Source organism: Streptomyces sp. DSM 120436, assembly GCF_055778765.1.
Genome location: NZ_JBSKBS010000001.1, coordinates 1,919,847 through 1,976,670 on the forward strand (window position 1 = coordinate 1,919,847; position 56,824 = coordinate 1,976,670).

General features: G+C 69.7%; 52 protein-coding genes, 4 tRNA genes and 1 pseudogene (1 of these 57 running past the window's edge). 40 read left to right on the forward strand and 17 right to left on the reverse strand.

Going from position 1 to position 56,824, the window contains the following annotated elements; translation table 11 throughout:
* The first annotated feature begins 675 nt into the window (after positions 1-675).
* The 6 genes from ACWH4W_RS08820 to ACWH4W_RS08845 all read left to right on the forward strand — a co-directional run bounded on the left by ACWH4W_RS08820 (position 676) and on the right by ACWH4W_RS08845 (position 4,729).
* Entirely contained in the window at positions 676-1,002 is a 327-nt protein-coding gene (locus ACWH4W_RS08820) for a hypothetical protein (protein WP_473075246.1), read from the forward strand.
* 165 nt (positions 1,003-1,167) lie between these two features.
* Positions 1,168-1,557, forward strand: coding sequence for a hypothetical protein (locus ACWH4W_RS08825; protein WP_473075247.1), 390 nt, complete (start codon positions 1,168-1,170; stop codon positions 1,555-1,557).
* A gap of 789 nt (positions 1,558-2,346) precedes the next feature.
* Positions 2,347-2,589 (forward strand): hypothetical protein, encoded by a 243-nt coding sequence (locus tag ACWH4W_RS08830; RefSeq protein WP_473075248.1) that lies wholly within the window; start codon positions 2,347-2,349, stop codon positions 2,587-2,589.
* Between the two features lie 2 nt (positions 2,590-2,591).
* The gene (locus ACWH4W_RS08835) at positions 2,592-3,464 is read left to right on the forward strand and encodes a major capsid protein (protein ID WP_473075249.1); all 873 of its coding nucleotides are present in this window, start codon (positions 2,592-2,594) and stop codon (positions 3,462-3,464) included.
* Between the two features lie 12 nt (positions 3,465-3,476).
* Positions 3,477-3,938: a hypothetical protein gene (locus tag ACWH4W_RS08840; RefSeq protein WP_473075250.1), complete on the forward strand. Its 462-nt coding sequence runs from the start codon at positions 3,477-3,479 to the stop codon at positions 3,936-3,938.
* Complete coding sequence (locus ACWH4W_RS08845) at positions 3,938-4,729, forward strand: VG15 protein (RefSeq protein WP_473075251.1); 792 nt, start codon at positions 3,938-3,940, stop codon at positions 4,727-4,729. The genes ACWH4W_RS08840 and ACWH4W_RS08845 overlap by 1 nt, the downstream gene beginning before the upstream one ends.
* A 425-nt stretch (positions 4,730-5,154) precedes the next feature.
* Here the strand turns inward: ACWH4W_RS08845 and ACWH4W_RS08850 are convergent, their stop codons facing one another.
* The 4 genes from ACWH4W_RS08850 to ACWH4W_RS08865 form a co-directional block, all read right to left on the reverse strand.
* On the reverse strand, positions 5,155-5,418 hold the full coding sequence (locus ACWH4W_RS08850; RefSeq protein ID WP_473075252.1) for a winged helix-turn-helix domain-containing protein: 264 nt from the start codon (positions 5,416-5,418) through the stop codon (positions 5,155-5,157).
* Positions 5,419-6,399: 981 nt separating this feature from the next.
* Positions 6,400-6,861, reverse strand: a complete 462-nt coding sequence (locus ACWH4W_RS08855) for a VOC family protein (protein ID WP_473075253.1) — start codon at positions 6,859-6,861, stop codon at positions 6,400-6,402.
* A 46-nt stretch (positions 6,862-6,907) separates the two neighbouring features.
* The gene (gene rarD / locus ACWH4W_RS08860) at positions 6,908-7,924 is read right to left on the reverse strand and encodes an EamA family transporter RarD (protein ID WP_473075254.1); all 1,017 of its coding nucleotides are present in this window, start codon (positions 7,922-7,924) and stop codon (positions 6,908-6,910) included.
* 178 nt (positions 7,925-8,102) lie between these two features.
* Positions 8,103-8,957, reverse strand: a complete 855-nt coding sequence (locus tag ACWH4W_RS08865) for an SDR family oxidoreductase (RefSeq protein ID WP_473075255.1) — start codon at positions 8,955-8,957, stop codon at positions 8,103-8,105.
* A 99-nt stretch (positions 8,958-9,056) separates the two neighbouring features.
* On the opposite strand from ACWH4W_RS08865, the gene ACWH4W_RS08870 reads away from it, so the two are divergent.
* The gene (locus ACWH4W_RS08870) at positions 9,057-9,392 is read left to right on the forward strand and encodes a hypothetical protein (RefSeq protein WP_473075256.1); all 336 of its coding nucleotides are present in this window, start codon (positions 9,057-9,059) and stop codon (positions 9,390-9,392) included.
* Between the two features lie 82 nt (positions 9,393-9,474).
* Here ACWH4W_RS08870 and ACWH4W_RS08875 read toward each other — a convergent pair whose 3' ends face one another.
* From ACWH4W_RS08875 to ACWH4W_RS08895, 5 genes are all read right to left on the reverse strand, one after another.
* Complete coding sequence (locus ACWH4W_RS08875) at positions 9,475-10,533, reverse strand: 2-oxoacid:ferredoxin oxidoreductase subunit beta (RefSeq protein WP_473075257.1); 1,059 nt, start codon at positions 10,531-10,533, stop codon at positions 9,475-9,477.
* A complete protein-coding gene (locus ACWH4W_RS08880; protein WP_473075258.1) occupies positions 10,526-12,457 on the reverse strand; it encodes a 2-oxoacid:acceptor oxidoreductase subunit alpha in 1,932 nt (643 codons plus the stop codon). Before ACWH4W_RS08880 ends, ACWH4W_RS08875 begins: the two co-directional genes overlap by 8 nt.
* A 150-nt stretch (positions 12,458-12,607) precedes the next feature.
* On the reverse strand, positions 12,608-13,267 hold the full coding sequence (locus ACWH4W_RS08885) for a response regulator transcription factor (RefSeq protein WP_473077451.1): 660 nt from the start codon (positions 13,265-13,267) through the stop codon (positions 12,608-12,610).
* Between the two features lie 378 nt (positions 13,268-13,645).
* A complete protein-coding gene (locus ACWH4W_RS08890; protein ID WP_473075259.1) occupies positions 13,646-15,010 on the reverse strand; it encodes a sensor histidine kinase in 1,365 nt (454 codons plus the stop codon).
* 110 nt (positions 15,011-15,120) lie between these two features.
* A complete protein-coding gene (locus ACWH4W_RS08895; RefSeq protein WP_473075260.1) occupies positions 15,121-16,341 on the reverse strand; it encodes a sensor histidine kinase in 1,221 nt (406 codons plus the stop codon).
* A gap of 241 nt (positions 16,342-16,582) precedes the next feature.
* Here ACWH4W_RS08895 and ACWH4W_RS08900 point away from each other — a divergent pair, with 241 nt between their 5' ends.
* From ACWH4W_RS08900 to ACWH4W_RS08955, 12 genes are all read left to right on the forward strand, one after another.
* On the forward strand, positions 16,583-16,975 hold the full coding sequence (locus ACWH4W_RS08900) for an NADH-quinone oxidoreductase subunit A (RefSeq protein WP_030823404.1): 393 nt from the start codon (positions 16,583-16,585) through the stop codon (positions 16,973-16,975).
* Positions 16,966-17,664 carry an NADH-quinone oxidoreductase subunit B gene (locus ACWH4W_RS08905; protein ID WP_473075261.1) on the forward strand — a complete coding sequence of 233 codons (699 nt, stop codon included), beginning with the start codon at positions 16,966-16,968 and terminating at the stop codon, positions 17,662-17,664. The genes ACWH4W_RS08900 and ACWH4W_RS08905 overlap by 10 nt, the downstream gene beginning before the upstream one ends.
* Entirely contained in the window at positions 17,661-19,109 is a 1,449-nt protein-coding gene (locus ACWH4W_RS08910) for an NADH-quinone oxidoreductase subunit C (RefSeq protein ID WP_473075262.1), read from the forward strand. Before ACWH4W_RS08905 ends, ACWH4W_RS08910 begins: the two co-directional genes overlap by 4 nt.
* Complete coding sequence (locus tag ACWH4W_RS08915) at positions 19,106-20,074, forward strand: complex I subunit 1/NuoH family protein (RefSeq protein WP_473075263.1); 969 nt, start codon at positions 19,106-19,108, stop codon at positions 20,072-20,074. The genes ACWH4W_RS08910 and ACWH4W_RS08915 overlap by 4 nt, the downstream gene beginning before the upstream one ends.
* Entirely contained in the window at positions 20,074-20,631 is a 558-nt protein-coding gene (locus ACWH4W_RS08920; RefSeq protein ID WP_106412942.1) for a NuoI/complex I 23 kDa subunit family protein, read from the forward strand. The genes ACWH4W_RS08915 and ACWH4W_RS08920 overlap by 1 nt, the downstream gene beginning before the upstream one ends.
* Entirely contained in the window at positions 20,628-21,293 is a 666-nt protein-coding gene (locus ACWH4W_RS08925) for an NADH-quinone oxidoreductase subunit J family protein (RefSeq protein WP_473075264.1), read from the forward strand. The genes ACWH4W_RS08920 and ACWH4W_RS08925 overlap by 4 nt, the downstream gene beginning before the upstream one ends.
* Entirely contained in the window at positions 21,293-21,697 is a 405-nt protein-coding gene (gene nuoK / locus ACWH4W_RS08930) for an NADH-quinone oxidoreductase subunit NuoK (protein ID WP_473075265.1), read from the forward strand. Before ACWH4W_RS08925 ends, nuoK begins: the two co-directional genes overlap by 1 nt.
* Entirely contained in the window at positions 21,694-23,688 is a 1,995-nt protein-coding gene (locus tag ACWH4W_RS08935; protein WP_473075266.1) for an NADH-quinone oxidoreductase subunit 5 family protein, read from the forward strand. The genes nuoK and ACWH4W_RS08935 overlap by 4 nt, the downstream gene beginning before the upstream one ends.
* Positions 23,689-23,694: 6 nt before the next feature.
* Complete coding sequence (locus ACWH4W_RS08940) at positions 23,695-25,269, forward strand: complex I subunit 4 family protein (protein WP_473075267.1); 1,575 nt, start codon at positions 23,695-23,697, stop codon at positions 25,267-25,269.
* Positions 25,266-26,786 carry an NADH-quinone oxidoreductase subunit N gene (locus ACWH4W_RS08945; protein WP_473075268.1) on the forward strand — a complete coding sequence of 507 codons (1,521 nt, stop codon included), beginning with the start codon at positions 25,266-25,268 and terminating at the stop codon, positions 26,784-26,786. The genes ACWH4W_RS08940 and ACWH4W_RS08945 overlap by 4 nt, the downstream gene beginning before the upstream one ends.
* 228 nt (positions 26,787-27,014) lie before the next feature.
* The gene (gene htpX / locus ACWH4W_RS08950; protein WP_473075269.1) at positions 27,015-27,875 is read left to right on the forward strand and encodes a zinc metalloprotease HtpX; all 861 of its coding nucleotides are present in this window, start codon (positions 27,015-27,017) and stop codon (positions 27,873-27,875) included.
* Positions 27,872-28,267: a YccF domain-containing protein gene (locus tag ACWH4W_RS08955; RefSeq protein WP_473075270.1), complete on the forward strand. Its 396-nt coding sequence runs from the start codon at positions 27,872-27,874 to the stop codon at positions 28,265-28,267. Before htpX ends, ACWH4W_RS08955 begins: the two co-directional genes overlap by 4 nt.
* Positions 28,268-28,501: 234 nt before the next feature.
* Here ACWH4W_RS08955 and ACWH4W_RS08960 read toward each other — a convergent pair.
* A pseudogene (locus ACWH4W_RS08960) lies at positions 28,502-29,741 on the reverse strand (APC family permease).
* 129 nt (positions 29,742-29,870) lie between these two features.
* Between ACWH4W_RS08960 and ACWH4W_RS08965 the strand changes: the two are divergent.
* Positions 29,871-30,137 carry a GlsB/YeaQ/YmgE family stress response membrane protein gene (locus ACWH4W_RS08965; RefSeq protein ID WP_290005813.1) on the forward strand — a complete coding sequence of 89 codons (267 nt, stop codon included), beginning with the start codon at positions 29,871-29,873 and terminating at the stop codon, positions 30,135-30,137.
* A gap of 92 nt (positions 30,138-30,229) precedes the next feature.
* Here ACWH4W_RS08965 and ACWH4W_RS08970 read toward each other — a convergent pair whose 3' ends face one another.
* Positions 30,230-30,718: a YajQ family cyclic di-GMP-binding protein gene (locus ACWH4W_RS08970; protein ID WP_106412932.1), complete on the reverse strand. Its 489-nt coding sequence runs from the start codon at positions 30,716-30,718 to the stop codon at positions 30,230-30,232.
* Positions 30,719-30,954: 236 nt separating this feature from the next.
* Between ACWH4W_RS08970 and ACWH4W_RS08975 the strand changes: the two genes are divergently transcribed.
* Positions 30,955-31,036: transfer RNA gene (locus tag ACWH4W_RS08975), tRNA-Tyr, on the forward strand.
* Between the two features lie 706 nt (positions 31,037-31,742).
* Here ACWH4W_RS08975 and ACWH4W_RS08980 read toward each other — a convergent pair.
* On the reverse strand, positions 31,743-32,315 hold the full coding sequence (locus tag ACWH4W_RS08980; RefSeq protein ID WP_473075271.1) for a hypothetical protein: 573 nt from the start codon (positions 32,313-32,315) through the stop codon (positions 31,743-31,745).
* A gap of 812 nt (positions 32,316-33,127) precedes the next feature.
* On the opposite strand from ACWH4W_RS08980, the gene ACWH4W_RS08985 reads away from it, so the two are divergent.
* On the forward strand, positions 33,128-33,340 hold the full coding sequence (locus tag ACWH4W_RS08985) for a hypothetical protein (protein ID WP_106416290.1): 213 nt from the start codon (positions 33,128-33,130) through the stop codon (positions 33,338-33,340).
* A gap of 18 nt (positions 33,341-33,358) precedes the next feature.
* Here ACWH4W_RS08985 and ACWH4W_RS08990 read toward each other — a convergent pair whose 3' ends face one another.
* Together ACWH4W_RS08990 and ACWH4W_RS08995 are read right to left on the reverse strand one after the other, a co-directional pair.
* The gene (locus ACWH4W_RS08990) at positions 33,359-34,015 is read right to left on the reverse strand and encodes an NAD(P)H-binding protein (RefSeq protein WP_473075272.1); all 657 of its coding nucleotides are present in this window, start codon (positions 34,013-34,015) and stop codon (positions 33,359-33,361) included.
* Positions 34,016-34,136: 121 nt separating this feature from the next.
* Positions 34,137-35,405, reverse strand: coding sequence for an amidohydrolase family protein (locus tag ACWH4W_RS08995; protein WP_473075273.1), 1,269 nt, complete (start codon positions 35,403-35,405; stop codon positions 34,137-34,139).
* Positions 35,406-35,613: 208 nt separating this feature from the next.
* On the opposite strand from ACWH4W_RS08995, the gene ACWH4W_RS09000 reads away from it, so the two are divergent.
* The 7 genes from ACWH4W_RS09000 (at position 35,614) to ACWH4W_RS09030 (ending at position 38,946) form a co-directional block, all read left to right on the forward strand.
* Positions 35,614-35,686, forward strand: a tRNA-Thr gene (locus ACWH4W_RS09000).
* Between the two features lie 46 nt (positions 35,687-35,732).
* Positions 35,733-35,805: transfer RNA gene (locus ACWH4W_RS09005), tRNA-Met, on the forward strand.
* An 88-nt stretch (positions 35,806-35,893) separates the two neighbouring features.
* On the forward strand, positions 35,894-36,058 hold the full coding sequence (gene rpmG / locus ACWH4W_RS09010) for a 50S ribosomal protein L33 (RefSeq protein ID WP_003948671.1): 165 nt from the start codon (positions 35,894-35,896) through the stop codon (positions 36,056-36,058).
* Positions 36,059-36,177: 119 nt separating this feature from the next.
* The gene (locus ACWH4W_RS09015; protein ID WP_473075274.1) at positions 36,178-36,630 is read left to right on the forward strand and encodes an FAS1-like dehydratase domain-containing protein; all 453 of its coding nucleotides are present in this window, start codon (positions 36,178-36,180) and stop codon (positions 36,628-36,630) included.
* Between the two features lie 8 nt (positions 36,631-36,638).
* The gene (locus ACWH4W_RS09020; RefSeq protein WP_028960065.1) at positions 36,639-37,067 is read left to right on the forward strand and encodes a MaoC family dehydratase; all 429 of its coding nucleotides are present in this window, start codon (positions 36,639-36,641) and stop codon (positions 37,065-37,067) included.
* Complete coding sequence (locus ACWH4W_RS09025) at positions 37,064-38,176, forward strand: UDP-N-acetylmuramate dehydrogenase (RefSeq protein WP_473077452.1); 1,113 nt, start codon at positions 37,064-37,066, stop codon at positions 38,174-38,176. The genes ACWH4W_RS09020 and ACWH4W_RS09025 overlap by 4 nt, the downstream gene beginning before the upstream one ends.
* A gap of 62 nt (positions 38,177-38,238) precedes the next feature.
* Positions 38,239-38,946, forward strand: coding sequence for a hypothetical protein (locus ACWH4W_RS09030; protein WP_473075275.1), 708 nt, complete (start codon positions 38,239-38,241; stop codon positions 38,944-38,946).
* Here the strand turns inward: ACWH4W_RS09030 and ACWH4W_RS09035 are convergent.
* Positions 38,891-39,865: an adenosine deaminase gene (locus ACWH4W_RS09035; protein ID WP_473075276.1), complete on the reverse strand. Its 975-nt coding sequence runs from the start codon at positions 39,863-39,865 to the stop codon at positions 38,891-38,893. The genes ACWH4W_RS09030 and ACWH4W_RS09035 overlap by 56 nt on opposite strands.
* Before the next feature lie 224 nt (positions 39,866-40,089).
* Positions 40,090-41,316: a pyridoxal phosphate-dependent aminotransferase gene (locus tag ACWH4W_RS09040; protein ID WP_473075277.1), complete on the reverse strand. Its 1,227-nt coding sequence runs from the start codon at positions 41,314-41,316 to the stop codon at positions 40,090-40,092.
* Between the two features lie 283 nt (positions 41,317-41,599).
* On the opposite strand from ACWH4W_RS09040, the gene ACWH4W_RS09045 reads away from it, so the two are divergent.
* The 6 genes from ACWH4W_RS09045 (at position 41,600) to ACWH4W_RS09070 (ending at position 45,461) form a co-directional block, all read left to right on the forward strand.
* Positions 41,600-41,672 (forward strand) — tRNA-Trp (locus tag ACWH4W_RS09045).
* Between the two features lie 108 nt (positions 41,673-41,780).
* Positions 41,781-42,050 carry a preprotein translocase subunit SecE gene (gene secE / locus ACWH4W_RS09050; RefSeq protein ID WP_473075278.1) on the forward strand — a complete coding sequence of 90 codons (270 nt, stop codon included), beginning with the start codon at positions 41,781-41,783 and terminating at the stop codon, positions 42,048-42,050.
* Positions 42,051-42,130: 80 nt separating this feature from the next.
* Positions 42,131-42,952, forward strand: a complete 822-nt coding sequence (nusG, locus tag ACWH4W_RS09055) for a transcription termination/antitermination protein NusG (protein ID WP_473075279.1) — start codon at positions 42,131-42,133, stop codon at positions 42,950-42,952.
* 177 nt (positions 42,953-43,129) lie between these two features.
* Positions 43,130-43,564 carry a 50S ribosomal protein L11 gene (rplK, locus tag ACWH4W_RS09060; protein WP_006130605.1) on the forward strand — a complete coding sequence of 145 codons (435 nt, stop codon included), beginning with the start codon at positions 43,130-43,132 and terminating at the stop codon, positions 43,562-43,564.
* Between the two features lie 83 nt (positions 43,565-43,647).
* Positions 43,648-44,373 (forward strand): 50S ribosomal protein L1, encoded by a 726-nt coding sequence (gene rplA, locus ACWH4W_RS09065; protein WP_473075280.1) that lies wholly within the window; start codon positions 43,648-43,650, stop codon positions 44,371-44,373.
* 164 nt (positions 44,374-44,537) lie between these two features.
* The gene (locus ACWH4W_RS09070) at positions 44,538-45,461 is read left to right on the forward strand and encodes an SCO4651 family lipoprotein (protein WP_473075281.1); all 924 of its coding nucleotides are present in this window, start codon (positions 44,538-44,540) and stop codon (positions 45,459-45,461) included.
* A 206-nt stretch (positions 45,462-45,667) separates the two neighbouring features.
* On the opposite strand, the gene ACWH4W_RS09075 is transcribed toward ACWH4W_RS09070, so the two are convergent.
* A complete protein-coding gene (locus ACWH4W_RS09075) occupies positions 45,668-46,891 on the reverse strand; it encodes an IS701 family transposase (protein ID WP_387760327.1) in 1,224 nt (407 codons plus the stop codon).
* A 308-nt stretch (positions 46,892-47,199) separates the two neighbouring features.
* Between ACWH4W_RS09075 and ACWH4W_RS09080 the strand changes: the two genes are divergently transcribed.
* The 5 genes from ACWH4W_RS09080 to ACWH4W_RS09100 all read left to right on the forward strand — a co-directional run.
* Positions 47,200-48,435, forward strand: coding sequence for an IS701 family transposase (locus tag ACWH4W_RS09080; RefSeq protein WP_473075282.1), 1,236 nt, complete (start codon positions 47,200-47,202; stop codon positions 48,433-48,435).
* A gap of 512 nt (positions 48,436-48,947) precedes the next feature.
* Positions 48,948-49,478 carry a 50S ribosomal protein L10 gene (rplJ, locus tag ACWH4W_RS09085; protein WP_006130602.1) on the forward strand — a complete coding sequence of 177 codons (531 nt, stop codon included), beginning with the start codon at positions 48,948-48,950 and terminating at the stop codon, positions 49,476-49,478.
* Positions 49,479-49,592: 114 nt separating this feature from the next.
* A complete protein-coding gene (rplL, locus tag ACWH4W_RS09090) occupies positions 49,593-49,982 on the forward strand; it encodes a 50S ribosomal protein L7/L12 (protein ID WP_473075283.1) in 390 nt (129 codons plus the stop codon).
* A 581-nt stretch (positions 49,983-50,563) separates the two neighbouring features.
* Positions 50,564-54,049, forward strand: a complete 3,486-nt coding sequence (gene rpoB, locus ACWH4W_RS09095) for a DNA-directed RNA polymerase subunit beta (protein WP_473075284.1) — start codon at positions 50,564-50,566, stop codon at positions 54,047-54,049.
* A 95-nt stretch (positions 54,050-54,144) separates the two neighbouring features.
* Positions 54,145-56,824: the 5' portion of a DNA-directed RNA polymerase subunit beta' gene (locus tag ACWH4W_RS09100; protein ID WP_473075285.1), read on the forward strand. The gene runs 1,232 nt beyond the window's last position; only the first 2,680 of its 3,912 coding nucleotides appear in the window; it begins with the start codon at positions 54,145-54,147; its stop codon lies beyond the right edge, outside the window.

Here is a 56,824-nt window from a genome sequence, read left to right on the forward strand (position 1 = left end):
GGGACGCCACAGACGGCCGTCTGCCCGCTGTTCGCCGGACGGTTGGGCAATCCCTCGGCCGGACCCCGGATCGGCCGTCAGAGAGGCACTGAGGGAGCCTGTAACCAAAGCGCTACGTAGAGTCACAATAGGTGACAGCCGGCCCAAATCTGACGGTTTTTCAGGAACGACATAACGGCCCAGCAACAACCCATGCCCGGACGGCCGTTCCTCCGGCATTCCTGCCGACAGCGCGCAAGCCACACGCTCTCTGATCCGTGGAACCGCCCGCTAGGAGAGAAACGGGAGGGATACGCGGTGCCGATCACGAACACTATCGACCTTGAAACGCTGAGCGCTCGCATGAACGCATGGGCCAAGGAACCGCGAACTAAGCGGGGCCGACTGGTCCGAGTATTCCGCGCGAACCTCGGCAACTCCCCCGACCTACAGGCGGCCCGCCTGGCGCTGCTCATCGGGTACGCCGAAAAGACAGCCTAAACGTTCTGTCGTCTCCTCCGGAGAAACCCCCGTCAGTCGATGGCGGGGGTTTTCTCTGGCCTACTTACGCGGACTTTCGCGGAATGGGGTTCCCCTTACGCGGACTTACGCGGGACTCACCCCGCGACAGCTACCCCTTACGCGGACTTACGCGGAATCACCTAACCCTTCAGCGGACTTGAGAGGAATCAACCCATGACCGAGCAGAGTTACGACGGAGTTAAGCGGACGCCCAAGAGTGGTTACGCCGCAATACGCGTAGCCATTCAGCGGGCCGAGTCGCTGGCCTATGACGCGCTACCGAGCGGCCACCCCACAGCGCACGAGGTTTACGCGGCCACGCTGGAAGCGCTGGAACTGGTTAACGCAGTGCTGTTCCCCGTCGGTGGTTGCGCTGGTCCCGAGTGCTCAAACACCGTGCCAGACAAGGGAATCGGCCGACCGGCCCTCTACTGCTCCCGTCGTTGCAAGGACCGCGCCGCGTACCGCGCACGTAAGGACCGGGCACAGCGGGAGGGCTGAACCGGTCTCTAGTTTTTCTTTCTTTTATGTTGGTGTGACGTTTCTAAATGTAAGAGACACAGTATGCACCCGGATACATGGAGAAGTCCTTTAGTGCCGAGGTCACCGTGTCATCTGCACAGCGAAACGTCACACCTCCCCGACTCACCGAGGAGGAACCGAAAAATGGGTTACTACGCATGGCAGGCTCATGAATCCAACTGCGTGATCTGCTTCCGCTCGCTGTCTGGCCGACAGGAACGCTACTGCTCGAATGCGTGCCGACAGACCCACAAGCGCATGACACAGATGAACGGTGGCGCGCTGTTGGGGAAGCGCAAGTGTGATTACTGTGAACGTGACTTTTACCCGGACACCAAGCGACAGCGGTTCTGTTCTCCGGTGTGCGCTGTAGACGAACGCAACAAGGCCGAGGAATCGCGCTGGGAAGCCATCTGCGAACTAGAGGGCTGTGAGAACAACACCGGTTGGGACGGCATAGGGCGTGCGCGCCGCTACTGCTGCAACGCGCACAAGACAAAGGCTTACCGACTGCGTAAGCGCGCCGCTTCCTGATAGTTCCCGATGACCACCCCTAAACGTTTAGGGGTGGTCCGTTCGCCCAACCCCCAGCCGACCGCCGGCTTCCGGGGTTTTTTAATACTCGAAAGGAAATTCATGTCTTTTCACGGCGCTTCCAATTGGGCTGCCGCAGCCTCGCTACTAGGAATCGAGTTTGACCCGTCGGCCACCTCGGCCCGCGCTGCAATTGAAGAGTCGGGATACATCACCCGTGACCTAGTCCGTGAAGCTGAGGCGGAATCCCACCGGCTACTAGGCCGCCGTGCCGACATTGCGCAGCCGTATCCCGAGATCGCTGTGCGCGCGTCTGAGGCCCGTTCGCTGCGTGACGCATTGGATGACCCCTGGCGGCCCCTGTGGGAGCTGCACAGCGCCGCTGAGCGCCTTACGCGGTTGGCTGTTCGTCGGCAGTCTCAGACTCGCAGCGTGAGTAAGCGGTGGACTACATCCGCCGGTTGGGTCGATATGGCGAACGGCGTGAAGCGATACACCGGCACGTGCAAGGAGTGCAGCCACGAATTCACCGTGACCCGTCCCGCTGTCTCGTCTCGGCGCTGGCCGCAGATATGCGATGGCTGCAAGGTAGAGCGGGAACGCGCCCGTAAGCGTGAGTGGGCACGGCGCAACCGGGCGGAACGCCGGGCCGCGTAGACGGTTACCTATGACTATGGGCCGGAGTGGTTACCGGCCCTAACTCCATTTAGAAGATGCGCGGTTAGTTGGTAGCGCCCCCTGGCGGTCATTGCGACTGCTAGGGGGCGTTTCTATTTGATTGGAAATCTCATGTCTCCCGACCTCAAGGCTGACGCACAGTTCGCCTTTCACCAGTACCGCACGGGCGCGGTAACTGACCCGTATGTGGTCCTCGACTCTCACCGCCTATTCGCGGTTGAGCTGCTTTGTGACGGCCTAGTGACTGCCGACGACGTACGCGAGTCGGTCAATGGCCTTACCCACGTGCTCAACCTAGTAACCGACCACCGCAAGGTGCAGCCGGTTAACACTGTTCTTTCTCAGGAGGTCTGATAATGGCCAACATCTTTGCCGTTAGCGATGTAGTCGCCAAGAATGCCGCATCGCTGCTCAAGGCTGAACTAGTTCTCGGCCGTCTAGTTTTCCGTAACGCTGAGGCGGAGTTCACGGGTGGCCGAGGTGACACCGTGCGCGTGCGTGTTCCGCGCGTGATTGAGGCCGAGGCGTTCACCGGTTCCACGTCCGCTGTGACGGTGCCGCTCAATGAGCAGGAAATCCCGGTCAAGCTCAACACTCACGCGATGAGTGGTATTGAGCTGACGGCTAAGGACATGACGCTTAACGTCGAGAACTTCACTGCCCAGGTTCTAATGCCGCAGGTTGCCGGTGTTGCTAAGCGAGTGGAGAAGGAAATCGCCGGTGCTATTCAGCCGGTGATTGACGGTGCCACGCTGACGATTGACCCGGCTAATCCTCGGGACGCGATCACCGAGGCGGGCGAGATTCTGGATACCCGCGAGGTTGACGCCAAGTCTCGTGTCCTGGTGGTTGACCCGAAGATTAAGCGCACGCTGCTTATGGACCCGAACCTTTCCAACGTGGATTCGGCCGGTTCCCCGTCCGCGCTCCGTGACGCCGTTGTGGGCCGTCTGCATGGTTTCGATGTCTACATGACGCCGTACATCACTGGCGCTGTTGCTATGACCCGCGAGGCTGTCGCCGCTGCTATCAAGGCACCGGCTAAGCCGTACTCGGTGAACGGCGCGTCTGCGACCGATGAGGATAACCAGGGTTACGCAATGACTTGGTTCGTTGCTTTCGAGGGTGAGACCCGACAGGAACGCAGCATTGTTGAGGCGTTCGTGGGCGCTACCGTTCTCGATGCTCAGCGCGCGGTCGGTCTAAAGCTGGCTACGGCTGAGGCGTAAGGAGGGGCGATTGTGGCCGAGGTTGAAAACGCGCCACAGACGCCCGCTGTAGACCCGACAGAGGGTATGGAGGTGGAATCGGTCCCCGAGGCTGATTCCACCCCGCAGACGGGCGCTGAGGGCCCTTCCCTGGATGAGCTACGGGCGAACCTGGAACAGACTTCCACGGCGCTAAAGACTTCCGAGGATCTACGTACGCAGCTCAATTCGCAGATTGACGAACTAGAGACGCGCGTAAAGGCCGCCGAGGTGGCGCTAGAACGTGAGCGGGTCGGCCGTCGTCATGGTCTACCGGATGAGCTAATGGCATTCCTGCGTGGCGAATCCGCCGAGGAACTAGAGGCCGAGGCGCAAACGCTCGCTAAGTACGCGTCTGGGGGTAACTCTGGACTTGGCACGGGCGGCCTCGATCCGACGGAAGTAGGTTCTAACGGAATCGTCGGCCGGATCATTCGTAGGTCTCGGGAGCTGTAATGAGTCGGCAGTCCGATTTCAGCGCGGCTGCGCAGGCTTACTACGGCGCACAGGTAGAGATTGCCGAATCACTATTGGAGCGGGTCATGTCCTGGTGGCATGGCCTTACTCCACAGCGGGCGGCCGAGGGCTCATCCGCTGTTGTGCGGGAGTATCAGGCGCTGATTAGTTCGTCGCGTAGCCGCTCATACGCCGAGGGTGTGAAGTTCCACAATGCGGCGCGGGAAGCGGCTACCGGCGAACCGGCCCCGGATTCAACTTGGGATGACCGAGACTTGGCCGCCGAGGCTGAGCAAAGTAGGACCGCCTATTACGTCCATACGGCCCCACTGCGTAAGGAAATGCGGCGCGGCCGACTGGATGACCCAGAATTCCTCAAGTCTCTTGACAGCATGATGGAAAGCGCCGGACGAAACCTAGCGCTAGATGCTGGCCGAATGGCCGAGGCTGGGGGGCGTGATGCACTGGCCGAGGCACGCGAGAATGACGCCGAGGTAATCGGGTGGTACCGCAAGACAGACGCCGACCCGTGCGGTTTCTGCGCCATGCTTGCTAGCCGGGGCGGCGCGTACACCAAGTACATGGACCCGGACCACTTCCACAAGGGTTGTCACTGTCAGACGCTCCCGCTGTTCCGTGGAATTGAAATGCCCCCGGAGGATGCGCGCAAGCGGGATGAGTACCTAGAGGCATTCCGGGACACCCCAGGTTCCGGCGCTGAGCAAGTGCGCAATTTCCAAAAGACTTTCAACGAGGAACGGCGTAAGAGGTTGGAGTCGCAGTCACTCTGAGTGGCTATTGACCCCCGGGGGTGACCCCTTTTCACCCCTCTTCCGGACCGCAAGGTCTTGGCAGCCCCTCCCGTGTACGGGTATTTGTCTCGCCGAACGGTCCCGCCGCTTACCGTGAGTGATGTAAAGGAGTTGGCGCATGCCCGAACCAATTCGCGTTGTGTGGACCTCGGAGGGATGGCGAGAATCCAGCGAACCGGCACCACCCGGAAAGGTTGCATGGCGCTTCCCTAGGTCGCTGCGAATTATTCAACCGACCGTCGAGTCAACTCCTCGTTTTCCTCGACGCGTCCGCATTGAGGGTCGCCCGAGAAACTGCGGCACCCGATGACCACACCTTGACGTTTAGGTGTGGTGGCCCCGTGGCTTGCCTTTCGCTGGCAGGCTGCGGGGCCTTTCTGTGTTTACGGAGAGTAACGTTTTGGTTACTGGTCCCCACCGGAGACGAACGTTCCCCAACCGGCCGAGGCGGTTACCAGTCCGCGCCGCTTCAACTCGGCAACAGCCTTCGCCACGGTGGACGGCGCTACGCCGAACTCGACGGACAGCGGGACGGCCCCCGGCAAGCGTGACCCCGGCGGGTACGTGCCATCGGCTATCCGCTGTTCGAGCGCTGCGGCTACCCGTCTCCATGGCGGCTGTGCGACATCCATGCGAGTCATGCTCACTTGCTGCGCAGAGTGCCGCATCTGCACTAACCTCGGTAGCCGCGCTATCCGCGAATAGCGCGGTACAAAACGCGACACAAAACAGGTGCCCCACCGGTCCGGCTGAAGACCCGGTGAGGCACCCTGACCGAGAAACGAGGTCTCGGCTGTGCGAAGCCTACTGCTCGCAATCCTGGCGCTGTTCCTGCCCGCACGGGGAAAGCGCCGAGCAACCCCCGCACCGGCACCCGTCCGCCGCTTTACACCCCGTGTTCCGGCGTACCGCGTAGCCGCTGCGAATCCGCCCTATCTGCCCGGTGAGGAAACCGCCCTTGTCCGGCCCTACCTGATCGCGTGGGAGCGGGCCAGTACAGCGGAGCGTGAAGCCATCTTGCGACGGAATCGCCGCATGGATGCTGCGGAGGTGGCGGCATGACTGAGCCGAACACGTACCCGGGCGACCCGGTCGAACTTCCCTTGCCCGCAGCGCAGTTGGAGCCCGCACCGGTCGAAGGATGCGCCGGTTGCCGGGAGTTGGCGAACGTTCGTGACCGTGCCCGCGCCGGGAACGATCAGACGACCGTGACGGACTGCAATGTCCTCATGGCGCGGCACCCCGAGGGGCACTCATGACAACGGCCCCGGAGAGGCCACAGACGGCCCGTAGACGGCGCGCTGCGGTGCCCTCGGCCCCGGTGCCCTACCACCCGAAACCGCGCGCCGGACGGACCGGAGGGAAGGAACCTTGGTCACTCTGGAAGTGGGGGGATCTCTGCGGCTGCTGCGCTGGTCATCGGCTCATCTGGTGCGACGGCTGCTGTGGGTTCGCTGGCTGTGAGCTGTGCGGCTGGACCTACAAGCGTCCGTGCCCCGAGTGCGCCGGTGGGGACGCCGAGCCGATCCGCTGGTGACCCCGGATTGCTGAGCGCCGCCGATGGCTGAGCGGTTCGGTATGGGCCCCGTTCGTGCACTGCGCGGGCGGGGCCTTTCCCTGCGCTGACCAGGCATGTTCCGCTAGAGTTGCTAGTCCGGCGTGTTGGGGTCCGCCATCACGACCCAGCTCCCGGCAGGCTCCCCCACCCGCCGCAGCACCCGGGCGCCGAGCCCCTCCAGCCGGGCAAGCTCCTCGTCGCGGCGGTCCACGCCGGGGTGCAGGTCGAGATGGAGCCGGTTCTTGCCGGTCTTCTCCTCGGACACCCGCTGGAACAGCAGCCGCCGACCGCGCCCGGTGCCGCTCTCCTCCTCGTAGGGGTCGTCGGGGTGCCGTACGGCGGCCAGGTCGCGCCAGGCGCGGCGGCCGTGCGACACGACGGTGAGCGCCTCGGGGACGGCCCCCGCGGCGAGGAGCTTCTCGATGAGCGCGCTGTTGTCCTCGACCACGTAGTGCAGGGCGGCGGCCCAGAAGTCCGCCTGGGCGTGCGGGTCGGCCGTGTCGATGACGACCTTCCAGTGCACCGGCGTGGCCGGTGTGGGTGTCTGCGTCATGCGCCCGTTATAAGGGACGGCACGGACAACGCCGCCCCGTCACGCGCTACGGCCTGGTCTCCAGCGCCTTGGCCTCCACCTCGCTCACCGGCGCGGCGGCCGGGACGGACCCTCCGGCGCCCGGCGCGGCGGTGTCGCGCGCACCGGCCGTCCGGCCGGACAGCGCACGGGCGGCGCGGCGCGCGGTGCGCAGCGCGTCCCAGGTGAGCAGCGTGAGCGCCAGCCACACCAGGGCGAACCCGGCCCAGCGCTCCGGCGGCATGGCCTCCTTGAAGTAGAGGATGCCGAGCAGGAACTGGAAGACCGGCGCCAGGTACTGCAGCAGTCCCAGTGTGGACAGCGGCACGCGGATCGCCGCGGCGCCGAAGCAGACCAGGGGGAGCGCGGTGACGACGCCGGTCGCCACGAGCAGCAGCGCGTGTCCCGTGCCCTCGGCGCCGAAGGCGGACCCGCCCTGCGTGCCCAGCCACACCAGGTAGCCCAGCGCGGGCAGGAACTGGATCGCGGTCTCGGCGGCCAGCGACTCGATGCCGCCGAGGTTGACCTTCTTCTTCACCAGCCCGTAGGTGGCGAAGGAGAAGGCGAGGCACAGGGAGATCCACGGCGGCCTGCCGTAGCCGACGGTCAGGACGACCACCGCGAGGGCGCCGATCCCGACGGCGGCCCACTGGGCGGGCCGCAGGCGCTCCTTCAGCAGCAGGACGCCCATGGCTATGGTGACCAGCGGGTTGATGAAGTAGCCGAGGGACGCCTCGACGACGTGCCCGGAGTTCACCGACCAGATGTAGACGCCCCAGTTGACGGTGATGACCGCGGCGGCCACCGTGACCAGGGCCAGCTTGCGCGGCTGCCGCACCAGCTCGCCGACCCACGCCCAGCGGCGGATCACGACCAGTGCGGCGGCGACGAAGAACAGGGACCACACCATCCGGTGGGCCAGGATCTCCACCGCGCCGGCGGGCTTGAGCAGGGGCCAGAACAGGGGGACGAGCCCCCACATCCCGTACGCCGCGAAGCCGTTCAGCAGTCCTGTGCGCCGCTCTGCGGCCGGCTTGCCGGTCACGGGCCTCTCCTTCGTGTCCGACGCGTCCCGTGGTCGTGCGCGGGACCGCCGACGCGCACGCGGAACCCACCCGGACGACGGTAACGCCGCACACCCCCGCATGTCATGTCCGTACCGTCATACGGTCATGACGGGCGGGGGTGGAGTGTGTTCCCCGCGCGTGAACCGGGGCCCGGGATCAGTTCTTGAGCGCGGCGGCGACGGCCTCGGCGAGCGGGGTGGCCGGGCGGCCGGCCAGCCGGGACAGATCGCCGCTGTCGACCACGAGCTCACCCTCGGCGATCGCCGCGTCCACACCCGCGAGGACGGCCGCCATCGGCTCCGGCACCCCGGAGCCGGCCAGGATGCCGGTGAGCTCCTCGGGCGTGACCGGGCGGTAGACGATCTCCCGGCCGGTCTGCCGGCTCAGCTCGGCCGCGTACTCGGCGAAGCTCCACGCCTCGTCGCCGCCCAGCTCGTACGTCGTGTTCTCGTGGCCCTCGCCGGTCAGCACGGTGACGGCGGCGGCCGCGTAGTCGGCCCGGGAGGCGGAGGAGAGCCGGCCCTCGCCCGCGGCCGCGACCACCGCGCCGTGTTCCAGCACCGGGGCCAGGTTCTCGGTGTAGTTCTCGTGGTACCAGCCGTTGCGCAGCAGCACGTACGGCACACCCGAGTCGCGCAGCGCCCGCTCCGTGCCGCGGTGGTCGTCGGCGAGCGAGGCGGTCAGGGCGCCGGGGGCGCTGGTGTAGGCGAGCAGGGCGACACCGGCCGCCCCGGCCGCGTCGATGACGACCCGGTGCTGCCGTACCCGGCCCTTGTCGAACTCGTTGCCCGAGATCAGCAGGACCTTGTCGCCGGCCGCGAACAGACCGTCGAAGGTCTCCGGCGCGTTGTAGTCGGCGACCGCGACCCGCACCCCGCGCTCCGCGAGATCCGCCACCTTCTCCGGGCTGCGCACCACCGCGGTGACCTGCTCGGCGGGGACCTTCTCCAGCAACTGCTCCACGACGTGACGGCCGAGTTTCCCACCGGCTCCGGTGACGACGATGCTCATGACGCGACAACTCCTCAAGGGTGCGTGTGAGCACTAACTGTACGGCAGGCGCTAACTTTCAGAAAGTGTACGTGGTGCGGCAAGAGCGCCAACGGCTCGATGTGCAAGGCGAAGAAGAACGTCGCGGACCTGGGCGGCCGGGAGAAGTCCACCGGCAAGCTGTGGCTGTACCCGGGCGCCTCCGCCGCCCGGCTCGGCGCACGCAAGCTCGTCGGCAGCGGCGGCTGGAACGTGATGGAGCACCTGATCTCGGTCGGTGAGTTCTCCGGCGACGGCCGTCCCGACCTCGCCACCGTGACCAACCGCACGTACGTGATCCACGGCTTCGAGGGCAACCCGGGCTGGCTGATCACCTACCGCGGGCGGGCCGGCGGCACCCTGTACGGCCCCCAGCGGACCCACGGCGAGTGGTGGGGCCTCGGCGACTTCTGCTGAGGACACTCCACGTGAGGAGGGGGAGGGCCCGGCATCCGCGCTCGGATGCCGGGCCCTCCCCGTGCCCGCGGGGTGTCGGCGTTCAGCCGACGACGGTCCAGGTGTCGCCGCCGGTCAGCAGCGCGGCGAGGTCGCCCTTGCCGTGCTGGTCGACGGCGGTGTCGAGCTGGTCGGCCATGAGGGTGTCGTAGACCGGCCGGTCGACGGAGCGGAAGACGCCGACGGGGGTGTGGTGCAGGGTGTCGGGGTCGGCGAGGCGGGAGAGGGCGAACGCGGTCGTCGGGGACGCGGAGTGCGCGTCGTGGACGAGGATGTCCGCCTCGTTCTCCGGTGTCACCGTGACGACCTTCAGGTCTCCGGTGGCGGGGTCGCGGACGACGCCCTTGGAGCTGTCGGCGCCGAAGCGGATGGGCTGCCCGTGTTCCAGGCGGATCACGGCCTCCTCGGCCTGCCGGCGGTCCTTGAGGACCTCGAAGGCGCCGTCGTTGAAGATGTTGCAGTTCTGGTAGATCTCCACCAGGGCGGTGCCGGGATGGTCGGCGGCCTGGCGCAGGACCTCGGTGAGGTGTTTGCGGTCGGAGTCGACGGTGCGGGCGACGAAGGACGCCTCCGCGCCGATCGCCAGCGAGACGGGGTTGAAGGGCGCGTCGAGGGAGCCCATCGGGGTCGACTTGGTGATCTTGCCGACCTCGGAGGTCGGGGAGTACTGGCCCTTGGTCAGCCCGTAGATGCGGTTGTTGAACAGCAGGATCTTGAGGTTGACGTTGCGGCGCAGGGCGTGGATGAGGTGGTTGCCGCCGATGGACAGGGCGTCGCCGTCGCCGGTGACCACCCACACGCTCAGGTCCCGGCGGGAGGCGGCCAGGCCGGTGGCGATGGCGGGGGCGCGGCCGTGGATGGAGTGCATCCCGTAGGTGTTCATGTAGTACGGGAAGCGGGAGGAGCAGCCGATGCCGGAGACGAAGACGATGTTCTCCTTCGCCAGGCCCAGCTGGGGCATGAAGCCCTGCACGGCGGCCAGCACGGCGTAGTCGCCGCAGCCGGGGCACCAGCGCACCTCCTGGTCGGACTTGAAGTCCTTCATCGTCTGCTTGGCCTCGGCCTTGGGCACGAGCTGGAGCAGCGTGTCGGCGTCAGTCATCGATGGCCTCCTTCAGCGCCGCGGCGAGCTGCTCCGCCTTGAACGGCATGCCGTTGACCTGGTTGTACGAGCGGGCGTCGACCAGGTACTTCGCCCGGATGAGGGTGGCGAGCTGGCCGAGGTTCATCTCGGGGATCACCACCTTGTCGTATCCGCGCAGTACCTCGCCGAGGTTGCGCGGGAAGGGGTTGAGGTGGCGCAGGTGGGCCTGCGCGACCGGCTGCCCGGCCTTGCGCAGCCGCCGCACGGCCGCGGTGATCGGCCCGTAGGTGGAGCCCCAGCCCAAAACCAGCAGGCGCGCGGTGCCGTCCGGGTCGTCGACCGCCACGTCCGGCACCTCGATGCCGTCGATCTTGGCCTGCCGGGTGCGGACCATGAAGTCGTGGTTGGCCGGGTCGTAGGAGATGTTCCCGGTGCCGTCCTGCTTCTCGATGCCGCCGATGCGGTGCTCCAGGCCCGGCGTGCCGGGGATCGCCCAGGGGCGGGCCAGGGTGCGCTCGTCGCGCTTGTAGGGCCAGAACACCTCGGTGCCGTCGGCCAGGGTGTGGTTCGGGCCCTGTGCGAACTGCACCGTCAGGTCGGGCAGCTCCTGAAGCTCCGGGATCCGCCACGGCTCGGATCCGTTGGCCAGGTAGCCGTCGGACAGCAGGAAGACCGGGGTGCGGTAGGCCAGCGCGATCCGCGCCGCCTCCAGCGCGGCGTCGAAACAGTCGGCCGGCGTCCTCGGCGCGACCACCGGCACCGGGGCCTCGCCGTTGCGCCCGTACATCGCCTGCAGCAGGTCGGCCTGCTCGGTCTTGGTCGGCAGGCCCGTGGACGGGCCGCCGCGCTGGATGTCCACGATCAGCAGCGGCAGCTCCAGACTCACCGCGAGCCCGATCGTCTCGGACTTCAGCGCCACCCCCGGCCCGGAGGTGGTGGTCACCGCCAGCGAGCCGCCGAACGCCGCACCCAGCGCCGCGCCGATCCCGGCGATCTCGTCCTCCGCCTGGAAGGTGCGCACGCCGAAGTTCTTGTGCCGGCTCAGCTCGTGCAGGATGTCCGACGCCGGCGTGATCGGATACGAGCCCAGGAACAGCGGCAGATCCGCCTGCCGGGACGCGGCGATCAGACCGTAGGACAGGGCCAGGTTCCCGGAGATGTTGCGGTAGACGCCCGGCGGGAACGCCGTCGCCGCCGGCGCCACCTCGTAGGAGACCGCGAAGTCCTCCGTCGTCTCCCCGAAGTTCCAGCCCGCCCGGAACGCCGCGATGTTCGCCGCCGCGATGTCCGGCTTCTTCGCGAACTTCGTCCGCAGGAACTTCTCCGTGCCCTCCGTGGGCCGGTGGTACATCCACGACAGCAGACCCAGCGCGAACATGTTCTTGCTGCGCTCGGCCTCCTTGCGGCTGAGGTCGAACTCCTTCAGCGCCTCCACCGTCAGCGTCGTCAGCGGCACCGGGTGCAGGTGGTAGCCGTCCAGCGAGCCGTCCTCCAGCGGCGAGGCGTCGTAGCCGACCTTCTGCATCGCCCGCTTGGTGAACTCGTCGGTGTTGACGATGATCTCCGCCCCGCGGGGCAGATCGCCGATGTTCGCCTTCAGCGCGGCCGGGTTCATCGCCACCAGCACATTCGGCGCGTCACCGGGGGTGAGGATGTCGTGGTCGGCGAAATGCAGCTGGAACGACGACACCCCCGGCAGCGTCCCGGCCGGCGCGCGGATCTCCGCCGGGAAGTTCGGCAACGTGGAGAGGTCGTTGCCGAAGGACGCGGTCTCCGAGGTGAAACGGTCACCGGTGAGCTGCATCCCGTCACCCGAGTCCCCCGCGAACCTGATGATCACTCGGTCGAGCCGGCGGACGCCCTTCGCCCCCGCCGTGGTGCGCTGCTCTCCTACGACTGTTCCGTCGGTCTGCTCCGCTGGGCTGCTGACCTGGCTGGTCACTGAACTGGACCTCCTCGAGGCGGCTGTCCGGGACGGCCTTCCCGCAGGCCTTCCCCGCATAAACCCTACGACCGTCAGGGGTGCCCACCGTGAAGGATTCGAGGGAAGGATCCAGATGGTGGACACGTGCCGGGACGCGCCGCCGTCCCCTCAGGAGTTCAAATACGTCAGCACGGCCAGAACCCGCCGGTGGTCACCGTCGCTCGGGGACAGCCCCAGCTTCATGAAGATGTTGCTGACGTGCTTCTCCACCGCGCCATCGCTCACCACGAGCTGCCGGGCGATCGCCGAGTTCGTCCGCCCCTCCGCCATCAGCCCCAGCACCTCGCGCTCGCGCGGGGTGAGTCCCGCGAGCACGTCCTGCTTGCGGCTGCGGCCCAGCAGCTGCGCCACCACCTCCGGGTCCAGCGCCGTGCCGCCCTGGGCCACCCGGACCACCGCGTCCACGAACTCCCGCACCTCGGCCACCCGGTCCTTCAGCAGATAGCCGACGCCCCTGCTGGAGCCGGCCAGCAGCTCGGTGGCGTACCGCTCCTCGACGTACTGCGACAGCACCAGCACCCCGACCCCCGGATGGCTCTTGCGCAGCTGCACCGCGGCCCGCACGCCCTCGTCCGTGTGCGTCGGCGGCATCCGCACGTCGGCGACCACCACGTCCGGCAGCTCATCCTGCTGGGCCAGGTCGTCGACCGTCTTGATCAGCGCGTCGCCGTCGCCGACCCCGGCCACCACCTCGTGCCCCCGGTCGGTCAGCAGCCGGGTCAGGCCCTCCCGCAGCAGCACCGAATCCTCGGCGATGACCACCCGCACCCTGTCCTCCACGTCGTCGGCCCCCAAAGCCCTGCTCCGGGCCCGCCCTTGTGGCGGGCCCGGTCGTCGGGTCCAGCATTTCAGCATTCAGGGGAGGACGGGCCGGGGCGACGCGATCGGGGGGGGTGTTGCCGTCGTCGTCATCGTCGTCGTCATCGGTTGTCGCGGGTTCATCCGGATCCGCAGAGGCGCGCCCCTCCGGGAGCGGGTCATCGGGCGCGCGTCACCGGGCGGGTGTCACCGGGAGCGGGTCATCGGGCGGGTGTCACCGGGCGGGGGTGCGCCCGGGGGCCCGCACCCGCCCGTGGATCCGCCCGTGTGTCCTCCTGCGTGCCGCCTGCGTGTCGCGTCCGCCGGACCGCGTGTCTCACCCCGCTGTCAGCGGGCCCGCTCCGCACGCCACGGCAGCTCCGCGGTCACCCGCGTCGGGCCGCCGGCCGGGGAGTCCACGACGAGGATTCCGTCCACCGCCTCCAGCCGCTCCGTCAGACCCGCCAGCCCGGAACCGCGCGACAGGTCCGCGCCGCCCACGCCGTTGTCCACCACCTGGAGCATCAACCGGTCCTCCGACCGCCACACCTCCACGGCCGCCCAGGTCGCCCGGCTGTGCTTGCCGACGTTCTGCAGCAGCTCCGAGACCGTGAAGTAGGCGATGCCCTCGATCGCGGGCGCCGGCCGCTCCGACAGGTCCACCTCCACCTGCACCGGTACCGTGCAGCGCGAGGCGACCGAGGAGAGCGCCGCGTCCAGGCCGCGGTCGGTGAGCACCGCCGGGTGGATGCCACGGGCCAGGTCCCGCAGCTCCTGCAGCGCCGTCTTCACCTCGCCGTGCGCCTCGTCCACCATCCGCGCCGCGGCCTGCGGGTCCTCCCGCAGCTTCTCCTTCGCGAGCCCCAGGTCCATCGCCAGGTTCACCAGCCGGGCCTGCGCCCCGTCGTGCAGGTCCCGCTCGATGCGGCGCAGGTCAGCCGCCGCCGTGTCCACCACGACCCCGCGGTCCGACTCCAGCTCCACCACCCGGGTGGCCAGCCGCGACGGACCCAGCAGCCCGTGCACCATCAGCCGGTCCACCATCGTCAGCGCCCGCACGATCCACGGCGTGGCCAGCGTGAACAGCAGACCCACGCCCGCGGTCACCGTGATCTCGAACGGGTTGTCCAGGTAGATCGCGCGCTGCTCGTCGCCGTACAGCTGCATGCCGTCCTGGCCGGCGTACATCGGGAACACCCAGAACCACAGCGGGTACGTCAGCAGCGACCAGCCCAGCGTCCAGAAGGCGACGGTCACCGCGAAGGAGAGGACCGCCCACGGAAACTGCAGCACCGAGTACAGCAGCGCCCGCCAGGAGGCGCCGCTCTTCAGCACGGCCCCGATCCACCCCATGAAGCCCTGCCGCTTCAGCCGCAGCGGCTCCGGCTCGCCCACGTCCAGGCCGAGCAGCCCGCGCGCCCGCGCCCGCTCCACCGACCCGATGCCGCGGCACCCGGCGAGGGCCGCCGCCAGCACCGGCACTCCGAGGAACGTCACCAGCAGGCCCGCACCCAGCGAGACCATCGTGACCGCGTAGGTGAACAGCAGGATGCTGACCGGCAGGCTCAGCAACACGTACGCCAGCTCCCGCCAGGCACGCCCCTCGACCGGCGCCCGCAGCGCCGCCGGCATCCGGTGCCGCCGTCCCTCCAGGCCCCGCGCGTGTCCGGGCCCGGTGGGGAGCCCGTAGCCCTGTCCGTACTCCGTGGCCATCGGCTTCGTCCTTCTCCTCGTCCGGCGGCTGTGCTGTCGTACAACCAGAGTGCTGCGCCGCAGGTCGTCGCGGAATGAAGGCCGTCGCAGTCTTCGGAGGGGGGTTTTCCCTACCTACGGCCCCGGGCGGACACCCTCTTCCCCGGTGCTTCCCCCGCCGGGGTGCCTGAACGGTCCCGCCACGGCAACTCGGCCGTCACCGTCGTCGGGCCGCCCTCCGGGGAGTCCACGACGAACAGGCCGTCCACCGCGCCCAGCCGGTCGGCGAGCCCCCGCATGCCCGTACCGCCGTCGAGGCTCGCCCCGCCCACGCCGTCGTCCCGCACCTGCAGGAACAGCCGGTTCTCCGACCGCCACACCTCCACCGAGGCCGAACGCGCCCGGCTGTGCTTGCTGACGTTCTGCAGCAGCTCCGAGACCGTGAAGTAGGCGATGCCCTCGATCGCCGGCGCCGGCCGCTCGTCCAGGTCGACGGTGACCTTCACCGGTACCGTGCACCGCGTGGCGACCGAGGAGAGCGCCGCGTCCAGGCCGCGGTCGGTGAGCACCGCCGGGTGGATGCCGCGCGCCAGGTCCCGCAGCTCCTGCAGCGCCAGCTTCACCTCCCCGTGCGCCTCCTCGACCATCGCCGCCGCCGCGTCCGGGTCCTCCAGCAGCTTCTCCTTGGCCAGACCCAGCCCCATCGCCAGGTTCACCAGGCGCGCCTGCGCCCCGTCGTGCAGGTCCCGCTCGATGCGGCGCAGGTCCGCCGCCGCCGTGTCCACCACGACCCCGCGGTCCGACTCCAGCTCGGCGATGCGCCGCTCCAGCTCGTCCGACGGCGACAGCAGACCCCGCACCATCGCCCGGTCCACGTCGGTCATCGCCCGCACCACGTACGCCAGCACCGGCCACAGCACGAACAACCCGGTCAGCGTGACGGCGAAGGTGAGGACGCCCCACGGCATCCGTATCAGCGTGAACAGGAACGTCCGCCAGCCCACCGGGTCCTTGACCGCCTGCCACAGCCCCGGCCAGAACCCGCCGCGCCACGGCAGCGGGCTCGGCTCGTCCACCCGCACCCCGAGTGCCAGTCTGGCGCGCGCCCGCTCGAACCGGCCGAGCTGCCGCGCCCCCATCAGGCCGAGCGCGAGCAGGGGGAGACCGATCACCGTGACCGTCAGGCCCACGCCGGTGGACAGCACGGTCACCGTGTAGACGAAACCCACCATCGACACCGGGAGGTTCGTCAGGAGATGCGCGATCTCCTTCCAGGTATGGATGTCATAGGCGAAGCGGGCCGGCGGCGGACGGTCGCCCGGCCCGGCCGGCTGCGGGATCGGTTCGGTCATGGGCTCAGCCTGCCCGGAGCCGGGGGGCCCGCGCCATGAGGAGGACCGCCAACGTGAACTGAGGAAAACCCCACCCCCCGCGTGCCAAGCCCCGACGGGCTGCTTACCGTGCCTTTATCAGGGCCTAGACTCCCGTGCGTACAGAGCGTCGGACCGAGGCGTCCGGCGTTCACCGGCACGGATCAAGGACAGGGCACAGGCGGGGACGCCTGGTCGCCGATCTGAGGAGTGAGGGGCGGACGTGCGGGAAACCACCGTCGTCGCGGCGGATTACTTCCAGTCCTACTCGGTCGTCGGCCTGCTCGCCGTCGTCGGCCTGCTGTTCGTCGCCGTCGCCTTCGGCGCGGGCCGCCTGCTGCGGCCGGTGGTGCCCACGCCGGAGAAACTGCTGACGTACGAGTGCGGCGTCGACCCCGTCGGCGAGGGCTGGGCCCACACCCAGGTCCGCTACTACGTCTACGCCTTCCTCTACGTGATCTTCGCCGTCGACTCGATCTTCCTCTTCCCCTGGGCGACCGTCTTCGCCGCCGACGGCTACGGCGCCACCACCCTCGTGGAGATGTTCGTCTTCCTCGGCTTCCTCGCCGTGGGCCTGCTGTACGCCTACAAGAAGGGCGTCCTGACATGGACGTGAACCCTGCCGCTCCCGAGCCGGTGCTGCTGCCGGAACCTGGGGGTCCCCCCGGTGAAGGCAGGGGGAGGCTCGGCGCGCTCGCCCGGCTCGCCCCCGAGCCGATGAAGGTGGTCCTCAACTGGGGCCGCCGCTACTCGCTCTGGGTGTTCAACTTCGGCCTCGCCTGCTGCGCGATCGAGTTCATCGCCGCGTCGATGGCCCGGCACGACTTCATCCGCCTCGGCGTCATCCCGTTCGCGCCCGGACCCCGCCAGGCCGACCTGATGGTCGTCTCCGGCACGGTCACCGACAAGATGGCCCCCGCGATCAAGCGCCTGTACGAGCAGATGCCCGAGCCGAAGTACGTCATCTCCTTCGGCGCGTGCAGCAACTGCGGCGGCCCCTACTGGGACTCCTACTCCGTCACCAAGGGCGTCGACCAGATCATCCCGGTCGACGTCTACGTCCCCGGCTGCCCGCCCCGGCCCGAGGCGCTGCTCCAGGGCATCCTCAAGCTTCAGGAGAAGATCGCCCGCGAGTCCCTGGGGGAGCGGTACGGCACCGCCTCCGCCGGGCGTCCCCCGGCGGCGGCGCTGCAGAGCGGGCTGGTCCGGCCGCCCGAGCCGAAGGACGGGCCGAAGGACGGGCCGAAGGACGGTGCGAAGGACGGTGCGAAGGGCGAGCCGGCGGGGGAGGGGGAGGCCGGATGACCGCCGTCGGCTGGCTTCCCGCGGACGCCGAGGAACTGTTCGGCGGGCAGGCCACGGCGGAGGAGGCGTACGGCGTCCTCACCGTCGACGTGCCGTCCGACGCCTGGATCCCCGCCCTCGAAGCCGCCCGCGACCGCCTCGGCTGCACCTTCTTCGACTGGCTGAGCGCGGTCGACGAACCCGGCACCGGCTTCCGGGTGACCGCGCACGTCGCCGCCCTCTCCCCGGTGCGGCGACTGCTGCTGCGCACCACGGTGCCGCGCGAGGCCCCCGTCCTGCCGTCCGCCGTGGACGTCTACGCGGGCGCGGCCTGGCACGAACGCGAGACCCACGAGATGTTCGGCGTCGACTTCACCGGACATCCCGGTCTCGACCATCTGCTGCTGCCGGACGGCTTCGAGGGCCATCCGCTGCGCAAGGACTTCGTCCTCGCGGCCCGGGTCGCCAAGGCGTGGCCCGGCGCCAAGGAGCCGGGAGAGTCCGAGCACGGCGGCCCCAAGCGACGCCAGATGCTGCCGCCGGGCGTGCCCGACCCGAACGAGTGGGGTCCGCTCAAGGGTCAACTCCCGTCCGCCCCGGCCCGCCCCGCACGCCGCACGGCCACCGCGGCGGCCCGCACCCCGGGCGAACGCCCGCCCCGCCGCACCCGCTCCGCCTCCGAGGGCTCGGCCAGCCAGACAGCGGGGACGGAGACCGCCGCGGGCGCGGGCGCAGGCGCTGACGCGAGGGAGGCTCAGCCACCGGTCACGCCGCGCCGGTCGCGGTCGGCGTCGGAGGGGTCCGCCAGTCAGAGGAGTGCGGGCGGTTCGGATGCCGGTGCCGGTGTCGGTGCCGGTGCCGGTGAGGGCGGTGCGCAGGCGCCGGGTGCGCCGCGCCGGTCGCGGTCGGCGTCGGAGGGGTCCGCCAGTCAGAGGAGTGCGGGCGGTTCGGATGCCGGTGCCGGTACCGGTGCCGGTGCCGGTGAGGGCGGTGCGCAGGCGCCGGGTGCGCCGCGCCGGTCGCGGTCGGCGTCGGAGGGGTCCGCCGGCCAGCGGGCGGAGGCCCCGGCGCGCCGGTCGCGCGGCGCGAGTGAGGGGTCGGCGTCGCAGCGGGCCGGCGCCGCGGGCACGGGCGGCCCCCGTCGGGCGCGGTCCGCGTCCGACGGCTCCGCGAGCCAGCGCGCGGCGCGGGACCAGGCGCAGGGCGCGGACGACACGGCAGCGGATGCCGCCGAGGAACGGCGCGACCGCAAGCCGCCCGTCGCCCCGCGCAGCCCGGACGCCCCGTGGCACCACGCGCGGCCGGCCTTCGAGGAGCCGGAGCCGGAGTCGGAGCGGGCGCCGGGGCCGGAGCCGGCGGGTCAACCCGAGCGGGATTCCGAAGCACACCCCGGGGGCACCGGCCCCGGCCCCGACCCCGACACCCACACGAACACCCCCGACGACCCCCCAGGAGGCACGCGGTGACCGACGTTCTCGACGTCGCCCTGCGACTCCTCGTCGTGTTCGTCGTCTTCCTGACGTTCCCCCTGCTCGTGGGCCAGGCCGAGCACAAGGTCATGGCGCACATGCAGGGCCGCCTCGGCCCCATGTACGCCGGCGGCTTCCACGGCTGGGCCCAGCTCATCGCCGACGGCGTGAAGTTCGCGCAGAAGGAGGACGTCGTTCCGGCCGGCGCGGACCGCCGCGTCTTCCAGCTCGCCCCGGCCGTCGCGCTCCTGCCGTACCTCCTCGTGCTGCTCGCCATCCCGATCGGGCCGGGTGCGGGCGCGGTCGGGCAGGTGCTGGACGCGGGCGTGTTCTTCGTCCTGGCCGTCATGGGCGTGGGCGTCCTCGGTTCGCTCATGGCCGGCTGGGCCTCCGCCAACAAGTTCTCCCTCCTCGGCGGCCTGCGCACCGCCGCCCAGCTCCTCGCGTACGAACTGCCGATGCTGCTCACCGCCGCTTCCGTGGCGATGGCCGCCGGGACCGTCTCCCTCGTCGGCATCCTCGACGCGTTCGAGTGGTGGTGGCTGCCCTGGCAGATCACCGGCGCGCTGGTCTTCTTCATCGCGGGCCTCGCCGAACTCCAGCGTCCGCCCTTCGACATGCCGGTCGCCGACTCCGAGATCATCTTCGGCGCGTACACCGAGTACACCGGCCTGCGCTTCGCCCTGTTCCTCCTCGCCGAGTACGCCGGGATCGTCGTCCTGTGCGGCCTGACCACCGTCCTGTTCCTCGGTGGCTGGCACGGCCCCTGGGGCGCCGACGGCCTCGGCTGGGTGTGGACCCTGCTGAAGACCGCCGTCCTCGCCTTCGTCGTCATCTGGCTGCGCGTCAGCTACCCACGGCTGCGCGAGGACCAGCTGCAGAAGTTCTCCTGGACCCTTCTGGTTCCTCTCGCCCTCGCTCAGATCGCCCTCACCGGCGTCGTCAAGGTGGTGTTCCTGTAATGGCCCCGATCCCCGGCTCCGGCCTGGCCAAGGGCCTGGCCGTCACGCTGCGGACGATGACGCGGAAGTCCGTCACCGCGCAGTACCCGGACACCCAGCCCGAACTGCCGCCCCGCAGCCGCGGGGTGATCGGTCTGTTCGAGGAGAACTGCACGGTCTGCATGCTGTGCGCCCGCGAGTGCCCCGACTGGTGCATCTACATCGACTCGCACAAGGAGACGGTCCCGCCCGCCGCCCCCGGCGGCCGGGAGCGCAGCCGCAACGTCCTCGACCGGTTCGCCATCGACTTCGCCCTGTGCATGTACTGCGGTATCTGCATCGAGGTGTGCCCTTTCGACGCGCTCTTCTGGTCCCCGGAGTTCGAGTACGCGGAGACCGACATCCGTGACCTCACCCACGAGCGGGACAAGCTCCGCGAGTGGATGTGGACCGTCCCGGCCCCGCCCGCCCTCGACGCCGGCGCGGAGGAACCGAAGGAAGTCGCCGCCGCCCGCAAGACCGCCGACAAGCTTGCGGCCGCCCAGGCCGACGAACCCGGTCAGGAGGGCCGCGCATGAGCACCGCAGCGACCGCCGCCGCCCTCGCGGCCGACACCGTGCACCGGGCGGCCGAGTCGCCCGGCTTCCTGTCCCCGACCGGTGTGGAGGTCACCTTCCTCCTCGTCGGCCTGGTCACCCTCGGGGCTGCCGTCGTCACCGTCACCACCCGGCAGCTGGTGCACGCCGCCCTGTGGCTCGTGGTGGCCCTCGGCGGACTCGCCGTCGAATACCTCCTTCTCACCGCCGAGTTCATCGCCTGGGTGCAGGTCCTCATCTACGTCGGTTCCGTCGTCGTCCTCCTCCTGTTCGGGCTGATGCTCACCCGCGCCCCCGTCGGCCGCTCGCCGGACGCCGACTCCGGCAACCGCTGGGTCGCCCTCGCCGTCGCCCTCGCCGCGGCGGCCGCTCTGGTCTGGGTGGTCGTCGACGCCTTCCGCACCACCTGGATCGACCTGGACGGCGCTCCCTCCGGCACCACCGAGGTGACCGGCGCCAGCCTCTTCCAGCACTGGGTCCTCCCCTTCGAGGCCCTGTCCGTCCTCCTTCTCGCCGCCCTCGTCGGCGCGATCGTCCTGTCCCGCAAGACCCGGACCGGCGCCGCGCCCGGCGCGACGGGCGCGGGCCCCGCCACCACGGCCCGCACGAAGGACATCCGGGACGACCAGGAAGGGGCCCGCTGATGCACCTCGCCTACCCCGCCGTCCTCTCCGCCCTCCTCTTCTGCACCGGCCTCTACGGCGTCCTCGCCCGCCGCAACGCGATCCTGGTGCTGATGTCGGTCGAGCTGATGCTCAACGCCGTCAACCTCAACCTGGTCGCCTTCGACGCCTGGCTCAGCCGGGCCGCCGAGGACACCCTGCACTCCGGCCAGGCCCTGGCCCTGTTCACCATCGCCATCGCCGCCGCCGAGATCGGCATCGGCCTCGCCATCGTCCTCGCCGTGTACCGCAACCGCGGCACCTCGGACATCGACCGGCTCCGCGACACCGCCGAGGGCCACGACCCCGACGACCCCGACAGCGACGCCACCGGCCGCGCGATCCCCGCCCCGGCCACCGGTGAGAAGGCCGAGGCCACCGCGTGACCACGACCACCCTCGCCGTCCTCGTCCCCCTCCTGCCGTTCCTCGGCGCGCTCGCCGGACTGCTGCTGGGCCGCACCGCGCCCGGCTTCGTCCGCCCGCTCGCCGTCCTGCCGACGCTCGCCTCCCTCGTGCTCGCCGCCACCGTCGCCGCGCGCCAGGGCGGCGGCGACCCGGTCGACGCCGTCACCGAGCTCACCCCCACCGGCTCGGTCCCGGTCGAACTCGCCCTGCACGTCGACGGCTTCGCCGCCCTCACCGCCGTGGTCGTCGGCACCGTCGCCACCTGCGTGCAGATCTACTCCACGGGCTACCTGCGCGAGGACCCGCGCTACCCGTCGTACGCCGCCCTCGTCTCGCTGTTCACCTCCGCGATGCTCCTGGTCGTCTACACCGGCGACCTGATGGTGCTGCTGGTCGGCTGGGAAGTGATGGGCATCTGCTCCTACTTCCTCGTCGGCCACTACTGGGAGACCCCCGAGGCGCGCGCCGCCTCGCTGAAGGCCTTCCTGGTCACCAAGCTCGGCGACGTCCCCTTCCTCATCGGCCTGTTCGCCCTCGCCTCCGACGCCGGGTCCTTCCGCATCACCCGGATCCTCGGCGCCGTCGCGCAGGGCGGCATCAACCACCCCACGCTGATCGCCCTGCTGCTCCTCGCGGGCGTGGCCGGCAAGTCGGCGCAGTTCCCGCTGCACACCTGGCTCCCCGACGCGATGGCGGGCCCCACTCCCGTCTCCGCGCTGATCCACGCCGCGACGATGGTCGCCGCCGGCGTCTACTTCGTCGCCCGTCTCCTCCCGCTCTTCGCGGCCTCGCAGGCCGCGATGACCGTCCTCGCCGTCATGGCCGCCGTGACGATGACCGGCTCGGCGCTCGCCGCCCTAGCCCAGGACGACATCAAACGCGTCCTCGCCTACTCGACGATCGGCCAGCTCGGCTACATGACCGGCGCCCTCGCCGTCGCCGATCGCGGCGCCGCCGTCTTCCACCTCCTGTCCCACGGCGCCTTCAAGGCGCTGTTGTTCCTCGCCGCCGGCGTGATCATCCACGCCGCCGGCACCAACTCGCTGGCAGCCATGTCCCGCATGAGCGGGCTGCGCGACCGCGTGCCCGACGCCTACTGGACGATGACCGTGGCGCTCCTCGCGCTCGCCGCGATCCCGCCGTTCAGCGGCTTCTTCTCCAAGGAGGCCGTCCTCGGCGTCGCCGAACACGTCGTCACCGGCCACACCGGGCACGCCCCCGCTGCCGCGGGCTGGATCGTCCTCCTCGCCGGCCTGCTCACCGCCCTCCTCACCGCCGCGTACGCGACGCGGCTGTGGCTGCTCGCCTTTCGCGGCAGCGGCGCCGAGGCGCCCGACCACGGCCGGCAGCCGCTGACCATGACCACCGTGCTGTGGGTGCTCGCCGTGCCGTCACTGGCGCTCGGCGGCCTCGCCTTCCGGGTGCTGCCCGACTGGTTCGACGGCCACGACCTCACCCCGACGCTCACCACCTCCGTGCTCGGCACGGGTGTGGCCCTGGTCGGCGGCATCGTCACCTACGCGACCTGGCGGCACACCACCGCGCACGCGGCCCGCCACCCGCTCGGCGCCGTCGCCGCCCACCCCGAGGGCGACGCCGGCCGGGTCGAGGCGGAGGCCATCGCCAGCCACGAACCCGCCTACGGGAACGTCGCGCACGCGGCCGACCCCGCGGACCCCGGTCGGCTGCTGCTCGGCCCGCTGCACCGGCACGCCGCCGTCGGCTTCCACCTGGACGCCGCGTACGCGGCGCTCCTCGTCCGCCCGGTCCAGGCCGGCGCGAGCCTCGTACGGTTCCTCGACCGGGAGGTCGTCGACACCTACGTACGCGGCGCGGGCACCCTGCCCCGCTGGCTCGGCGCCGCCGTGCGACGGGCCCAGACCGGCAATCTGCAGACCTATGTGAGCGCGCTGCTCGCCGGCACCGTCGTCCTCGCGGTGACCGCCGTCCTCGTCGCCACGGGAGCGTGAGCAGGCGTGATCGATATCAACGAGTCCGTGATGCAGTTCCTCCTGGCGTTCCTCGTCGTCGGCCCGCTCCTCGGCGCCGCCGCCGCTCTGCTGCCGGCCCCGCCCGGACTGAAGGGGAAGTCGCCCGAGCAGGCCGTGCTCCGCCACGGCGTCACCGTCACCGGCGCGATTCTGGCGGCGGCGGTCGTCCTGGCGCTCGGCTTCGACCACGGCCGGCCGTCGACGATGCAGGCCACGACCGACATCAGCTGGATCCCCGCACTCGACGTACGGATCCACCTCGGCGTCGACGGCATCTCGCTCCCCCTTCTGGTCCTGACCGCCCTGCTGACCTTCCTCAGCGCCCTCTACTCGTACTTCAAGCCGCCCGCGGGGCCGTCCCCGAAGGGCTTCGTCGCCCTGCTGCTCGTCCTCGAGTCCGGCACCCTGGCGACCTTCGCCGTCCTCGACCTCGTCCTGTTCTTCCTCGCCTTCGAGACGGTCCTCGTCCCGATGTACTTCCTCATCGCCCGCTGGGGCGGCGAGGGCCGGGCCGAGGCCGCCTGGAAGTTCATCCTCTACACGCTGCTCGGCTCCGTGGTCATGCTGCTCGGCCTGCTCCTGATCGGGATCAAGGCGGGCACGTTCGACATGGTGGCACTCGCCACTGACAACGGCCGGTCGCTGACCGCGTCCGTGCAGGTCATCGCCGTACTGGCGGTCGGGATCGGGCTCGCGGTCAAGACGCCGATGTGGCCGCTGCACAGCTGGCTGCCCGACGCCCACACCGCCGCCCCGACGGTCGGCTCCGTCCTGCTCGCCGGCGTCCTGCTGAAGATGGGCACGTACGGCTTCGTCCGCATCCTGCTCCCGGCCGCGCCCGACGGCTTCCAGACCTTCGCGCCCTACCTCGCCGCGTTCGCCGTCGTCGGCATCGTCTACGGATCCCTCGCCTGCCTCGCTCTGGCCAGGAAGGGCGGAAAGGGCGACCTCAAGCGTCTGATCGCCTACTCCTCCGTCGGCCACATGGGCTTCGTCCTCCTCGGCATCGCGACCATGACCCCGACCGGCGTCAACGGCGCCCTGTTCGCCAACATCGCCCACGGCCTCATCACCGGCCTGCTGTTCTTCCTGGTCGGCGGCCTGAAGGAACGCACCGGCAGCACCGACCTCGACGCCCTCGCCCAGGAGACCGGAGCCGCCCTCTACGGCAAGGCGCCGCGCCTCGGCGGCCTGCTCGCCTTCGCCGCCGTCGCCTCCCTCGGTCTGCCCGGCCTCGCCGGGTTCTGGGGCGAGATGCTGGCGCTGTTCGGCGCCTTCGACCCCGCCGACGGGCTCAGCCGGCCGGCCTTCCTCACCTTCATGTCGATCGGCGCGTTCGGCACCCTGCTCACGGCCGCCTACCTGCTGATCGTGGTCCGCCGGGTCTGCATGGGCGCCGCGCCGAAGGACGCGCCGGCACTCACCGACGTGCGCTCCTACGAATTCGCGGCCTGGACCCCGCTCGTCGTCCTCACCGTCGTCGCCGGCCTGTGGCCCAAGGCCCTCCTCGGGCTGACCGACCCGGCCGTGCAGCAGCTCCTCGCAGGAGGCACCCGATGAGCTCCCTCGTCCAGTCCGTCGACTGGCTGGCCATCGCACCGCCCACCATCGCGGCGGTCGCCGGACTCGTCGTGCTCGTCGCCGACCTGTTCGTCGGCGAGGCCAGGAAGCCCCTGCTCGGCTGGATCGCGGTGGCCGGACTGGCGGCCGCCGCGCTGATGCTGCTGCCCCTCCTCGACGCCGACCGCGCCACCTTCTGCCTGGTCGGCGACACCGAGGTGTGCAGTTACACCGCGGACCGCTTCACCCTCGTCATCCAGTTCCTGGTGCTCGGCGGCGCCCTGCTGTCCGCCCTGCTGTCGGTCACCGCGCTGAAGGACTCCGGCAAGCGGCTCCCCGAGGGCGAGTACTGGTTCCTGTTCCTCTCCTCCACCGCCGGCGCGGCCCTGCTGCCCGCCTCCCGGGACCTCGCGACCCTCGTCGTCGCCCTGGAGGTGGCGTCCCTGCCCGCCTTCGCCCTGGTCGGCCTGCGGCACGGCGACCGCAGGTCCTCCGAGGCGGCCCTGAAGTTCTTCCTGTCCTCCGTCACCGCCACCGCGGTCAGCCTGCTGGGCATCAGCTTCGTCTACGCCGCGACCGGAACCCTCCACCTCACCCGCGTCGCCGAACGCATCCAGCACGTCGACGGGCAGCTCGACACCCTCGCGCAGACCGGCGTCGTCCTCACCCTCGTCGGCTTCGCGTTCAAGACGGCCGCCGTCCCCTTCCACTTCTGGGTTCCCGACACCTACGTGGGCGCCCCGCTGCCGATCGCCGCCTACCTGTCCGTCATCGGCAAGGCGGTCGGCTTCTCCGGCCTCATCCTCGTCACCGTCGTCGCCCTGCCCTCGTACGCCGACGTCTGGGCCCCCGCCCTGGCCGTGCTCGCCGCGCTCACCATGACCGTCGGCAACGTCGGCGCGCTGCGCCAGCAGTCCACGCGCGCGTACAGCGCCGTACGCCTGCTCGCCTGGTCGTCCGTCGGCCAGGCCGGGTACCTCCTGGTGCCGATCGCCGCCGCCGGGTACTCCGGCGACCCCGAGAAGTCGGCCGGCTCCACCCTCGCCTACGCCCTCATGTACGGCGCCGTGAACCTGGGGGCCTTCGCGGTGGCCGCCCTCGTCGGCCGCGCGCACCGGCTCAACCGGGTCGCCGACTACCGCGGCCTGTACGCCGCGAGCCCGCTCACCGCGCTGCTCATGGGCTTCTTCCTGCTGTGCCTCGCCGGACTCCCGCCGGGTGTCATCGGCCTCTTCGCCAAGGTCACCGTGTTCGCGGCGGCCGTCGACGCGGGACTGGGCTGGCTGGCCGTGGTGATGGCCGTCAACGTCGTGATCGCGCTGGTGTACTACCTGCGCTGGACGGCGCTGCTGTTCCGCGCGCCGGAGGCGGCTCCCGGGGGGAAGGCGGCGGCCCCCCACCGCTTCCCCGCCCCTGCCCCGCTCACCGCGGCGCTCGCCCTGACCGGCGTTCTCGGCATCGTCCTGTCCGGCGCCCCGCAACTGGTCCTGCGCTTCACGGAGACCGGGCTCTTCTAATCGGCCGGTCCCTCACGCGCGGGGCCGCTCGTCCTGCCCCGCACGCCCCTTCACCCGGGCGGTTGACACGCGCCATCACGCGCACAAGGGAACTAGTCCCCCTCGCCTGGCGTTGACCGGTACGGGAGGGTCCACTGGACGTGGCACCACGGTGTCAGTGGGCAGCGCAGGTCAGACGGAAGATCAACCAGCAAGGGTTCCCCTGCCGCACGATTTGGAGGGCGTACCGTGCACCGCCGGCACAACGGGCTCAGGACCGCGGTCCTCCTCGGGGGACTGTCCGCGCTCATCATCGTCATCGGCAGCTTCTTCGGCCGCACGGGGCTCGTCGTCGCCGTCGTCGTCGCGCTGGGCACCAACGCGTACGCGTACTGGAACAGCGACAAACTGGCCCTGCGGGCGATGCGGGCCCGCCCGGTGAGCGAGTTCGAGGCCCCCGGCCTGTACCGGATGGTCCGCGAACTCTCCACGCAGGCCCGCCAGCCCATGCCCCGCCTCTACATCTCGCCGACCGAGGCCCCCAACGCCTTCGCCACCGGCCGCAACCCGCGCAACGCGGCGGTGTGCTGCACGGAAGGCATCCTGCGCCTCCTCGACGAGCGGGAGCTGCGCGGCGTCATCGGCCACGAGCTCAGCCATGTCTACAACCGCGACATCCTGATCTCCTCGGTCGCCGGCGCCCTCGCCTCCGTGATCATGTTCCTGGTCAACTTCGCCTGGCTGATCCCGATCGGCCGCTCGGACGACGACGACGGCCCGGGCATTCTCGGCATGCTGCTCATCCTGATCCTGGGCCCGCTCGCGGCGTCCCTCATCAAGCTGGCCATCAGCCGCTCCCGCGAGTACGAGGCGGACGCCTCCGGTTCCCAGCTCACCGGCGACCCGCTCGCCCTGGCGAGCGCCCTGCGCAAGCTGGAGCTCGGCACCAAGCAGCTCCCACTGCCCCCCGAGCCCCGCATCGAGACGGCGAGCCACATGATGATCGCGAATCCCTTCCGTCCGGGGCAGGGACTCTCGAAGATGTTCTCCACCCACCCGCCGATGGCGGAACGTATCGCCCGGCTCGAGAAGATGGCAGGGCACCTGTGAAGACCATCCTGAATCTCATCTGGCTCGTCGTCAGCGGCGTCTGGCTGTTCCTCGGCTACATGCTCGCCGGCCTGCTGCTGTGCATCACGATCATCGGCATCCCGTTCGGCGTGGCCGCGTTCCGCATCGGCGTCTACGCCCTGTGGCCCTTCGGGTACACGACGGTGGAGCGCCGCGACGCGGGAGCCCCGTCCTTCATCGTCAACGTGCTGTGGCTGATCCTGGCGGGCTGGTGGCTCGCCCTCGGCCACATCGTCACGGGCCTCGCCCTGTGCGTGACGATCATCGGCATCCCGCTCGGCGTCGCCAACTTCAAGCTGATCCCGGTCTCGCTGTTCCCGCTGGGCCGCGAGATCGTCCGCACGGACCGGGCGTTCACGGACCGCTGGTGAGGTGAGCCGCGGTGTTCGCCGCGGACTGTCGGGCGGGGAGTCGCCCACAACTCCGTGGTCGTCCACAACTCCGTGGTTGTCCACAGCCCCGCACACGTTCCTCCACCGCCGCGCATCATGAACCCATGACCGAGCACGAGAAGCGGTACGAGCGCACGGTGCCGCCGCACCGCATACGCCGCGGCCCCTGACCCACGTCGGGGCGCCTCAGGCCTGGGCAGTGCAGGGGAGCGGTTACCGCCCGCCCGGAGCTCCCCGTCGCCCCCACACCTTCCGCACACCGTAGGCCACCGCACCCCCACCGAGCACCGCCGCGCCCACGGCAACCGAGGTCCAGGGCAAGGAGAACGCCAGCGCCAGGCACCCGGCGGATCCCACCGCCGGCGCCACCCGGACCCCCGCCGCCGGACGGAGGGTCCAGGCCGAGGCGTTCGCCACCGCGTAGTACGTCAGCACCCCGAAGGAGGAGAACCCGACAGCGCCCCGCACATCGACGGTGGCGGCCAGGACGGCGACGACACCGCCCACCACCAGTGCCGCCGGTGCGGTACGTGGAGCCGCGGATGGACGGCGGCCGGCGGCCCCGGGAGGTGCCCGTCCCGGGCCATGGCCAGCGTCGTCCGCGACCCCCGAGCAGCAGGGCGAGCAAGTGACCCCAGTGCGGCGACCGCCGCCCCCACACGCACCACCGGCGCGAGCCCGGGCGCCCCGGCCGCCCGCACCGCGTCGGCGAGCGGCGCGACGGACCCGCCCAACGACGCCGCCCCCAGAACGGAGAGGACGGCGACAGCGACGGCCACGTACGCGGCGAGCGCGACACTCAGGGCCACCCGGACGGCCCGCGGAAGGGTGCGCGCGGGATCGCGCGCCTCCTCGCCGAGGAGCGCGATCCGCGCGTGTCCGGCGAAGGCGAGGAACAGCAGACCGGCCGCCTGGAACACCCCGCCGACCCCGCCCGGCACGCCGGCGTCCAGCCGCCCGAGGTCTCCGTCCCCCGACGTCAGACACACGACCACCACGGAAGCGAGAACCACCAGGACCACACCCGCGACGGCCCGCGTCACCCACGCGGACTTCCGCACCCCGCGGTGGTCGACCGCCGTGACCAGCACCACGGTGGCGGCGGCCACGGCGTGCGCCTGCCCCGGCCGGACGTACGCGCCGACGGTCAGCGCCACCACCGCACAGGACGCGGTCCTGCCGACGACGGAGGCCCACCCGGCCAGGTGGCCCCAAAGGCTCCGAGCCGCTCCCTGCCGTACACGTGGGTGCCGCCCTGGGCCGGGTACAGGGCGGCCAGGCGTGCCGACGAGTCGGCGTTGCAGTAGGCGATCGCGGCGGCGACGGCCAGCCCGAGGAGCAGTCCGGAACCGGCGGCCCGCGCGGCAGGCGCGAGCGCGGCGAAGGTGCCCGCGCCGAGCATCGCGCCCAGACCGACGACGACGGCGTCGCCCGCACCGAGGGTGCGGCGCAGCGCAGGACCGCCGGGGCCGGCGGGGGCGTTCGTCGTGAGGCCGCACCCTACTGATCAAGGGCAACCGGAATGTGTACTCGTGACGTCCTACAGGGTGCACAGGCCGACGGGAAAGGGCAGGTAATCGGCATGACGATCATCAGCTGGATCATTCTGGGCCTGCTGGCCGGTGCCATCGCGAAGTTCCTGCTGCCCGGCCGTGATCCGGGCGGCCTCGTCGGCACGACCCTGATCGGCGTCGCCGGCGCGTTCACCGGCGGCTGGATCTCGTCCCGCTGGCTCGACCACCCGATCAGCAAGGACTTCTACGACGGCGCCACATGGCTGGCCGCGATCGGCGGCTCATTGGTCCTGCTGATCGCTTACCGCATCCTCTTCGGTCACTCGCGCGACTGACGCGACACGCGTGCGTCGCCGCCGCACGCACGAAAAGGGTGGGCGCCCGAGCGGCACCCACCCTCCTCCGGCCGTCCGGCGCGCCGGCCGTTCTACCGGTAGTTCACGAACTGCAGGGCGAAGTCGAAGTCCTTGCCCTTGAGCAGGGTGATGACGGCCTGGAGGTCGTCCCGGCTCTTGGAGCTGACGCGCAGCTCCTCACCCTGCACCTGGGCCTTCACGCCCTTCGGGCCCTCGTCGCGGATGATCTTCGCGACCTTCTTCGCGTTCTCCTGGGAGATGCCCTCCTGGATCGACGCGAAAATCTTGAACTCCTTGCCCGAGAGCTGCGGCTCGCCCGCGTCCAGGGCCTTCAGGGAGATGCCCCGCTTGATCAGCTTGGACTGGAAGACGTCGAGGACAGCCTTCACCCGGTCCTCGGAGTTCGCCTCCATGAGGATCTTCTCCCCGGACCACGAGATCGAGGCGCCCACGCCCTTGAAGTCGTAGCGCTGCGAGATCTCCTTGGCGGTCTGGTTGAGGGCGTTGTCGACCTCCTGCCGCTCGACCTTCGAGACGATGTCGAAACTGGAGTCGGCCATGTCCTGTGGCTCCTTGATTCGGGGTGCGTATCGGGCTGCGCACCGGATGCGTACCGGCGTACTTGAGGCGGCCACCGAGCCCGGCATCGGCCTCGGACCGCATCCGGACCAGCCTAGTCACCCCCCGGCCCGGGGGTGGCGATCAATCGGGTGGCGAAGCACCCCTGTCCATCGGGTATTGTTTACGTCGTTGCCAGCGAGCACCGCCGGAAGGCGGGGTTCAGTGCAGCAACCCCGGCGGTGTGCCCGAGCGGCCAAAGGGAGCAGACTGTAAATCTGCCGGCTCAGCCTTCCCAGGTTCGAATCCTGGCGCCGCCACACGGGAACGAAGGGCCCGTGACCTGCTAGCACAGCAGGTCACGGGCCCTTCGTCATGGCATTCAGGGGCGGCCCCTGTCTCACTCCGTCCTGTGTCTCCACGCCCTGCCTCGGAGTACGTGGACGACGACCCGTACCCGTGGCCAGGCTTCCGAGCCCATTCAGCCACTCTGTCGCAGTCGCGCCGAGGTCTTCGCAGGGGCGGCTTCGTCGCCGTCGCTGAGGAATCCGGCGCAGACGCGGAGCAAGAACGCCGGATCCGGCGGAATGGGCACCTCGCAGCCCCGGTCGTCGGTGGGATGGAGAGCCGGCTCTTGGCGTAACCGTGGGCGGGTAGGCGTCGCAGCATGACGGAACGTCGGTGCACGAGTGAGGAGGCCTCTGCCGCTCCAGGGCGCCGACACCGGTTCGTGCGATGGCTTGTGGTGTGGGCCTATGCGGGGGCGGTGTTCGGGCTCGGTGCGGTGGTGTGGCATTGGGTGAGGGGCAAGTCGTGGGGCGACTCGTTCGCGTTCGCGCTGACGTTGACGGTGAGCGGGGTGGTCAGCCAGTGGGCGGCCGCTGTCATCCGGCGGAGGGCCGGGCGTGGCGACGGCTGAGGCTCAGCGGCGGAAGCAGCCGCGCTCATGCCGGCGCCGACGGCACGTGCCGCCCCGCCGACACGGGGAGCCGTGGTCGTCGAGGCGGCGCCGTCCGGAGTGCCGGGTCAGCCGATGTCGAAGCCGATGTTGGTGACGTACCACCGGTCGTCGATCTTGCTGGAGTGGACCTGGACGTCCAGCTGACCGGCTTCCATGCCTGTGGAGCGGGAAAGAATGATCTTGTCGAGGGTCTGACCGTCAACGGTGATCTTCTCTGCGGGGACCACCGCTTCGTCTCCGGTGGCCGGGGTCTCGGCGACCTCCACCTTCGGGTCGTCCGAGGGCGGATCGGGGGTGAACGACTCCCGGAACTTCCCGACGTTCTCCAGGATCTTCGCGCCTTCGGGCGAGTTGCTGTCGCACGTCGCTTCCGTGCCGGCGCGCGCGGGCTTCGAGCCCGTAGCGGCCTCGCCCATCAGCAGGCACGCTTCCTTCGGCTGGTTCTTGACGACTGCGGTGACCCATGCCGCGACCGCGCTCTCGGCCGTGGACTGGTCGGCGGACGAGGCCTGCCCCGTGTCCGAGGCGTCCCCCTGCTCGCTGCCCGGCGCCTTCTCGGAACCGGCGGTCGGCGAGTTGCTCGAACCCGTCTCCTTCCCGGAGTCGTCCGAGCCGCTCGAGCACCCCGTGAGGGTCATGACCGCCGCCATCAACACGCCCCCGGCCATCCCGGCGACGTTTCTCCTCATACCGCTCAATAACACTGTCCCGATTGTCCTTCCGTGCATCTCGGCAGGAGTGACGTACGCATATGTCTCCGGGGAACCTGGCGGTCCCGCCTCGGTGTCACTGCCCCTCGCGGGAACGGTACAGGCAGCGAAATCACCGCCGTTACTTGGTGTCCCGGGGCAAGCAGGGGCGTCCTCCGTCGAGTTGTTCCTTCGGATTCGGCACGTTTCCGCTCGGGTGATTCCTTTCGTCGCTTCCCCGTCCGGACGCACTCGGTGGCCGTGGTCCTCCGGCGCCGGACCACCCCGCGTCGGCCTCAACCGGCCCCGCCCGGCCCGGCGAAGGCTCCGGTCCTGATCGGCCGTGACTTCACCGCTCCGGAGCCCGCCACCGCGGCCGTCGGGGCATTGCCTACGAGTCGTTGCGCGTGGCGCACGTCGAATCGTCACGAACGCCGCGCGCCGAATCGTCACGAACGCCGCGCGGTGCGCCGCGTGTTCGCCGACTTCCCGAATTCCGTCCTTCGCGTCCCGAAGGTCGGCAATCGGCTGAGTGCGACAGGGGCGCGGCAGCTCGATTCCGGACCGCGAAGGGAAATGCGGCGCATCGTCCGGCGACCCGGTGACGGGACGGAACCGGGAAAGTGGACGGCATCCTCGCGTCCCCCGGTGTCCACGAGGAGTGGGAGGTGCCGGTCATTCCACAGTCGGCGAGGCGCCGGTAATCGTGTCCCGACATGCCGGGCCGGGGACGGCACAGCGCTGCCGGGCACACTGGGAGCATGTCGTCGCGTCGTCGTCCGTGTCCCGAGTGCCGTCGTGAGATCGCCGTCGTCGCCGGGCGGTACGCGCGGCACGACCCGCCCGGCGCCCGTGGCAGCGGGGAGCTGACCTCCTGCCCGGGGTCCCGCCGACATGCCCGAACAGGGCCTGAGCAGCCGTCGTTGGACGGCTACGTCGTGCCGGACTTCCCCGGGCAGATGTCCCTCTTCTGAACCGGGCCCGCGCCCCGCTCAGTTGCCCGCGACCGACTTCACCGCCACCGACGCCGGCGCGGAGCCGCTGATCAGTTCCAGGGTCAGGCCTGCCGTCGCGGGCGTGTCCACCAGTTCCGCCAGGACGGCGGCCACGTCGTCGCGGGGGATCGCGCCGCGGCCCGTGCGGGCCTCCAGGCGGACCAGGCCCGTGCCCGGCTCATCCGTGAGCTGCCCCGGCCGCAGGATCGTCCAGTCCAGGGCGTCCAGGCTCCGCACGTACGCGTCCGCCTCGCCCTTGGCCCGCAGGTACACGTCGAAGACCTCGTCCCCCTGGTGTTCCGGATCCGCGCCCATGGACGAGACGATGACGAACCGGCGTACGCCCGCGCGTACGGCCGCGTCCGCGAAGAGGACCGCCGCCGCCCGGTCCACCGTGTCCTTGCGGCCCACGCCGCTGCCCGGACCGGCGCCCGCCGCGAACACCGCCGCGTCCGCGCCCTCCAGACACTGCGCGACCTCCTCCACGGACGCGGACTCCAGGTCGAGCACGACCGGTTCCGCACCCAGCTCCCGCAGGTCGTCCGCCTGTTCGGGTTTGCGGATGATGCCCGCCGCCTCGTCCCCGCGCGCGACGAGCAGCCGCTCCAGCCGCAGCGCGATCTGACCATGACCACCAGCGATGACAATGCGCATGTCTTCGACCGTACGCCGCGCCGGGCCCGTCCGCCGCGCGACCCGGCCCCCGACACGCGCGGCCTCAGACGCACCCCCGCGTCAACCCCGCCCCACTCCCACACCGCCCCCACTCCCGCCCCTACGCCGTCCCCCGCCCCTGCCGCGGCAGTCCCGGCCCCGTGCCGGCCGCCGCCGAGTCGCAGTACTCCCGCACCGCGCTCGTCCGGGCGACGACACGGCCCCCGTGCACCACGATCCGGCTGTACGCCAGGGACAGCGCCGCCGACAGGCCGTCGCCCCGGACCGCCAGCAGGTCGGCGGGGGACCCCGCCTCCACCCGCACCTCCGGCAACCCCATCGCCGCCCGCGCCCGAGCGCTCACGGCCGCGTACGCGTCCTCGGGGGACAGGCCCTGGCAGGAGGCCAGCAGGTACGCCGCCTCCAGCGGGTCGCCCCGGCCCACCGGGTTCGACACGTCCCGCAGCGATCCGCTGCCCGCCGCGACCCGCACGCCCGCCGCCCGCAGCAGCCGTACCGGCGCGGTGCCCCGGCCGTCCGCCGCGCCGCAACCGCCCTGGGGCAGACACACCACCGTCACCCCGGCCGCCGCGAGCCGTTCCGCCGTACGGGCCGCGACCTCGGAGGGGAGGGCGGACAGACCCCCGCACGGGCCGAGCGTCACCCCGGGCCGCAGGCCGCCCGCCATCGCCGCGAGACGGGCCAGCCGGGCCGGGTCGGACGCGTCGGTGTGCAGGTCGACGGGCAGGCCGTGCTCGGAGGCCGTCTCCAGCACCGCCTCCACATGGCCCGTCGGATCGGGGTCGAGATCCGGGCAGCCGCCCACCACGGACGCGCCCATCTTCACGGCGTCCCGCAGCACCGCCAGCCCGTCCGCCCCGGCCGCCCCCGTCAGCACCCGGGGCATCGCCACCGTGGTCAGCTCGGCCAGCCCGCGCAGCGAACGCGCGGCGCGCAGCACGGCCCGCAGCGCGCCGAGCCCCGCCATGTCCCCCACGCGCACGTGCGCACGCAGAGCCGTGGCGCCGTGCCCGAGCTGGAACAGCGCCGCCTCCGTCGCGCGGCGCTGGACGTCCCGCGGGTCGAGGGGGACGGGGCCCGGCTCGTCGGCGGTCAGGGCGGTGTCCGCGTGGGCGTGCGGTTCGGCGGGGGCCGGCAGCAGCAGGTAGCCGGTGAGGTCGAGCCGGGCGACGCACGCGCGTGTGGCGTCCGCGGCGAGGCTGCCCGCCGTGCCGACGGCCTCGATGCGCCCGCCGCCCAGCCGGACGTCCACGGTCCGGCCGTTGGTGAGCCGGGCGCCGCACAGCAGGAGCGGGGCCGGGCCGGCCGGACCCGAACCGGAGGGCGAGGACCACGGGTGGGACGGTGGCTGCGGCCGGTTGTCGGGCATCGCGCTCCTGGGACTCGGGCTGCGCACGAGGACGCACGTCACGCTGAGACAAGATCACGCAGAGTGAGTCGAGCCTAGGACGGCCCTCCGCCCCGCACCGGGAGGAGCGCAATAGTCGTACCGGTGTGGCCCGTCCGTCCGGGAGGGGGACGGGACCGGAAACGGATTTGGGCGAACGGCGGCGGACCGTGTAATGTCTTCATCGCTCGCCCCAATAGCTCAGTCGGCAGAGCGTCTCCATGGTAAGGAGAAGGTCAACGGTTCGATTCCGTTTTGGGGCTCTGGTGTGAGAGGTTCCCGCCGCGAGGCGGGGCCCGATCGCATCAAAGCGGTGTAGCTCAGTCGGTAGAGCAAGCGGCTCATAATCGCTGTGTCACCGGTTCAAGTCCGGTCACCGCTACTGTCAGTAGCCGATTGCGGGGTCGGTCCTTCGATCGGCTACTCTTCTTGCGTTAATCAAGTCCATCCGTTCGTCAAGGAGCACTCACGTGGCTGCCACCGACGTCCGCCCGAAGATCACGCTGGCCTGCGTGGAGTGCAAGGAGCGGAACTACATCACCAAGAAGAACCGGCGTAACAACCCGGACCGTCTTGAGATGAAGAAGCACTGCCCGCGTTGCAACGCGCACACCGCGCACCGCGAGACGCGATAAAACAGGCTCGTACACGAGGCCGTCCCCCCACTCGGGGGGCGGCCTCGTGTCGTTTCCCCACCGACACCACACACCGTGAGACATGTCGGTCCTGGACCGACACAGGAGGTGCCGCGCGCATGGCGCTCGACCAGTCCTTCGTGGGGCGGACCTATCCCCCCACCGAGCCCTACGAGGTGGGCCGGGAGAAGATCCGCGAGTTCGCCGAGGCGGTGGGCGACGCCAACCCGGCGTACACGGACGCGGAGGCGGCCGAGGCGCTCGGTCACCCCGATGTGATCGCCCCGCCGACCTTTGTGTTCGCCATCACGTTCAAGGCCGCGGGACAGGTCGTCGCCGATCCGCAGCTCGGCCTCGACTACAGCCGGGTGGTGCACGGCGACCAGAAGTTCGCCTACCGGCGCCCGGTGCGCGCCGGCGACCGGCTCACGGTCACGTCCACCATCGAGACGGTCCGGTCCATGGCGGGCAACGACATACTGGACATCCGCGGTGAGGTGCACGACCAGGACGGCGAGCACGTCGTGACCGCCTGGACCAAGCTGGTGGCCCGCGCGGCCGAGGAGGCGTGAACCACACCATGACGGCGAAGATCTCCTACGCCGACGTCGAGGTCGGCACCGAGCTGCCCGCACAGACGTTCCCCGTGACGCGCGCCACCCTCGTCCGGTACGCGGGAGCCTCCGGCGACTTCAACCCCATCCACTGGAACGAGCGGTTCGCCAAGGAGGTCGGGCTGCCCGACGTCATCGCGCACGGCATGTTCACCATGGCCGAGGCGATCCGCGTGGTGACCGACTGGGCGGGCGACCCCGGCGCGGTCGTCGAGTACGGCGTCCGCTTCACCCGCCCGGTCGTCGTGCCCGACGACGACAAGGGCGCCGTCATCGAGGTCAGCGGCAAGGTCGCCGCCAAGCTCGACGACAACACGGTCCGCGTGGACCTCACCGCGACCAGCGCCGGCCAGAAGGTCCTCGGCGCCTCGCGGGCGGTCGTGCGGCTGGCCTGAGCCGTGGCGGCGGCGGGGGAGCGGGGGCGGCGGCGTCTCGTAGTCTTGAGCCCGTGCAGGAACTCCACGACGCCCCCCTCGCCCCGCTGACCACCTTCCGGCTGGGCGGCCCCGCGACCCGGCTGGTCACCGCGACCACCGACGACGAGGTGATCGCCGCCGTCCGCGAGGCCGACGCCGCCGGCACCCCGCTGCTGGTCATCGGCGGCGGCTCCAACCTGGTCATCGGCGACAAGGGCTTCGACGGCACCGCCCTCGTCGTCGCCACCAAGGGCGTCACCCTCGACGGCACCGGTCTGGAGCTGGCCGCCGGCGAGGTGTGGACCGACGCCGTCGCGGCCACCGTGGAGGCCGGACTGGCCGGCATCGAGTGCCTGGCCGGCATCCCCGGTTCCGCGGGCGCCACCCCCATCCAGAACGTGGGGGCGTACGGCCAGGAGGTCTCCTCCACGCTCACCGAGGTCGTCGCCTACGACCGGCGCACCGGTGGGACCGTCACGCTCTCCAACGAGGAGTGCGCCTTCTCCTACCGGCACAGCCGCTTCAAGGCCGACCCCGAGCGGTACGTGGTCCTGCGCGTGCGGTTCCGGCTGGAGGACGCCGACGGGATGTCCGGCCCGGTCAAGTACGCCGAGACGGCCCGCGTGCTCGGTGTCGCGCCCGGCGAGCGGGTGCCGTTGGCCACCGCCCGCGACACGGTGCTGAAGCTCCGCGCGGGCAAGGGCATGGTGCTGGACCCGGAGGACCACGACACCTGGTCGGCCGGTTCCTTCTTCACCAACCCGATCCTCGACGACGAGACGTTCGCCGCATTTCGTACGCGTGTGCGAGAGCGGTTGGGGGAGGGCGTCGAGCCGCCCGCCTACCCCGCCGGCGAGGGGCGCACCAAGACCTCCGCGGCCTGGCTGATCGACAAGGCCGGCTTCACCAAGGGGTACGGGAGCGGACCGGCCCGCATCTCCACCAAGCACACCCTCGCGCTCACCAACCGCGGCGACGCCACCACGGAGGACCTGCTGGCGCTGGCCCGCGAGGTCGTGACGGGGGTCCGCGACGCGTTCGGGATCACCCTGGTGAACGAGCCGGTCATGGTCGGCGTCGGGCTGTAGCCGCGAACTCCGTTGCCGTGAGGATCACCCGTCCGTGATCATGGGCCGGTGAGGCTCCTCGCGTGCAGCTGAGACTGCTCCAGTACCGTCCCCGCACGGGTCCGTACGAGCACCGTGTCGTCCAGCCGCGCCGACCGCTGCGCCACACGTCGCTGTTCGCCCCCGAGCCCGTCGGACCGCTCCTCGGCGACCACGACGGACTGAACCGCCTCGCCGGCCTGTTCTCCTTCGCCGCGTACTCCCGTCACACCCTCGTCTGTGTGCCGCTGTGTGACGCGGTCCCGCCCGACGAGGGCCAGGGGGAGCGCGTGGACCTGGTCCTGGCCCACCACTCCTACGGACTGCGCCCGAGCGCGTGGCCGCGCCTGCGCCGCGTGCTCGGTCAGGGGACGCCCCTGACCGTGCGGACCGACGAGGCGCGCACCGGCCGTGACGCGGCCGCCTGGCGTGAGCGCGCTGCGCGTCCCGGCTGCCGTGACGAGCTGCGGCACACCCTGCACGCCCGCACGCTCTTCCTCTTCGGCAGCCGGGACGTCTTCGCCGAGGCGGCCACGTCCTTCGCCTTCGCGGCCGGCTGGGGACCGCGTCAGAAGGGCGTCACGCAGGGGCGTGCAGCGATGGTGTCGAGCCTTCCCGGCCTCGTCCAGCGGCCGGGCGGAGGACACCCGCACGAGGTCCTGATCTGCTACAAGCCGTATCCGCCCTACGCCCACTTCACCCGACCGGGGCGGTCAGCCAGGCGTCGACGCCCGACAGCAGCTTCTCCTTGACGTCCTCCGGCGCCGCCGAGCCCCGGATCGACTGCCGGGCCAGCTCGGCGAGCTCCGCGTCGGTGAAGCCGTGGTGCCGCCGCGCGATCTCGTACTGCGCCGCCAGCCGGGAGCCGAACAGCAGCGGGTCGTCCGCGCCCAGCGCCATCGGCACGCCCGCCTCGAACAGCGTGCGCAGCGGCACGTCCTCCAGCTTGTCGTAGACGCCGAGGGCGACGTTCGACGCCGGGCACACCTCGCAGGTGACGCCCCGGTCCGCGAGCCGCTTCATCAGCCGCGGGTCGTCCGCCGCCCGCACGCCGTGGCCGATCCGGTGCGCGTCCAGGTCGTCCAGGCAGTCCCGGACCGACGCCGGCCCCGCCAGTTCGCCGCCGTGCGGGGCCGACAGCAGCCCGCCGTTCCGCGCGATGGCGAACGCCCGGTCGAAGTCGCGGGCCATCCCGCGCCGCTCGTCGTTGGAGAGACCGAAGCCGACGATCCCCCGGTCGGCGTAGCGCACGGCGAGGCGGGCCAGCGTGCGGGCGTCCAGGGGGTGCTTCATGCGGTTGGCGGCCACCAGCACCCGCATGCCGAGCCCGGTCTCGCGGGACGCCGAGTCCACCGCGTCGAGGATGACCTCCAGCGCCGGGATCAGCCCGCCCAGCCGGGGCGCGTACGACGTCGGGTCGACCTGGATCTCCAGCCAGCCGGAGCCGTCCCGCAGGTCCTCCTCGGCCGCCTCCCGCACCAGGCGCTGGATGTCCTCGGCCGATCTGACGCACGAGCGCGCGGCGTCGTACAGGCGCTGGAAGCGGAACCAGCCGCGTTCGTCCGTGGCCCGCAGCCGGGGCGGCTCCCCGCCGGTCAGGGTGTCGGTCAGCGCCTCGGGGAGTCGCACTCCGTACTTGTCGGCCAGCTCCAGCAGGGTGCCGGGCCGCATGGACCCGGTGAAGTGCAGGTGCAGATGGGCCTTCGGCAGCTCGGAGACATCACGTACACGTGGGGGGTTCGGGGGGCGCCCCCCTGAAAAGCTCAGCATTCCAGGATCCTGCCGCATGCCACGGCCGTCCCGGTAGCGCTTCCCCGGACGGGGGCTTGCTCGCACGGGCGAACGGGGGCGCCCAGGAAGTCCTGGACGCCCCCGTCAGGGAGGGGGAGGGACCGTCAGTCCCGCGCCTCCGCCAGCAGCTTCTGGACGCGGCTCACGCCCTCGACGAGGTCCTCGTCACCCAGCGCGTAGGACAGCCGCAGGTAGCCCGGCGTGCCGAACGCCTCACCGGGGACCACCGCGACCTCGGCCTCCTCCAGGATGAGCGCGGCCAGCTCGACGGTGTCCTGGGGGCGCCTGCCGCGGATCTCCTTGCCGATCAGCGCCTTCACCGACGGGTAGGCGTAGAAGGCGCCCTCGGGCTCGGGGCAGACCACGCCGTCGATCTCGTTGAGCATCCGCACGATCGTCCGGCGCCGGCGGTCGAAGGCCTCGCGCATCGCCGCGACCGCGTCCAGGTCGCCGGAGACGGCGGCGAGGGCGGCGGCCTGGGCGACGTTCGACACGTTCGACGTGGCGTGCGACTGGAGGTTGGTCGCGGCCTTCACGACGTCCTTCGGGCCGATGACCCAGCCGACCCGCCAGCCGGTCATCGCGTACGTCTTGGCGACGCCGTTGACCACGACGCACTTGTCGCGCAGCTCGGGCAGGAGCGCGGGCAGCGACACCGAGACGGCGTCGCCGTACACCAGGTGCTCGTAGATCTCGTCGGTGAGCACCCACAGGCCGTGCTCGACGGCCCAGCGGCCGATGGCCTCGGTCTCGGCCTCGCCGTAGACCGCGCCGGTCGGGTTCGACGGGGAGACGAAGAGCACGACCTTCGTCCTCTCCGTGCGGGCCGCCTCCAGCTGCTCCACGCTCACCCGGTAGCCGGTGGTCTCGTCGGCGACGACCTCGACCGGGACACCGCCCGCGAGCCGGATCGACTCGGGGTACGTGGTCCAGTACGGCGCCGGGACGATGACCTCGTCGCCCGGGTCGAGGATCGCGGCGAAGGCCTCGTAGATGGCCTGCTTGCCGCCGTTGGTGACCAGGATCTGGGACGGGTCGACCTCGTAGCCGGAGTCGCGCAGCGTCTTGGCGGCGATCGCCTGCTTCAGCTCGGGCAGGCCGCCGGCCGGCGTGTACCGGTGGTACTTCGGGTTCTTGCAGGCCTCGATCGCGGCCTCGACGATGTAGTCCGGCGTCGGGAAGTCGGGCTCACCGGCGCCGAAGCCGATCACCGGTCGCCCGGCGGCCTTGAGGGCCTTGGCCTTGGCGTCCACGGCGAGGGTGGCGGACTCGGAGATCGCGCCGACTCGGGCGGAGACCCGGCGCTCGGTGGGAGGGGTTGCAGCGCTCATGAGGCCCATCGTTCCAGACGGGAAACACGGCCGGCACAGTGGTTTCACGGACTGAGCAGCACCGGGCGAGGGGGGAACGCCAGTCCGGTTCGCGCGTCCGGGGGCGGTGTGGCCAGGACGATCACCGGCCGTTCCGTGGCCGGTGCGGCCCCTCTCAGGCACTTTCTGTTCGACGCCCGGCCCAGGAACACGTACACTCTCACCTCGTTGGCCTTCAGCGGCCCGCACTCAGCCGGTGCACACCACGCTTCCGGCCGGATGCGGTACGTTGGGGGACGCACAAAGGGTCGTAGCTCAATTGGTAGAGCACTGGTCTCCAAAACCAGCGGTTGGGGGTTCGAGTCCCTCCGGCCCTGCTACACACACCTTCGCCAGGATGTGTGCGCATGTACGTACAGCAATGCACCGCCGTGCGGCTCAGACCGGGCGCGGCACGGCCACGACCCGGAATCAGGTGAGGACGAGTGACGGACGCCGTGGGCTCCATCGACATGCCTGATGCCCAGGAGCAGAAGCCTCGCAAGGGCGGCAAGCGGGCCAAGAAGGGGCCCCTGAAGCGTCTCGCGCTCTTCTACCGTCAGATCGTCGCGGAACTCCGCAAGGTCGTCTGGCCCACGCGCAACCAGCTGACGTCGTACACGATCGCGGTGATCATCTTCGTGGTTCTGATGATCGGCCTGATCACTCTGATCGACTATGGCCTCAGCCACGCCGCCAAGTACGTCTTCGGCTGATCCCCGAGCGAAGAGCGCCGAGGTACCCGGCGCTCCTTTCGCATGTTCCACCCCTATGTATCCAGGAAGAAGCAGCCACCGTGTCTGACCCGAACGTGAACGACGCCGTCGAGCCTTACGGCGAAGGGGCCGAGTCCGCCGAGGACGCGCGCGCCGCCGTCGAGGGCGCGGACGTCGAGGACACCGAGGCCTCCGCCGAGGCCGAGGCTGCCGGCACCACCGACGGCGAGGCCGCGGAGGACGAGGCCGCCGAGGCCGCGGACGAGGCCGAGCCGCAGGACGACCGCGACCCGGTCGAGAAGCTCCGCGAGGAACTGCGGTCCCTGCCCGGCGAGTGGTACGTCATCCACACCTACGCGGGCTACGAGAACCGCGTGAAGACCAACCTCGAGCAGCGCGCCGTCTCGCTGAACGTCGAGGACTACATCTTCCAGGCCGAGGTGCCGCAGGAAGAGGTCGTCCAGATCAAGAACGGCGACCGCAAGACGATCAAGCAGAACAAGCTCCCGGGCTACGTCCTGGTCCGGATGGACCTGACGAACGAGTCCTGGGGCGTCGTCCGCAACACCCCCGGCGTCACCGGCTTCGTGGGCAACGCCTACGACCCGTACCCGCTGACGCTGGACGAGATCGTCAAGATGCTCGCCCCGGAGGCCGAGGAGAAGGCCGCCCGCGAGGCCGCCGAGGCCGAGGGCAAGCCGGCGCCGCAGCGCAAGGTCGAGGTCCAGGTGCTGGACTTCGAGGTCGGCGACTCGGTCACCGTCACCGACGGCCCGTTCGCCACGCTCCAGGCGACCATCAACGAGATCAACCCCGACTCCAAGAAGGTCAAGGGCCTGGTGGAGATCTTCGGTCGCGAGACGCCGGTCGAGCTCTCCTTCGACCAGATCCAGAAGAACTAGCTCTTCCGGACCGGCTGATACACCGCTTCCGCGCAGGTCAGGCGAACGCTCGCGCGTTTGTCTGACCTGCTCGGTTTTTGGCCGCGCATCTATACCCGTTATCGTTGTGCGGTATGCCTGCGTCCTGGTTGTCCCCGGGGCGCCGGCAGGACCCGAATCGAAAGGACCCGGAGAGCCATGCCTCCCAAGAAGAAGAAGGTCACGGGGCTCATCAAGCTCCAGATCCAGGCCGGTGCCGCGAACCCGGCCCCGCCGGTCGGCCCCGCGCTGGGTCAGCACGGCGTGAACATCATGGAGTTCTGCAAGGCCTACAACGCCGCGACCGAGTCGCAGCGCGGCTGGGTCATCCCGGTGGAGATCACGGTCTACGAGGACCGTTCCTTCACCTTCATCACCAAGACCCCGCCGGCCGCCAAGATGATCCTCAAGGCCGCGGGCGTGGAGAAGGGCTCCGGCGAGCCGCACAAGACCAAGGTCGCGAAGATCACGCGTGACCAGGTCCGTGAGATCGCCACCACCAAGATGCCCGACCTCAACGCCAACGACCTGGACGCCGCCGAGAAGATCATCGCCGGCACCGCCCGTTCCATGGGCGTCACGGTCGAGGGCTGACCTCCACCCCCCGTCAAGCCAAGCAGTAGTGGCAGGGCCTGCTCGGCCCGGACCACGACTCCTCGAACGCACAGGAGCTTTTAGTGAGCAAGCGCAGCAAGTCTCTCCGCGCTGCGGACGCCAAGATCGACCGGGAGAAGCTGTACGCCCCGCTCGAGGCCGTCCGTCTCGCCAAGGAGACGTCCACGACCAAGTTCGACGGCACCGTCGAGGTCGCCTTCCGTCTGGGTGTCGACCCGCGCAAGGCCGACCAGATGGTCCGTGGCACCGTGAACCTCCCGCACGGCACCGGTAAGACCGCCCGGGTCCTGGTCTTCGCGACCGGTGACCGTGCCGAGGCCGCACGCGCCGCGGGCGCCGACATCGTCGGTGCCGACGAGCTGATCGACGAGGTGTCGAAGGGCCGTCTGGACTTCGACGCCGTCGTCGCCACCCCGGACCTCATGGGCAAGGTCGGCCGCCTCGGCCGCGTGCTCGGTCCCCGTGGTCTGATGCCGAACCCGAAGACCGGCACCGTGACCCCGGACGTCGTCAAGGCTGTCAACGACATCAAGGGCGGCAAGATCGAGTTCCGTGTCGACAAGCACGCGAACCTGCACTTCATCATCGGCAAGACGTCGTTCGACGACACCAAGCTGGTGGAGAACTACGGCGCGGCCCTGGAGGAGATCCTCCGTCTGAAGCCGTCCGCCGCGAAGGGCCGCTACATCAAGAAGGCCGCCATCAGCACCACGATGGGCCCCGGCATCCCGCTCGACCCGAACCGCACCCGCAACCTCCTCGTCGAGGAGGACCCGGCCGCCGTCTGAGCCGGGTGAGCCGGCCGACGGGCCGGTGCGCGTATGCGTCGAAAACCCGTCCCCGCCCCAATTCGGGCGCGGGGACGGGTTTTTCGTACGCTTGTGTCGGTGGCGTGGGCTACCGTTCACAGCGATCACACACAGCACGGCGATACAACAGGGGTGGGAATCTGATGGCCATGGCCGCATGGAAGCGCGCGGGTGTCTGTCTGACGGCCGTGGCGGTCGTCACGGGCCTCGCCGGGTGCCAGGACGGGGACGGCGGGGGGAAGGCCGGGGCGCAGACGCAGAACGAGGCGGCCGAGGTGCTCCAGGCCGCCTTCAAGAAGACCTCGGAGGCGAAGTCCTCGAAGGTGCGGATGACCATGACCATGCCGGCCGGCATGGGAGGCGGCGGCACCATGGAGATGTCCGGCGTGCAGGGCTGGGACCCGGCGGTCATGGACGTCACGATGAAGGGCTCCGCCTTCGCCGCCGCCGGCCCCGACGCACCCGAGCAGGTGCGCATGATCATGCTGGACGAGGCCCTGTACATGGACATGGGCGCCGCGCAGGCCGCGCAGATGGACGGCAAGCGCTGGGTGAAGATGGACTTCGGCGCGATGGCGGAGGCGTCCGGGGACGCGGAGCTGCGGAAGCAGATGACCGGCAGCCTGGAGAACATGAACCAGGACCCGGCCCGGCAGCTCGCCGTGCTGCTCGGCTCGCCGAGCCTGAAGCACGTCGGTCCCGAGAAGGTCGACGGCGTGGAGACGCAGCACTACAAGGGCACGCTGAGCGTCGAGGAGATGCTCGACGCCAACGAGGCGCTCGACGACCTCTTCACCGAGCAGGAGCGTGAGCAGCTCGTCGCCAACATGAAGAAGACGGGTCTCAAGGGCTACGACACCGAGATCTGGGTCAACGAGGACGACTACCCGGCCAAGATGGTCGTGGGCATGACCACGGACCAGGGCACGATGAAGATGACCTCGCACTTCTCGGACTACGGCGCCAAGGCCGACGTGAAGGCCCCGCCGGCCGGTGAGACCTTCGACTTCATGGAGATGCTGAAGGAGCTGGAGTCGCTGGGCACGGGCACCGGCTCGGCCGCCTAGTACTCCAGCAGGACTTCGCTGTCTGACCTGGTCTTTCGCCGGGTGGCGGGAGTGTAGCGGGACTCCGGTCGTGCGGGGGTGGTCTCACGGAGACCGCCCCTCGATCGTGCGACAACGCCGCAGGTAGTGACAGCGGCGGGCAACTGCTTGGCGTCGGCGGCGCCAGTTCGACCAGCTCAGCGCGTGATGTCGTCCGCGGTGTCCCCTCAGGTGCGGGGGTCGGGCACGACAAGCTGCCAGGAGTCGCCGAACCTCCGCCACTGTGAGCTCAATGACCCCGGCCGCCCCACCGGTTGCGCCCCTTTTTCCCAGGGCTGGTGTGCCGTGGCGGCCAGGAAGGCGTGCGCGAGCATGGCCAGAGTGATGTGCCGATACCAGCCCACGTAGCGGCGGACTTCGTACTGGTCCAGGCCGCATTCGTTCTTTGCGGCCTGGAAGCACTCCTCGATCGCCCAGCGTGTCCCGGCGACCCGCACCAGCTCCTGGACCGTGGTCTCCAGGGGCGTGTAGGCGAGGTAGTAGGCGATCTCGTCGGGTTTGCTGATGCTGCGCCGGGCCAGTGCCCATCGCATCCGGTGGGGGACCTCGCCCTGGTAGTCGAACTCGGTGACGGCCGGCAGCCGCACTGCTGCCCAGTGGTAGACGCGGGGCCCCTTCGCGCCATTGCCGCATGAGATCTTCTCCCATGCCTCGTTGGGGGCTTGCGCGAACAGACCCTCAATCCGTGAACAGCCCACGCTGAATTGGGACTTGGGGACGGCCAGCACGTAGCCGACACCCGACTGTTCCAGCAGCCGGCGGAATCGGTTGTCCTGACCGTAGGCGGAATCCGCGGTGACCCAGGCGATGGGCAGCGGCGAGGCGAGGGCCCGCAGCACCATGTGCCGGGCCAGTTCGCCCTTGGTGGCGAACTCCCTCTCGTCGGGGATCCTTGCGGTGCGGCAGCGTTCCCGGTCCTCGGTCCAGGACTTCGGGAGGTAGAGCTCGCGGTCGACCAGGGCCCGGCCGCGGGCAGAGGCATAGGCGGCGAAGACGCCGATCTGGCAGTTCTCGGTCCGGCCGGCGGTGCCGGAGTACTGGCGCTGAACCCCGGCGGAAGTGGTGCCCTTCTTGATGAACCCGGTGTCGTCGATGATCAGCACGCCGTCGTTCTCGCCGAGCTTGCCGGCGACGTACTCCTGCAGGTCATCGCGGATGTCATCAGGCTCCCACTTCGATCCGGCGAGGAGGTGCTGCAGGCCGTCGGGCGTGCGATGGCCGGCCTGTTCGGCCAACTGCCAGCTGTTCTTGCGGGCCACCGGGGCGAGCAGCCCGCGCACGTAGTCACGCATGCGGCGGCGGAGCTCGACTCGGCCGAAGCGGTGCCCGATGGTCAGGAAGAGATCGTCCAGTTCGAGGTCCCACTGCGCGGCGGCATACTCGGTGATCACCCTCGGAGGCTGCCCCGCCGCTGTCACTACCTGCGGCGTTGTCGCACGATCGAGGGGCGGTCTCCGTGAGACCACCCCCGCACGACCGAAGTCCCGCTACACTCCCGCCACCCGGCGAAAGACCAGGTCAGACAGCGAAGTCCTGCTGGAGTACTAGTACTCCAGCAGCGGTTCGCTATCTGGCCTGGTCAGAGGCATTGTCGGGAGTGTAGTTGGCTGCTGGCACGTCAGGGGCTGTCTTGCCGGACCGCCCCTCCAACGAATGACATCGAAAACTGTCTGCGCTGTGACGAGGGCAGTCTTCCCGCGTGATCGATGACCTTGCCGACGCGACCTGGGACCGTGAACTCGACGACCTCTTCCTGCGCATCGGCCACCGTTTCGGCCGTGCCGACCTGCGACGCCGTATGCGTGACTACGTCCGTGCCCTGCTCGGCCCGGTCGGCCGCAAGAACGGCTGGCAGCTGGCCGAACACGCAGGCCACCGCACCCCCGACGGCCTGCAACGGCTGCTGAACGGAGCTACCTGGAACGCCGACGACATCCGCGACGACCTGCAGGCATACGTCGCTGAACGACTCGGCGAAGCCGACGGAGTCCTCATCCTCGACGACACTGGCTTCGTCAAGAAAGGCACCACCTCCGCAGGTGTCCAGCGCCAGTACTCCGGCACCGCCGGCCGCACCGAGAACTGCCAGATCGGTGTCTTCGCCGCCTACGCCACCACCCACGGACGCGCCCTGGTGGACCGCGAACTGTATCTGCCCAAGTCCTGGACGGACGACCGCGAACGCTGCCGCGCCGCCAAGATTCCTGATGAGAGGGTCTTCGCCACCAAACCAGAACTGGCCAGGGCCATGGTGCTGCGCGCACTCGCCTCGCCGCTGCCGATCGCCTGGGTGACCGCGGATGCCGCCTACGGCCAGGAGTGGCGCTTTCGGCGGGTACTGGAAGAAACCGCCGTCGGCTATGTGCTCGCCGTCCCGAAGTCCCAGCCGGTGCCCCGCTTCGGCCGGATCGACTATCTCTTCAGCCAGGCACCGGGTGAGGCATGGGAGCAACGTTCGTGCGGCGACGGCGCCAAGGGCCCGCGCGTCTATGACTGGGCAGCCGTCCAGCTCCCGGTGATCGAGGACTTCGACAGTGAGCGGCCCGCCCATCACCGCTGGGCGCTGGCCCGGCGCAGCATCAGCAGACCCGATCAGGTCGCCTACTACCTCGCATACGCGCCGGTGGGAGCCGGTGTCGACCAGCTCGTGCGCGTTGCCGGACGTCGGTGGGCGATCGAGGAATGCTTCCAGGCTGCGAAGAACGAGTGCGGCCTGGACCAGTACGAAGTCCGCCGCTACGTCGGATGGATGAGGCACATCACCCTGGCCATGCTCGCGCATGCCTTTCTCGCGGTCACGGCGGCCCAGGCGGCGGCAAAGGGGGGCGCAGAAACGGTTCCACCATGGTCCCGCTCACCGTGGCAGAAGTCCGTCGGCTGCTGGCAACTGACCCCGCCCACCGGCCCCGCCCGCCCCTTCGCATCCATGCGCTGAGTTGGTCGCGATGGCGGCGAAGGCGTCAGGCCGTGGCCCGGCACTGTCACTACCGACGACGATGTCATTCGTTGGAGGGGCGGTCCGGCAAGACAGCCCCTGACGTGCCAGCAGCCAACTACACTCCCGACAATGCCTCTGACCAGGCCAGATAGCGAACCGCTGCTGGAGTACTAGTTCCCGACGGGGCTTCCGGCGCGTCACGCCCCGCGCCGGAAGCCCCCGATCGGCCGATTTGCCTCACGCCGATCCGTTCACGTACGCTTCCACGGAAGCCAAAGACCGCTGGTCGTTGCCGTGCGCTCGTAAGAGGGCTCGGTGGCCGAAGGATCCGCTGAACTGCGGACGACCCGCGCAGGTGACAGTGGAAGAGTTCCCGGAAGGCCGCCGCCGCAAGGCGCGGATATCCGGTCGAGCTTCGCCCCGTGCGCCTGCGCCCGGGGCGTTTCGTTTTCCCCAGTCCTCCTTCGGGTCCGCGCGGTCCGAATCACCCGGAAGGAGGCCGAGGCTCTATGGCGAGGCCCGACAAGGCTGCCGCGGTTGCCGAGCTGACGGACAAGTTCCGCAGCTCCAACGCCGCCGTGCTGACCGAGTACCGCGGTCTCACCGTGGCGCAGCTCAAGACGCTGCGCCGTTCGCTCGGTGAGAACGCCCAGTACGCCGTGGTGAAGAACACGCTGACCAAGATTGCGGCCAACGAGGCCGGGATCACGCTCGACGACCAGCTCTTCGCTGGCCCGACGGCGGTCGCCTTCGTCACCGGTGACCCGGTGGAGTCGGCGAAGGGTCTTCGTGACTTCGCCAAGGACAACCCGAATCTCGTCATCAAGGGCGGTGTCCTTGACGGCAAGGCGCTGTCCGCCGACGAGATCAAGAAGCTCGCGGACCTCGAGTCCCGCGAGGTGCTGCTCTCCAAGCTGGCCGGTGCCTTCAAGGCGAAGCAGTCCCAGGCTGCCTCCGTCTTCCAGGCGCTGCCGTCGAAGCTCGTCCGCACCGTGGACGCGCTCCGTGCCAAGCAGGACGAGCAGGGCGGTGCCGAGTAATTCGGCTCGCTTTCCGGCCCTCGCCGCATGAGGTGAGGGTCGATGCGGGCCCGAGTAACGCCCGCCTCACCCAGTACACCCGGCACCTGCCGATTTAGTGGAAGGACCGCCATCATGGCGAAGCTCACCCAGGACGAGCTGCTGGCCCAGTTCGAGGAGATGACCCTCATCGAGCTCTCCGAGTTCGTGAAGGCCTTCGAGGAGAAGTTCGACGTCACCGCCGCCGCGGCCGCCCCGGTCGTCGTCGCCGGTGGTGCCGCCGGTGGCGCCACCGCCGAGGCCGAGCCGGAGAAGGACGAGTTCGACGTCGTCCTCACCGGCGCCGGCGAGAAGAAGATCCAGGTCATCAAGGTCGTGCGCGAGCTGACCTCCCTGGGTCTGAAGGAGGCCAAGGACCTCGTCGACGGCACCCCGAAGCCGGTCCTCGAGAAGGTCAACAAGGAAGCCGCCGACAAGGCCAAGGAGGCCCTCGAGGGCGCCGGCGCCTCCGTCGAGGTCAAGTAAGACCTTCCGGGTCCGCAGGGATCCGTCACGCGCCTCTCGGGGCGTGTAACGCTCAAGCACCGAGGAGCGATCATCCATCCGGGTGGTCGCTCCTCGGCGTACCGGGGGGTCGGCGGCGGCTGCCTTGCCCCCGGGACGGCGGGGGGTATGGTGATCTTCGTTGTGCCTCCGAGGGGCCGCGGAGATGAGCCGGACGGCCGCGGTTCGGGCAAGGGGAGCCCTTGACGAACCGCACGCAGCGCGCAATTCTCAGGACGCGTCGTCACAAGGATCCGAATCCGAGGCATGGATCGACGGCAAAGAGGGCAGTATCACCGTGCGTTGAGGGCAGCGCCTTGCCGCAGGAGTTGATGACAACGAGGGCCTCCACCCGGTCTCGTACACCGCACTGGACATCAGTGGGCCAAGTGGCTACACTGACCCTTTGCGCTGCCTGTTAGCTGTCCCCTGCCCGTCACCAGGGGCATGCCCTCACTCGAGCATGGACGACCGGATCACTTCCGACCTGGAATGTCCGTCTCTGCGCCCAGTGGGGGGCCGGTACGCGCGTAGTGAGTCCGAGCCCTCGGAAGGACCCCCTCTTGGCCGCCTCGCGCAACGCCTCGACCGCGAATACGAACAACGGCGCCAGCACCGCCCCGCTGCGCATCTCCTTTGCAAAGATCAAGGAGCCCCTCGAGGTTCCGAACCTTCTCGCGCTGCAGACCGAGAGCTTTGACTGGCTGCTCGGCAACGACGCGTGGAAGGCTCGCGTCGAGGAGGCTCTCGAGAACGGGCAGGACGTCCCCACCAAGTCCGGTCTGGAGGAGATCTTCGAAGAGATCTCCCCGATCGAGGACTTCTCCGGGTCGATGTCGCTGACCTTCCGCGACCACCGCTTCGAGCCGCCGAAGAACTCCATCGACGAGTGCAAGGAGCGCGACTTCACGTACGCCGCCCCGCTCTTCGTCACGGCCGAGTTCACCAACAACGAGACCGGCGAGATCAAGTCCCAGACCGTCTTCATGGGCGACTTCCCGCTCATGACGAACAAGGGCACCTTCGTCATCAACGGCACCGAGCGTGTCGTGGTGTCCCAGCTGGTGCGCTCGCCCGGCGTCTACTTCGACTCCTCCATCGACAAGACGTCCGACAAGGACATCTTCTCCGCCAAGATCATCCCGTCCCGGGGCGCCTGGCTGGAGATGGAGATCGACAAGCGCGACATGGTCGGTGTGCGCATCGACCGCAAGCGCAAGCAGTCCGTCACCGTCCTCCTGAAGGCGCTCGGCTGGACCACCGAGCAGATCCTCGAGGAGTTCGGCGAGTACGAGTCCATGCGCGCCACCCTGGAGAAGGACCACACCCAGGGCCAGGACGACGCGCTGCTCGACATCTACCGCAAGCTGCGCCCGGGCGAGCCCCCGACCCGTGAGGCCGCGCAGACGCTGCTGGAGAACCTCTACTTCAACCCCAAGCGCTACGACCTCGCCAAGGTCGGCCGCTACAAGGTGAACAAGAAGCTCGGCGGCGACCAGCCGCTCGACGCCGGCGTGCTCACCACCGACGACATCATCGCCACCATCAAGTACCTGGTGAAGCTGCACGCCGGTGAGACCGAGACGACCGGCGAGTCGGGCCGCACGATCATCGTCGAGACCGACGACATCGACCACTTCGGCAACCGCCGCATCCGCAACGTCGGCGAGCTGATCCAGAACCAGGTCCGTACGGGTCTCGCCCGTATGGAGCGCGTCGTGCGCGAGCGCATGACCACCCAGGACGTCGAGGCGATCACGCCGCAGACCCTGATCAACATCCGGCCGGTCGTCGCCTCCATCAAGGAGTTCTTCGGCACCAGCCAGCTGTCCCAGTTCATGGACCAGAACAACCCGCTGTCGGGGCTGACGCACAAGCGTCGTCTGAACGCCCTCGGTCCGGGCGGTCTCTCCCGTGAGCGGGCCGGCTTCGAGGTCCGTGACGTGCACCCCTCGCACTACGGCCGCATGTGCCCGATCGAGACGCCGGAAGGCCCGAACATCGGTCTGATCGGTTCGCTCGCCTCCTACGGGCGGATCAACCCGTTCGGCTTCATCGAGACGCCGTACCGCAAGGTCGTCGACGGCCAGGTCACCGACGAGGTGGACTACCTGACCGCCGACGAGGAGGACCGCTTCGTCATCGCTCAGGCCAACGCGCCGCTCAACGACGACATGCGCTTCGCCGAGAACCGCATCCTGGTCCGCCGCCGCGGCGGCGAGGTCGACTACGTCCCCGCCGACGAGGTCGACTACATGGACGTCTCGCCGCGCCAGATGGTGTCGGTCGCGACCGCCATGATCCCGTTCCTCGAGCACGACGACGCCAACCGTGCCCTCATGGGCGCGAACATGATGCGCCAGGCCGTGCCCCTGATCAAGTCCGAGGCCCCGCTCGTCGGCACCGGCATGGAGTACCGCTCCGCCGTCGACGCCGGTGACGTGGTCAAGGCGGAGAAGGCGGGTGTGGTCCAGGAGGTCTCCGCGGACTACATCACCACGGCCAACGACGACGGCACGTACATCACGTACCGCCTGGCCAAGTTCTCCCGCTCCAACCAGGGCACCTCGGTCAACCAGAAGGTCATTGTCGCCGAGGGCGACCGGATCGTCGAGGGCCAGGTCCTCGCCGACGGCCCGGCCACCGAGAACGGCGAGATGGCGCTCGGCAAGAACCTGCTCGTGGCGTTCATGCCGTGGGAGGGTCACAACTACGAGGACGCGATCATCCTGTCGCAGCGCCTCGTGCAGGACGACGTCCTCTCCTCGATCCACATCGAGGAGCACGAGGTCGACGCCCGTGACACCAAGCTCGGCCCCGAGGAGATCACCCGGGACATCCCGAACGTCTCCGAGGAGGTCCTCGCCGACCTCGACGAGCGCGGCATCATCCGCATCGGCGCCGAGGTCATCGCCGGCGACATCCTCGTCGGCAAGGTGACCCCGAAGGGCGAGACCGAGCTGACCCCCGAGGAGCGCCTGCTGCGCGCGATCTTCGGTGAGAAGGCCCGTGAGGTCCGTGACACCTCGCTGAAGGTGCCGCACGGCGAGACCGGCAAGGTCATCGGCGTCCGCGTCTTCGACCGCGAGGAGGGTGACGAGCTTCCCCCGGGCGTGAACCAGCTGGTCCGCGTCTACGTCGCCCAGAAGCGCAAGATCACCGACGGTGACAAGCTCGCCGGCCGTCACGGCAACAAGGGCGTCATCTCCAAGATCCTGCCCATCGAGGACATGCCGTTCCTCGAGGACGGGACCCCGGTCGACATCATCCTCAACCCGCTCGGTGTGCCGTCCCGCATGAACCCGGGACAGGTCCTGGAGATCCACCTCGGCTGGCTCGCCAGCCAGGGCTGGGACGTCTCCGGTCTCGCCGACGAGTGGGCGCAGCGCCTGCAGGCGATCGGCGCGGACCGCGTGGAGCCCCGCACCAACGTGGCCACCCCGGTCTTCGACGGCGCCCGCGAGGACGAGCTCGCCGGTCTGCTGGAGCACACCGTCCCGAACCGCGACGGCGACCGCATGGTCCTGCCGTCCGGCAAGGCGCGGCTGTTCGACGGCCGCTCGGGTGAGCCGTTCCCGGAGCCGATCTCGGTCGGCTACATGTACATCCTGAAGCTGCACCACCTGGTCGACGACAAGCTGCACGCCCGGTCGACCGGTCCGTACTCCATGATCACCCAGCAGCCGCTGGGCGGTAAGGCTCAGTTCGGTGGCCAGCGGTTCGGCGAGATGGAGGTGTGGGCACTCGAGGCGTACGGCGCCGCCTACGCGCTCCAGGAGCTGCTGACCATCAAGTCCGACGACGTCACCGGCCGCGTGAAGGTCTACGAGGCCATCGTCAAGGGCGAGAACATCCCCGAGCCCGGCATCCCCGAGTCCTTCAAGGTGCTCATCAAGGAGATGCAGTCCCTGTGCCTGAACGTGGAGGTGCTGTCCAGCGACGGTATGTCCATCGAGATGCGTGACACCGACGAGGACGTCTTCCGCGCTGCGGAGGAGCTCGGCATCGACCTGTCCCGGCGCGAGCCGAGCAGCGTCGAAGAGGTCTGACGGGAGTGGGGCGGCCCGGTGAACACCTGGCCGCCCGCCCCAGGACCCCCGTATCAGACCCCAAGACTTACGACCCTGAGAGGGATTGACGCATAGTGCTCGACGTCAACTTCTTCGACGAGCTCCGGATCGGCCTGGCCACCGCTGACGACATCCGTCAGTGGAGCCACGGCGAGGTCAAGAAGCCCGAGACCATCAACTACCGCACCCTCAAGCCGGAAAAGGACGGGCTCTTCTGCGAGAAGATCTTCGGCCCGACCCGGGACTGGGAGTGCTACTGCGGTAAGTACAAGCGTGTCCGCTTCAAGGGCATCATCTGCGAGCGCTGCGGCGTCGAGGTCACTCGCGCCAAGGTGCGCCGTGAGCGGATGGGCCACATCGAGCTGGCCGCTCCCGTCACGCACATCTGGTACTTCAAGGGTGTCCCGAGCCGGCTGGGCTACCTGCTCGACCTGGCTCCCAAGGACCTCGAGAAGGTCATCTACTTCGCCGCGTACATGATCACGTACGTGGACGAGGAGCGCCGCACCCGCGACCTGCCGTCGCTGGAGGCCCACGTCTCCGTCGAGCGCCAGCAGATCGAGAACCGCCGGGACGCCGACCTGGAGGCCCGCGCCAAGAAGCTCGAGACCGACCTGGCCGAGCTGGAGGCCGAGGGCGCCAAGGCCGACGTGCGCCGCAAGGTGCGCGAGGGCGCCGAGCGTGAGATGAAGCAGCTGCGCGACCGCGCGCAGCGCGAGATCGACCGCCTCGACGAGGTGTGGAACCGCTTCAAGAACCTCAAGGTCCAGGACCTCGAGGGCGACGAGCTGCTCTACCGCGAGCTGCGTGACCGATTCGGCACGTACTTCGACGGCTCGATGGGCGCCGCGGCGCTGCAGAAGCGCCTGGAGTCCTTCGACCTCGAGGAGGAGGCCGAGAAGCTCCGCGAGATCATCCGCACCGGCAAGGGCCAGAAGAAGACCCGCGCCCTGAAGCGGCTGAAGGTCGTCTCCGCGTTCCTGCAGACCTCCAACAGCCCCAAGGGCATGGTCCTGGACTGCGTCCCGGTCATCCCGCCGGACCTGCGTCCGATGGTGCAGCTGGACGGTGGCCGCTTCGCGACCTCCGACCTGAACGACCTGTACCGCCGTGTCATCAACCGCAACAACCGCCTGAAGCGGCTTCTCGACCTCGGCGCGCCCGAGATCATCGTGAACAACGAGAAGCGCATGCTCCAGGAGGCCGTGGACGCGCTGTTCGACAACGGCCGCCGTGGCCGGCCGGTCACCGGTCCGGGCAACCGTCCGCTGAAGTCCCTCAGCGACATGCTGAAGGGCAAGCAGGGCCGCTTCCGCCAGAACCTGCTCGGCAAGCGCGTGGACTACTCCGCGCGTTCCGTGATCGTCGTCGGTCCGCAGCTCAAGCTGCACCAGTGCGGTCTGCCGAAGGCGATGGCGCTGGAGCTGTTCAAGCCGTTCGTGATGAAGCGCCTGGTCGACCTGAACCACGCGCAGAACATCAAGTCGGCCAAGCGCATGGTCGAGCGCGGCCGCACGGTCGTGTACGACGTGCTGGAAGAGGTCATCGCGGAGCACCCGGTTCTGCTGAACCGTGCGCCCACGCTGCACCGCCTCGGCATCCAGGCCTTCGAGCCGCAGCTGGTCGAGGGCAAGGCCATCCAGATCCACCCGCTCGTCTGCACCGCGTTCAACGCGGACTTCGACGGTGACCAGATGGCCGTGCACCTGCCGCTGTCCGCGGAGGCGCAGGCCGAGGCCCGCATCCTGATGCTGTCCTCGAACAACATCCTCAAGCCGGCCGACGGCCGTCCGGTGACGATGCCGACCCAGGACATGGTCCTCGGTCTGTTCTTCCTCACCACCGACGGCGAGATGCGCGACCTCAAGGGCGAGGGCCGTTCCTTCGCCTCGGTCGCGGAGGCGATCATGGCCTTCGACGCGGGCGAGCTGTCGCTCCAGTCGAAGATCGACGTCCGCTTCCCGGTCGGCACCATCCCGCCGCGCGGCTGGACCCCGCCGGCGGGCGAGGACGGCGAGGCCGAGGGCGGCTCGGAGTGGCAGCAGGGGGACCCGTTCCGCCTGACCACCACCCTGGGCCGGGCGCTCTTCAACGAGCTGCTGCCCGAGGATTACCCGTTCGTCGACTACGAGGTCGGCAAGAAGCAGCTCTCCGAGATCGTCAACGACCTCGCCGAGCGCTACCCGAAGGTCATCGTGGCGGCGACGCTCGACAACCTGAAGTCGGCCGGCTTCTACTGGGCCACCCGCTCCGGCGTCACCGTCGCGATCTCCGACGTCGTCGTCCCCGCGGCGAAGAAGGAGATCGTCCAGGGCTACGAGGCGCAGGACGAGAAGGTCCAGAAGCAGTACGAGCGCGGTCTGATCACCAAGGACGAGCGCACGCAGGAGCTCATCGCGATCTGGACCAAGGCGACCAACGAGGTCGCCGAGGCGATGAACGACAACTTCCCGAAGACCAACCCGATCTTCATGATGGTGAACTCGGGTGCACGAGGCAACATGATGCAGATGCGTCAGATCGCCGGTATGCGTGGTCTGGTGTCGAACGCGAAGAACGAGACGATCCCGCGTCCGATCAAGGCGTCGTTCCGTGAGGGCCTGTCCGTGCTGGAGTACTTCATCTCCACGCACGGCGCCCGTAAGGGTCTGGCGGACACCGCTCTGCGTACCGCCGACTCGGGTTACCTCACCCGTCGTCTGGTCGACGTCTCCCAGGACGTCATCATCCGCGAGGAGGACTGCGGCACCGACC

Bases quoted from the DNA above. Each gene is read 5' to 3' on its own strand.
- ACWH4W_RS08970 (WP_106412932.1), bottom strand. From the start codon at position 30,718: ATGGCCGACTCCAGTTTCGACATCGTCTCGAAGGTCGAGCGGCAGGAG.
- ACWH4W_RS08845 (WP_473075251.1), top strand. From the start codon at position 3,938: ATGAGTCGGCAGTCCGATTTCAGCGCGGCTGCGCAGGCTTACTACGGC.
- ACWH4W_RS08965 (WP_290005813.1), top strand. From the start codon at position 29,871: ATGACGATCATCAGCTGGATCATTCTGGGCCTGCTGGCCGGTGCCATC.
- ACWH4W_RS08890 (WP_473075259.1), bottom strand. From the start codon at position 15,010: ATGGCCACGGAGTACGGACAGGGCTACGGGCTCCCCACCGGGCCCGGA.
- ACWH4W_RS08895 (WP_473075260.1), bottom strand. From the start codon at position 16,341: ATGACCGAACCGATCCCGCAGCCGGCCGGGCCGGGCGACCGTCCGCCG.
- ACWH4W_RS08865 (WP_473075255.1), bottom strand. From the start codon at position 8,957: ATGAGCATCGTCGTCACCGGAGCCGGTGGGAAACTCGGCCGTCACGTC.
- rplK (WP_006130605.1), top strand. From the start codon at position 43,130: ATGCCTCCCAAGAAGAAGAAGGTCACGGGGCTCATCAAGCTCCAGATC.
- ACWH4W_RS09015 (WP_473075274.1), top strand. From the start codon at position 36,178: ATGGCGCTCGACCAGTCCTTCGTGGGGCGGACCTATCCCCCCACCGAG.
- ACWH4W_RS08980 (WP_473075271.1), bottom strand. From the start codon at position 32,315: ATGACCCTCACGGGGTGCTCGAGCGGCTCGGACGACTCCGGGAAGGAG.
- ACWH4W_RS08995 (WP_473075273.1), bottom strand. From the start codon at position 35,405: ATGCCCGACAACCGGCCGCAGCCACCGTCCCACCCGTGGTCCTCGCCC.
- ACWH4W_RS08835 (WP_473075249.1), top strand. From the start codon at position 2,592: ATGGCCAACATCTTTGCCGTTAGCGATGTAGTCGCCAAGAATGCCGCA.
- rplL (WP_473075283.1), top strand. From the start codon at position 49,593: ATGGCGAAGCTCACCCAGGACGAGCTGCTGGCCCAGTTCGAGGAGATG.
- rplJ (WP_006130602.1), top strand. From the start codon at position 48,948: ATGGCGAGGCCCGACAAGGCTGCCGCGGTTGCCGAGCTGACGGACAAG.
- ACWH4W_RS08990 (WP_473075272.1), bottom strand. From the start codon at position 34,015: ATGCGCATTGTCATCGCTGGTGGTCATGGTCAGATCGCGCTGCGGCTG.
- ACWH4W_RS08820 (WP_473075246.1), top strand. From the start codon at position 676: ATGACCGAGCAGAGTTACGACGGAGTTAAGCGGACGCCCAAGAGTGGT.
- ACWH4W_RS09035 (WP_473075276.1), bottom strand. From the start codon at position 39,865: ATGCGGCCCGGCACCCTGCTGGAGCTGGCCGACAAGTACGGAGTGCGA.
- ACWH4W_RS08850 (WP_473075252.1), bottom strand. From the start codon at position 5,418: ATGCGGCACTCTGCGCAGCAAGTGAGCATGACTCGCATGGATGTCGCA.
- ACWH4W_RS08875 (WP_473075257.1), bottom strand. From the start codon at position 10,533: ATGACTGACGCCGACACGCTGCTCCAGCTCGTGCCCAAGGCCGAGGCC.
- ACWH4W_RS09040 (WP_473075277.1), bottom strand. From the start codon at position 41,316: ATGAGCGCTGCAACCCCTCCCACCGAGCGCCGGGTCTCCGCCCGAGTC.
- ACWH4W_RS08925 (WP_473075264.1), top strand. From the start codon at position 20,628: ATGAGCACCGCAGCGACCGCCGCCGCCCTCGCGGCCGACACCGTGCAC.
- ACWH4W_RS08830 (WP_473075248.1), top strand. From the start codon at position 2,347: ATGTCTCCCGACCTCAAGGCTGACGCACAGTTCGCCTTTCACCAGTAC.
- ACWH4W_RS08855 (WP_473075253.1), bottom strand. From the start codon at position 6,861: ATGACGCAGACACCCACACCGGCCACGCCGGTGCACTGGAAGGTCGTC.
- ACWH4W_RS08920 (WP_106412942.1), top strand. From the start codon at position 20,074: ATGGCCCCGATCCCCGGCTCCGGCCTGGCCAAGGGCCTGGCCGTCACG.
- ACWH4W_RS08825 (WP_473075247.1), top strand. From the start codon at position 1,168: ATGGGTTACTACGCATGGCAGGCTCATGAATCCAACTGCGTGATCTGC.
- ACWH4W_RS08870 (WP_473075256.1), top strand. From the start codon at position 9,057: ATGTGCAAGGCGAAGAAGAACGTCGCGGACCTGGGCGGCCGGGAGAAG.
- ACWH4W_RS09070 (WP_473075281.1), top strand. From the start codon at position 44,538: ATGGCCATGGCCGCATGGAAGCGCGCGGGTGTCTGTCTGACGGCCGTG.
- ACWH4W_RS08985 (WP_106416290.1), top strand. From the start codon at position 33,128: ATGTCGTCGCGTCGTCGTCCGTGTCCCGAGTGCCGTCGTGAGATCGCC.
- ACWH4W_RS08910 (WP_473075262.1), top strand. From the start codon at position 17,661: ATGACCGCCGTCGGCTGGCTTCCCGCGGACGCCGAGGAACTGTTCGGC.
- nuoK (WP_473075265.1), top strand. From the start codon at position 21,293: ATGCACCTCGCCTACCCCGCCGTCCTCTCCGCCCTCCTCTTCTGCACC.
- ACWH4W_RS08945 (WP_473075268.1), top strand. From the start codon at position 25,266: ATGAGCTCCCTCGTCCAGTCCGTCGACTGGCTGGCCATCGCACCGCCC.
- ACWH4W_RS09020 (WP_028960065.1), top strand. From the start codon at position 36,639: ATGACGGCGAAGATCTCCTACGCCGACGTCGAGGTCGGCACCGAGCTG.
- ACWH4W_RS08905 (WP_473075261.1), top strand. From the start codon at position 16,966: ATGGACGTGAACCCTGCCGCTCCCGAGCCGGTGCTGCTGCCGGAACCT.